At 72.0% G+C, this 56,640-nt stretch carries 53 protein-coding genes and 1 pseudogene (2 of these 54 cut by a window edge); 22 read left to right on the plus strand and 32 right to left on the minus strand.

The genetic code is table 11. The annotated features are described in order from the left end of the window. Both AB0B85_RS12925 and AB0B85_RS12930 read left to right on the plus strand, forming a co-directional pair. A protein-coding gene (locus tag AB0B85_RS12925; protein ID WP_124822832.1) for a hypothetical protein crosses the window boundary here: on the plus strand, nt 1-45 show its 3' portion. It extends 264 nt beyond the left edge of the window; the window shows 45 of its 309 coding nt (coding positions 265-309); the start codon falls outside the window, past its left edge; it ends in the stop codon at nt 43-45. A gap of 296 nt (nt 46-341) precedes the next feature. Next, complete coding sequence (locus AB0B85_RS12930; protein ID WP_357406642.1) at nt 342-1,067, plus strand: methyltransferase domain-containing protein; 726 nt, start codon at nt 342-344, stop codon at nt 1,065-1,067. Here the strand turns inward: AB0B85_RS12930 and AB0B85_RS12935 are convergent. Both AB0B85_RS12935 and AB0B85_RS12940 read right to left on the minus strand, forming a co-directional pair. Further along, nucleotides 1,064-2,068: a LacI family DNA-binding transcriptional regulator gene (locus AB0B85_RS12935; RefSeq protein WP_357406643.1), complete on the minus strand. Its 1,005-nt coding sequence runs from the start codon at nt 2,066-2,068 to the stop codon at nt 1,064-1,066. The genes AB0B85_RS12930 and AB0B85_RS12935 overlap by 4 nt on opposite strands. Before the next feature lie 100 nt (nt 2,069-2,168). After that, a complete protein-coding gene (locus tag AB0B85_RS12940; RefSeq protein ID WP_357406645.1) occupies nt 2,169-3,665 on the minus strand; it encodes an amino acid permease in 1,497 nt (498 codons plus the stop codon). A 202-nt stretch (nt 3,666-3,867) separates the two neighbouring features. Here AB0B85_RS12940 and AB0B85_RS12945 point away from each other — a divergent pair, with 202 nt between their 5' ends. Further along, complete coding sequence (locus AB0B85_RS12945) at nt 3,868-5,526, plus strand: family 10 glycosylhydrolase (protein WP_357406647.1); 1,659 nt, start codon at nt 3,868-3,870, stop codon at nt 5,524-5,526. A gap of 242 nt (nt 5,527-5,768) precedes the next feature. Here AB0B85_RS12945 and AB0B85_RS12950 read toward each other — a convergent pair whose 3' ends face one another. Both AB0B85_RS12950 and AB0B85_RS12955 read right to left on the minus strand, forming a co-directional pair. Next, the gene (locus AB0B85_RS12950; protein WP_357406649.1) at nt 5,769-8,609 is read right to left on the minus strand and encodes an adenylate/guanylate cyclase domain-containing protein; all 2,841 of its coding nucleotides are present in this window, start codon (nt 8,607-8,609) and stop codon (nt 5,769-5,771) included. A gap of 152 nt (nt 8,610-8,761) precedes the next feature. Continuing rightward, complete coding sequence (locus tag AB0B85_RS12955; RefSeq protein ID WP_357406651.1) at nt 8,762-8,977, minus strand: zinc ribbon domain-containing protein; 216 nt, start codon at nt 8,975-8,977, stop codon at nt 8,762-8,764. A gap of 54 nt (nt 8,978-9,031) precedes the next feature. Here AB0B85_RS12955 and AB0B85_RS12960 point away from each other — a divergent pair, with 54 nt between their 5' ends. The 3 genes from AB0B85_RS12960 to AB0B85_RS12970 all read left to right on the plus strand — a co-directional run bounded on the left by AB0B85_RS12960 (nt 9,032) and on the right by AB0B85_RS12970 (nt 14,992). Beyond that, entirely contained in the window at nt 9,032-10,531 is a 1,500-nt protein-coding gene (locus tag AB0B85_RS12960; RefSeq protein WP_357406653.1) for a lytic murein transglycosylase, read from the plus strand. 72 nt (nt 10,532-10,603) lie between these two features. After that, nucleotides 10,604-11,620, plus strand: a complete 1,017-nt coding sequence (locus AB0B85_RS12965; protein ID WP_357406769.1) for a GNAT family N-acetyltransferase — start codon at nt 10,604-10,606, stop codon at nt 11,618-11,620. A 93-nt stretch (nt 11,621-11,713) separates the two neighbouring features. Beyond that, a complete protein-coding gene (locus AB0B85_RS12970; protein ID WP_357406655.1) occupies nt 11,714-14,992 on the plus strand; it encodes a lamin tail domain-containing protein in 3,279 nt (1,092 codons plus the stop codon). 57 nt (nt 14,993-15,049) lie between these two features. On the opposite strand, the gene AB0B85_RS12975 is transcribed toward AB0B85_RS12970, so the two are convergent. Beyond that, nucleotides 15,050-15,553 carry a helix-turn-helix transcriptional regulator gene (locus AB0B85_RS12975; protein WP_357406657.1) on the minus strand — a complete coding sequence of 168 codons (504 nt, stop codon included), beginning with the start codon at nt 15,551-15,553 and terminating at the stop codon, nt 15,050-15,052. A gap of 362 nt (nt 15,554-15,915) precedes the next feature. After that, nucleotides 15,916-16,263, minus strand: coding sequence for a MerR family transcriptional regulator (locus AB0B85_RS12980; protein ID WP_357406658.1), 348 nt, complete (start codon nt 16,261-16,263; stop codon nt 15,916-15,918). 57 nt (nt 16,264-16,320) lie between these two features. Here AB0B85_RS12980 and AB0B85_RS12985 point away from each other — a divergent pair, with 57 nt between their 5' ends. Both AB0B85_RS12985 and AB0B85_RS12990 read left to right on the plus strand, forming a co-directional pair. After that, nucleotides 16,321-16,896, plus strand: coding sequence for an NAD(P)H-dependent oxidoreductase (locus tag AB0B85_RS12985; protein WP_357406661.1), 576 nt, complete (start codon nt 16,321-16,323; stop codon nt 16,894-16,896). Between the two features lie 8 nt (nt 16,897-16,904). Further along, on the plus strand, nt 16,905-18,431 hold the full coding sequence (locus AB0B85_RS12990) for a DHA2 family efflux MFS transporter permease subunit (RefSeq protein ID WP_357406663.1): 1,527 nt from the start codon (nt 16,905-16,907) through the stop codon (nt 18,429-18,431). On the opposite strand, the gene hemB is transcribed toward AB0B85_RS12990, so the two are convergent. The 5 genes from hemB to AB0B85_RS13015 are packed head-to-tail and all read right to left on the minus strand — an operon-like array spanning nt 18,382 to nt 24,092. Then, nucleotides 18,382-19,365, minus strand: coding sequence for a porphobilinogen synthase (gene hemB / locus AB0B85_RS12995; RefSeq protein WP_357406665.1), 984 nt, complete (start codon nt 19,363-19,365; stop codon nt 18,382-18,384). The two genes, AB0B85_RS12990 and hemB, sit on opposite strands and share 50 nt — an antisense overlap. A gap of 20 nt (nt 19,366-19,385) precedes the next feature. Beyond that, nucleotides 19,386-20,966 carry a uroporphyrinogen-III synthase gene (locus AB0B85_RS13000; RefSeq protein ID WP_357253884.1) on the minus strand — a complete coding sequence of 527 codons (1,581 nt, stop codon included), beginning with the start codon at nt 20,964-20,966 and terminating at the stop codon, nt 19,386-19,388. After that, on the minus strand, nt 20,963-21,931 hold the full coding sequence (gene hemC / locus AB0B85_RS13005) for a hydroxymethylbilane synthase (protein WP_357406667.1): 969 nt from the start codon (nt 21,929-21,931) through the stop codon (nt 20,963-20,965). Before hemC ends, AB0B85_RS13000 begins: the two co-directional genes overlap by 4 nt. Further along, nucleotides 21,928-23,325: a glutamyl-tRNA reductase gene (locus AB0B85_RS13010; RefSeq protein WP_357406669.1), complete on the minus strand. Its 1,398-nt coding sequence runs from the start codon at nt 23,323-23,325 to the stop codon at nt 21,928-21,930. The genes hemC and AB0B85_RS13010 overlap by 4 nt, the downstream gene beginning before the upstream one ends. Next, nucleotides 23,322-24,092, minus strand: a complete 771-nt coding sequence (locus AB0B85_RS13015; protein WP_357406671.1) for a redox-sensing transcriptional repressor Rex — start codon at nt 24,090-24,092, stop codon at nt 23,322-23,324. Before AB0B85_RS13015 ends, AB0B85_RS13010 begins: the two co-directional genes overlap by 4 nt. Before the next feature lie 369 nt (nt 24,093-24,461). Between AB0B85_RS13015 and AB0B85_RS13020 the strand changes: the two genes are divergently transcribed. Both AB0B85_RS13020 and AB0B85_RS13025 read left to right on the plus strand, forming a co-directional pair. Next, nucleotides 24,462-25,766: a sensor domain-containing protein gene (locus AB0B85_RS13020; RefSeq protein WP_357406673.1), complete on the plus strand. Its 1,305-nt coding sequence runs from the start codon at nt 24,462-24,464 to the stop codon at nt 25,764-25,766. A 53-nt stretch (nt 25,767-25,819) separates the two neighbouring features. After that, entirely contained in the window at nt 25,820-26,473 is a 654-nt protein-coding gene (locus AB0B85_RS13025) for a response regulator transcription factor (RefSeq protein ID WP_357406676.1), read from the plus strand. Here the strand turns inward: AB0B85_RS13025 and AB0B85_RS13030 are convergent. Together AB0B85_RS13030 and AB0B85_RS13035 are read right to left on the minus strand one after the other, a co-directional pair. Continuing rightward, the gene (locus tag AB0B85_RS13030) at nt 26,454-27,116 is read right to left on the minus strand and encodes an HAD hydrolase-like protein (protein WP_357406678.1); all 663 of its coding nucleotides are present in this window, start codon (nt 27,114-27,116) and stop codon (nt 26,454-26,456) included. The two genes, AB0B85_RS13025 and AB0B85_RS13030, sit on opposite strands and share 20 nt — an antisense overlap. Before the next feature lie 20 nt (nt 27,117-27,136). After that, nucleotides 27,137-27,391, minus strand: coding sequence for a glutaredoxin family protein (locus tag AB0B85_RS13035; RefSeq protein WP_357406680.1), 255 nt, complete (start codon nt 27,389-27,391; stop codon nt 27,137-27,139). Nucleotides 27,392-28,104: 713 nt separating this feature from the next. Between AB0B85_RS13035 and AB0B85_RS13040 the strand changes: the two genes are divergently transcribed. The 3 genes from AB0B85_RS13040 to AB0B85_RS13050 all read left to right on the plus strand — a co-directional run bounded on the left by AB0B85_RS13040 (nt 28,105) and on the right by AB0B85_RS13050 (nt 31,230). Further along, nucleotides 28,105-29,061, plus strand: coding sequence for an ECF subfamily RNA polymerase sigma factor, BldN family (locus AB0B85_RS13040; protein WP_357406682.1), 957 nt, complete (start codon nt 28,105-28,107; stop codon nt 29,059-29,061). Nucleotides 29,062-29,340: 279 nt separating this feature from the next. Next, complete coding sequence (locus AB0B85_RS13045) at nt 29,341-30,228, plus strand: DUF5667 domain-containing protein (RefSeq protein ID WP_357406684.1); 888 nt, start codon at nt 29,341-29,343, stop codon at nt 30,226-30,228. 126 nt (nt 30,229-30,354) lie between these two features. Then, nucleotides 30,355-31,230 carry an HAD-IB family hydrolase gene (locus AB0B85_RS13050; protein ID WP_357406686.1) on the plus strand — a complete coding sequence of 292 codons (876 nt, stop codon included), beginning with the start codon at nt 30,355-30,357 and terminating at the stop codon, nt 31,228-31,230. Between the two features lie 6 nt (nt 31,231-31,236). On the opposite strand, the gene AB0B85_RS13055 is transcribed toward AB0B85_RS13050, so the two are convergent. The 9 genes from AB0B85_RS13055 to AB0B85_RS13095 all read right to left on the minus strand — a co-directional run bounded on the left by AB0B85_RS13055 (nt 31,237) and on the right by AB0B85_RS13095 (nt 40,095). Then, the gene (locus AB0B85_RS13055; protein WP_357406771.1) at nt 31,237-32,097 is read right to left on the minus strand and encodes a lysophospholipid acyltransferase family protein; all 861 of its coding nucleotides are present in this window, start codon (nt 32,095-32,097) and stop codon (nt 31,237-31,239) included. A 229-nt stretch (nt 32,098-32,326) separates the two neighbouring features. Further along, nucleotides 32,327-33,403 (minus strand): NAD-dependent epimerase/dehydratase family protein, encoded by a 1,077-nt coding sequence (locus AB0B85_RS13060; protein WP_357406688.1) that lies wholly within the window; start codon nt 33,401-33,403, stop codon nt 32,327-32,329. 173 nt (nt 33,404-33,576) lie between these two features. Further along, nucleotides 33,577-33,678, minus strand: a complete 102-nt coding sequence (locus AB0B85_RS13065; RefSeq protein ID WP_007465623.1) for an AURKAIP1/COX24 domain-containing protein — start codon at nt 33,676-33,678, stop codon at nt 33,577-33,579. A gap of 215 nt (nt 33,679-33,893) precedes the next feature. Beyond that, nucleotides 33,894-34,103 carry a helix-turn-helix domain-containing protein gene (locus tag AB0B85_RS13070; RefSeq protein ID WP_110563213.1) on the minus strand — a complete coding sequence of 70 codons (210 nt, stop codon included), beginning with the start codon at nt 34,101-34,103 and terminating at the stop codon, nt 33,894-33,896. 212 nt (nt 34,104-34,315) lie between these two features. Beyond that, entirely contained in the window at nt 34,316-35,500 is a 1,185-nt protein-coding gene (locus tag AB0B85_RS13075) for an ABC transporter permease (protein WP_357406690.1), read from the minus strand. Further along, on the minus strand, nt 35,497-36,393 hold the full coding sequence (locus AB0B85_RS13080; protein ID WP_357406692.1) for an ABC transporter ATP-binding protein: 897 nt from the start codon (nt 36,391-36,393) through the stop codon (nt 35,497-35,499). The genes AB0B85_RS13075 and AB0B85_RS13080 overlap by 4 nt, the downstream gene beginning before the upstream one ends. Beyond that, nucleotides 36,390-37,781, minus strand: coding sequence for an efflux RND transporter periplasmic adaptor subunit (locus AB0B85_RS13085; RefSeq protein ID WP_357406694.1), 1,392 nt, complete (start codon nt 37,779-37,781; stop codon nt 36,390-36,392). Before AB0B85_RS13085 ends, AB0B85_RS13080 begins: the two co-directional genes overlap by 4 nt. A gap of 42 nt (nt 37,782-37,823) precedes the next feature. Further along, on the minus strand, nt 37,824-39,113 hold the full coding sequence (locus AB0B85_RS13090; RefSeq protein WP_357406696.1) for a hypothetical protein: 1,290 nt from the start codon (nt 39,111-39,113) through the stop codon (nt 37,824-37,826). A gap of 61 nt (nt 39,114-39,174) precedes the next feature. Continuing rightward, a complete protein-coding gene (locus AB0B85_RS13095; RefSeq protein WP_357406698.1) occupies nt 39,175-40,095 on the minus strand; it encodes a proline dehydrogenase family protein in 921 nt (306 codons plus the stop codon). Between the two features lie 138 nt (nt 40,096-40,233). Between AB0B85_RS13095 and AB0B85_RS13100 the strand changes: the two genes are divergently transcribed. From AB0B85_RS13100 to AB0B85_RS13110, 3 genes are read left to right on the plus strand one after another with little or no spacing between them, the layout of a single operon-like run. After that, complete coding sequence (locus AB0B85_RS13100) at nt 40,234-40,524, plus strand: hypothetical protein (protein WP_357406700.1); 291 nt, start codon at nt 40,234-40,236, stop codon at nt 40,522-40,524. 1 nt (nt 40,525) lies between these two features. Beyond that, the gene (locus AB0B85_RS13105; protein ID WP_357406702.1) at nt 40,526-41,692 is read left to right on the plus strand and encodes a glutathionylspermidine synthase family protein; all 1,167 of its coding nucleotides are present in this window, start codon (nt 40,526-40,528) and stop codon (nt 41,690-41,692) included. Nucleotides 41,693-41,711: 19 nt separating this feature from the next. Then, on the plus strand, nt 41,712-42,299 hold the full coding sequence (locus AB0B85_RS13110; RefSeq protein WP_357406704.1) for a CGNR zinc finger domain-containing protein: 588 nt from the start codon (nt 41,712-41,714) through the stop codon (nt 42,297-42,299). A 27-nt stretch (nt 42,300-42,326) separates the two neighbouring features. Here the strand turns inward: AB0B85_RS13110 and AB0B85_RS13115 are convergent, their stop codons facing one another. Then, nucleotides 42,327-43,133 carry a sugar phosphate isomerase/epimerase gene (locus AB0B85_RS13115; RefSeq protein ID WP_357406706.1) on the minus strand — a complete coding sequence of 269 codons (807 nt, stop codon included), beginning with the start codon at nt 43,131-43,133 and terminating at the stop codon, nt 42,327-42,329. Nucleotides 43,134-43,160: 27 nt separating this feature from the next. Next, nucleotides 43,161-44,105: a Ppx/GppA phosphatase family protein gene (locus tag AB0B85_RS13120; protein ID WP_357406708.1), complete on the minus strand. Its 945-nt coding sequence runs from the start codon at nt 44,103-44,105 to the stop codon at nt 43,161-43,163. A gap of 80 nt (nt 44,106-44,185) precedes the next feature. Between AB0B85_RS13120 and AB0B85_RS13125 the strand changes: the two genes are divergently transcribed. Then, nucleotides 44,186-44,983, plus strand: coding sequence for a hypothetical protein (locus tag AB0B85_RS13125; RefSeq protein WP_357406773.1), 798 nt, complete (start codon nt 44,186-44,188; stop codon nt 44,981-44,983). Here AB0B85_RS13125 and AB0B85_RS13130 read toward each other — a convergent pair. Continuing rightward, nucleotides 44,980-45,558, minus strand: a complete 579-nt coding sequence (locus AB0B85_RS13130; protein ID WP_357406711.1) for a TetR/AcrR family transcriptional regulator — start codon at nt 45,556-45,558, stop codon at nt 44,980-44,982. The genes AB0B85_RS13125 and AB0B85_RS13130 overlap by 4 nt on opposite strands. 272 nt (nt 45,559-45,830) lie before the next feature. Between AB0B85_RS13130 and AB0B85_RS13135 the strand changes: the two are divergent. Continuing rightward, a pseudogene (locus AB0B85_RS13135) lies at nt 45,831-45,968 on the plus strand (GNAT family N-acetyltransferase); the annotation flags it as partial. Between the two features lie 135 nt (nt 45,969-46,103). Here AB0B85_RS13135 and AB0B85_RS13140 read toward each other — a convergent pair. Continuing rightward, nucleotides 46,104-46,409 carry a macro domain-containing protein gene (locus AB0B85_RS13140; RefSeq protein ID WP_357406713.1) on the minus strand — a complete coding sequence of 102 codons (306 nt, stop codon included), beginning with the start codon at nt 46,407-46,409 and terminating at the stop codon, nt 46,104-46,106. Nucleotides 46,410-46,689: 280 nt separating this feature from the next. Here AB0B85_RS13140 and AB0B85_RS13145 point away from each other — a divergent pair, with 280 nt between their 5' ends. After that, entirely contained in the window at nt 46,690-47,343 is a 654-nt protein-coding gene (locus AB0B85_RS13145; RefSeq protein ID WP_357406715.1) for an NAD(P)-binding domain-containing protein, read from the plus strand. A gap of 61 nt (nt 47,344-47,404) precedes the next feature. On the opposite strand, the gene AB0B85_RS13150 is transcribed toward AB0B85_RS13145, so the two are convergent. Continuing rightward, nucleotides 47,405-48,088, minus strand: coding sequence for a response regulator transcription factor (locus AB0B85_RS13150; RefSeq protein ID WP_357406717.1), 684 nt, complete (start codon nt 48,086-48,088; stop codon nt 47,405-47,407). 22 nt (nt 48,089-48,110) lie between these two features. Next, entirely contained in the window at nt 48,111-49,394 is a 1,284-nt protein-coding gene (locus tag AB0B85_RS13155; protein ID WP_357406719.1) for an ATP-binding protein, read from the minus strand. 205 nt (nt 49,395-49,599) lie between these two features. Between AB0B85_RS13155 and phoU the strand changes: the two genes are divergently transcribed. Beyond that, entirely contained in the window at nt 49,600-50,253 is a 654-nt protein-coding gene (gene phoU / locus AB0B85_RS13160; RefSeq protein WP_357406721.1) for a phosphate signaling complex protein PhoU, read from the plus strand. 50 nt (nt 50,254-50,303) lie between these two features. Here the strand turns inward: phoU and AB0B85_RS13165 are convergent, their stop codons facing one another. Beyond that, nucleotides 50,304-51,071: a phosphoglyceromutase gene (locus AB0B85_RS13165; protein WP_110563229.1), complete on the minus strand. Its 768-nt coding sequence runs from the start codon at nt 51,069-51,071 to the stop codon at nt 50,304-50,306. Between the two features lie 152 nt (nt 51,072-51,223). On the opposite strand from AB0B85_RS13165, the gene AB0B85_RS13170 reads away from it, so the two are divergent. Further along, nucleotides 51,224-52,507 carry an MFS transporter gene (locus tag AB0B85_RS13170; protein WP_357406723.1) on the plus strand — a complete coding sequence of 428 codons (1,284 nt, stop codon included), beginning with the start codon at nt 51,224-51,226 and terminating at the stop codon, nt 52,505-52,507. 75 nt (nt 52,508-52,582) lie between these two features. Then, on the plus strand, nt 52,583-53,857 hold the full coding sequence (locus tag AB0B85_RS13175) for an MFS transporter (RefSeq protein ID WP_357406775.1): 1,275 nt from the start codon (nt 52,583-52,585) through the stop codon (nt 53,855-53,857). A 369-nt stretch (nt 53,858-54,226) separates the two neighbouring features. Here AB0B85_RS13175 and AB0B85_RS13180 read toward each other — a convergent pair whose 3' ends face one another. The 3 genes from AB0B85_RS13180 to mshA all read right to left on the minus strand — a co-directional run. Further along, the gene (locus AB0B85_RS13180) at nt 54,227-55,258 is read right to left on the minus strand and encodes a hypothetical protein (protein WP_357406777.1); all 1,032 of its coding nucleotides are present in this window, start codon (nt 55,256-55,258) and stop codon (nt 54,227-54,229) included. 263 nt (nt 55,259-55,521) lie between these two features. Further along, entirely contained in the window at nt 55,522-56,037 is a 516-nt protein-coding gene (locus AB0B85_RS13185; protein ID WP_357406725.1) for a YbjN domain-containing protein, read from the minus strand. 57 nt (nt 56,038-56,094) lie between these two features. Continuing rightward, nucleotides 56,095-56,640, minus strand: the end of a protein-coding gene (gene mshA / locus AB0B85_RS13190) for a D-inositol-3-phosphate glycosyltransferase (RefSeq protein ID WP_357406727.1). The gene runs 819 nt beyond the window's last position; 546 of the gene's 1,365 nt are visible here — the last part of the coding sequence; its start codon lies off the right edge, out of view; it ends in the stop codon at nt 56,095-56,097.

A 56,640-nucleotide genomic window follows, 5' to 3' on the forward strand; every position in this document is an offset into this window, starting at 1 on the left:
CCCCGCCAGCGAATGCGTGGGGGCCGCCGTACCCTCTCCGGCTGACGTGCCGCCGCCGGGCCCCGGCGTGCCCTGTGCGCGCGGGGCCCAGCGGCGCGCCCTCCGGCTGGCCGCCCGCCGCCGCTGGGCCCCGGCATGTCCCTGATGAGCGCGATTCCGCTGTGGCATCTAGATGCCACAGCGGAATCAGCCTCGTTCTAGTCCTGGCCCCGCCGGGACCGGCGGTGCACGGCGACACACCGCACCGACACCGACCTGCCCGGGACGGCGCGACGGATCGCTCCGGAGATCGGGGCATACCGGGCGCGATTGCGGGTATCGCGCGGCGGGAGGTGGCCCGAATGGTCGCTTTGGCACAGACTCCGCCCTCGGCCGACCGGCTGCGGGCGATCGACGAATCCCTCGCCCAGGCATGGGCGGACCAGGTTCGGCACGACGACCGGCTGCGGGGGCTGGCGGTCGAGGTGCGGTTCGACCGGGGGGTGGCCCATCTCAGCGGGGACGTCGCCGAGCCCGCCGAGCTGCGGCTGGTTCGGGACCTGGTGGGACGGCTGGCCGGCGTCTACGGCATCTGGTGCCGAGTCGGTGTCGGCGGACGGGCACCAGTGGTGGTGGACCTCGGGTGCGGTCCGAGCAAGCAGTGGTCGGGCAACCTGGGGCTGGACATCTACCCGGCGCCGGGGGTGGACGCGGTCGCGGACCTGTCCGGCTCGCTACCGCTCGCCGACAATTCGGTGGATGTCTTCTTCGCGGTGCACATCCTGGAGCACCTGATCGACTTTCTGCCGCTGGTTGACGAGTGCCACCGGGTGTTGCGTCCGGGTGGCGTGCTGCACGTGATGAGCCCCTGGTGGGGGCACGTCAACGCGGTGGCCGACCCGACCCACGTCCGGCTGATGGACGTACAGACGTTCAAGGGGATCTGTCAGGGTCGACCGCCGGGCACGCCGCGGTGGTACCCGCTGCACGCGGGCTGCGACGGCGCCTCGATCTTCGCTGACCTGACCCCACTCCCCCCGGACGCCGACCTCGTGCCGAAACCCCATCTGGCCCGCTTCTTCGACTAAGCCCTGGTGGACTCGCGCAGTTCCAGGCGGTAGGGGGCGGAGAGTTCCTTCGCGGGGGCGGCCCGGTCGCCGTCCAGGCGGTTGGCCAGGAGTTCGACGGCCAGTTGGGCGATCCGCTCCTTGTCCGGGGCGACAGTGCTGAGGGTGGGGATGGAGAACCGGCCGTCCTCGATGTCGTCGAAGCCGACCACCGCCACGTCCTCGGGCACCCGCAGGCCGGCCTCGTGCAGGGCGCGCAGGGCACCGAGGGCGAGCGTGTCGTTGAAGCAGAAGACGGCGTCGGGGCGTACACCGGAGGTAAGCAGGCCCCGCATGGCGGCCGCGCCGTCGGCGCGATGCCAGGCCGACGCGGACGCCACCAGGGTTTCGTCGTAGTCGAGCCCGGCGGCACGCAGCGCGTCGGTGTAGCCGGCCAGCCGGAGCCGGGCGCTGGCACCCTCGTCGGTGCGCTGGGGGCCGATGGCCGCGACCCGGCGGTGGCCGAGTGTGAGCAGGTGCTCGGTGATCTCCCGGGCCGCGGTCACGTTGTCGATCACCACGCGGTCCACGGGGCCGTGCTCGACCCGCTCACCGAGCAGCACCATGGGGGTGCCGTCCAGGCCGGCCAGGTCCGCGGCGGTGAGCGCCAACGGGCTGAAGATGAGCCCGTCGATCAGGTGGTCGGTGATGCCGGAGGCGACCACCCGTTCCTGTTCGTGCCGGCCGCCGGTCTGGTCGATGAGCACCGTCCAGCCGCACGCGGCGGCGGCGGTGACCACGTGGCGGGCCAACTCGGCGAAGTACGGGATGTCCAGTTCCGGAATGGCGAGGGCGATCACGCCGGTGCGGCCTTTGCGCAGGTGACGGGCCGAGAGGTTGGGCCGGTAGTTGAGTTCGGCGATCGCCTCCTCGACGCGGGCACGGGTGTCCGGCCGGACGTGCACGTAGCCGTTGACGACGTTGGAGACGGTTTTGACCGACACCCCGGCGCGCTCGGCCACGTCCTTGAGCCTGTGTCGCATTCCGCAACCTCCCCGAGGTGACCCAGCGCACAATATGCCTCGCCCCGGAGCTGGTGACACGGAAGGGCCCCCGAGCGGGGGCCCTTCCGGCGTTCGGAGCTCAGGCGGTGGGTTCGCGGGGGGTTGGGGCAACTGCCGGTTCGTGCTGGGCCAGTCGGTTGCGGCGGTAGCCGTAACCGAAGTAGATGATCGCGCCGAGCAGCATCCAGGCCAGGAACCGCAGCCAGGTCTCCACCGACAGGTTGAGCATCAGGTAGAAGCAGGCAAGCGCGGAGACGATCGGCAGCACCGGGGAGAACGGCACCCGGAACGGCCGCTCCAGGTCCGGCCGCTTGCGGCGCAGGATCGGCACGGCGATCGACACCAGCACGAACGCGCAGAGCGCGCCGATGCTGACCAGGTCGGCAAGCGCGGACAGCGGCAGGAAGCCGGCCAGCAGCGCGACCGCCAGCGTCATGATCGCCGAGATCCGGTACGGGGTGCCCCAGCGCGGATGCACCTTGGCGATCGACGGCGGGATCAGCCCGTCCCGGGCGATGGCGAAGCCGATCCGGCCCATCGCCACCAGGTCGACCAGGATGACGCTGGTCAGGCCCGCGACCGCGGCGATGGAAACCAGCACCGCCGCCCACCCCGCGCCGACCGCCTCGAAGGCCGACGCGATCGGGGCACCCCTGTCGATCTCGGTGTACGGCACCATCCCGACCACCACGAGCGAGACGCCGATGTAGAGCACTGTGGAGATCAGCAGCGTGCCGAGCAGACCCAGGGTGAGGTCCCGCTTGGGCTTGCGCGTCTCCTCGCCCAGGTTGGCGACGGCCTCGAAGCCGGTGTACGCGAAGAAGACCACTGCTGCGGCGCTGAGCACCCCGACGAAGCCGAAGACCGACGGTTCCAGCCCGAAGAGGGCCTGGGTGACCGGCTGCTTGATGCCGTCGTCGCCGCTGCCCGCGGGCTCGGCCGGCGGAATGAACGGGGTGAGGTTGGTGGCCTTGACGAAGAACAGACCGGCCACCACCACGAATACGCAGATGGCCACCTTGACCAGCACCAGCAGGTTGGTGATCCGGGCGGACTCCCGGATGCCGACGATCGCCACGACGCCGAGGATCAGCACGATGGCGATGGCGCCGAGGTTGACAGTGCTGCCCTCCTCGCCGAACCACCGGGTCGGCAGGTCGAGCAGTTCGGCGAGGTAGCCGGACCAGCCTCGGGCCACCACTGCGGCGCCGAGTGCGAACTCCAGCAGCAGGTCCCAGCCGATGATCCAGGCGACGATCTCGCCCATCGTGGCGTACGCGTAGGTGTAGGCGCTGCCGGCGGTCGGCACGCTGGAGGCCAGTTCGGCGTAGCAGAGCGCGGCGAGCAAAGCGACCACTCCGGCGATGGCGAAGGAGATCACCACGCCCGGTCCGGCGCTGTCGCGGGCCTCGATACCGGTGAGGGTGAAGATGCCGGTGCCGATCACGATGCCGATGCCGAAGCCGGTGAGGTCGACAGCGCCGAGCCGTCTCTTCAGCCCGAGCTGGCCATCGCTGCCGTCCGCCTCACCCTGGGCTATCACGTCCTTGATCGGTTTTGTGCGCAGCACTGACATGCGCTCACCCCTCCCACCACGCGACCACCGCTCGTGGCGGCCGGTGACCGGCGTTGCTACCCAGCGACGCGAACTGTCAACCACGAACCCTTGCGGTTCTGAGCCGGGTGTGAAAATTTCCTACCAGCGATACATATACATCGGCAGATCTTGCCGATTGTCGCGCTGATCACACGGGAGCCCCACCGAAGGGACACACCGCATGAAGGCAATTCGTCTCGGCGCGGCCGGACTGGCCGCCGCCCTGCTCGGCACCCTGGTCACCATCACCCCCGCGAGCGCCACCCCCGACGCGGCCGGCACCACCACCGCCACCTGCGCCACCGACCCGGCCACCCCGAAACGGCAGTTCCGGGCCATGTGGATCTCGTCGGTGGTCAACATCGACTGGCCCAGCAAGGCGTCCCAGAGCAGCCCGGACCGGATCGCGGCCCAGCAGGCCGAGTACCGCGAACTGCTCGACCTGGCCGGGCGGCTCAACCACAACGCCGTCGTGGTGCAGGTCCGGCCCACCGCCGACGCGCTCTGGCCCTCACCGTACGAGCCCTGGTCGGAATACCTGACCGGGGTACGCGGCCAGGACCCGGGCTGGGACCCGCTGGCCTTCCTGGTCGACGAGTCACACAAGCGGAACCTGGAGTTCCACGCCTGGTTCAACCCGTACCGCGTGTCCATGCCGGCCCCCGGCGGCGCCGGCGCGGACCTCGCCCAACTCGCCCCCGGCCACCCGGCCCAGCAGCACCCCGACTGGACCTTCGCCTACCCGCCGGCCGGCGTGGCCGGCAGCCGGCTCTACTACAACCCCGGGATCCCCGAGGTACGCGAGTTCGTGCAGACCGCCATGATGGACGCGGTCAAGCGGTACGACATCGACGGTGTCCACTTCGACGACTACTTCTACCCCTACCCCAGCGGCACCTACCAGGTGCCCGACGACGCCGCCTTCGCCGCGTACAACCGGGGCTTCACCGACCGGGCCGACTGGCGGCGGGACAACATCAACCTGCTGATCCAGGAGATGAACGGCAAGATCAAGGCGGCGAAGCCGTGGGTGAAGTTCGGCGTCAGCCCGTTCGGCATCTGGCGCAACAAGACCGCCGACCCGCTCGGCTCGGACACCACCGGCAGCCAGTCGTACGACATCATCTCCGCCGACACCCGGAAGTGGATCAAGCAGGAGTGGATCGACTACGTGGTGCCGCAGCTCTACTGGTACATCGGCCAGTACCCGGCGGCCGACTACGCGCGGCTCGTGCCGTGGTGGGCCGAGACGGTGCGCGGCACCCGGGTGCAGCTCTACATCGGGCAGGCCGACTACAAGAGCGGCGACCCGGCGTACGGGCCGTACTGGCAGAACCCGCGTGAGCTGTCCGACCACCTGACGCTCAACCGGTCGTACCCGGAGGTGCAGGGCAACGTGCACTTCTCCGCCGTCCAGGTGCGGGCCAACCGGCTCGGCGCCACCGACATCTACGCGGGTGAGCACTACTCCCGCCCGGCGCTGGTGCCGGCCATGCCCCACCTGCCGGCCCGGCCGCTGCTCTTCCCGGTGGTCACCAAGGCGACCCGGCAGACCGACGGGGTCCGGCTCACCTGGCGGCAGCCCGCTGACGGCGTCGGCCCGCTCGGCACCGCCACCTCGTACGCGATCTACCGGTTCGACGGCACCGCCCTGCCCGGCCGGTGCGCCACCGCCGACGCCGCGCACCTGGTCGGCACCGTCCGGGCCACCCCCGGCGGCGCCCAGTCCTGGGTGGACACCTCGGCCGAGCCCGGCCGGCACTACACCTACCAGCTGACCGCGCTGGACCGGTCGGCAAACGAGAGCCCCACGAGCCCGCCGGCATTCGTGCTGCGCTGACCGCCGCTCGGCATGCCCCGGACGCCTCGCGCGTCCGGGGCATTCGGGCTCCCTGGGCCGATTACAACTTCAACTGGTCCACCGACGTCCCCGCCCCCGCCCCGCCCCCGCCCCCGCCGCCCCTCGTTGATCATGAAGTTATTGCCACTCGCCTCGGCGTGTCGCAGCAATAACTTCATGATCAACAACGGGGGACGGCGGGCCGGCCGGGCTCTGGGGGGTGGGGGTCAGGGTCCGGGGGGTTAGGCGCGTTCGGTTCGGGTGGCGGGATGGCGGTCGGGGTCGGCGGGGCGGCGGGGGGCGGGCTGGGACAGGCCGGTGCTGAAGCGGGTGGAATCGGCCGCCAGGTCGGGGTGTTCCACGTCCAGGGCCAGCGCCGCGGCCTCGTCCAACCCCAACTCGGCGCCCTCGCCGTACGCGTCGTCGAACACCGCGTCGCCCAACTGCGCGCGTAATTCGGCCTGCTGGTCGGCCCAGTAGCCGCCGTAGATCCCCGGGGTGGCGCGCATGCTCGCCCGGGTGGCCTGCGCCGCCCCGAACAGGCGGGCCGCGGTCAACCGGTCCCCACCGATCGCGCAGCGCACCGCTACCGCGTTCAACGTGTCACACGCCCGACCGTGGTAGCCGTGGCCCATCCGCGAACGCAGCGCCACCAACAGGTGCTCATGCGCTGCGATCACATCACCCCGGGCCAGCGCGACCATCCCGAGCAGCATGTCGACCGACCGCCGACCCCGCTCCACCGGGCGGGCCGCCTCCACCGGACGGACCGCTCCCAGCAGGTCCGCCGCCTCCGACAGGGCACCCCGCAGCCAGAGCAGCTCGGCCAGACTGAACACCGCCAACAGTGCTTCACCGATCACGTCCTGCCCGTGCGCCCAGTCGATGACCTCCCGGCACACCCGCTCGGCCTCGACGAACTGCCCCATGTCCACGAGCGGTGCCGCCCGACCGGCGAGCACCCGGGCCAGCAGCCCGGCATCGCCGGCCTGCCGGGCAGCCGCCTCCGCCCGCTGGGAGTAGCGCAGCTCCTCGGCGAACTCACCGTCCGCGCCGGCGTGCAGCGAATGCATGTGGTAGACCGCCGCCAGCTCCGCCTCCGGGATCCGTTCACCCGTCTCGGCGATCCGCCCGTACAACCGGAACAGCCACAGCCGCCCCTCCCGGGCCAGGCCCCGCTCAAGCCACCACTGGTCCAGGCCGCCGGCCAGACCGAGACCGGCGCGGGCGCTGCCGCCGGTGGCGCACCAGCGCAACGCGGCGCGTACCTCCCCGGCCAACGGGTCGAGGGCATACAGCGACAGCGTCACCGGACGGCCGTCCTGACCCAGGTGGGCCCGGTCCACCGCATGGGCCGACCAGGCCACATGCCGATTCCGGGCGGCCTGCTCCTCACCCGCCTCAGCCAGCCGCCGCGCCGCGTACGCCCGGATCGGGTCGAGCATCCGGTAGGTGCTGCCGGTGGCCCGCGGCTCGGCCAACACCATCGATTTGTCCACAAGCACCGAGAGAGGGTCCAGCGGGTCGTCACCGAGCAGCCACTCCACCGTCGCCAGGTCCACCGGCCCGGCGAAGACCGACAGCCACCGCAGCAGGCGCGCGGCCCGAGGGCCCAGCGTCCGGTACGACCAGGTGACGGTGGCCTGCATGGTCAGGTGCCGTTCCGTGGCCGACCGCTGCACCGCCCTGCTCGCCGCGGTGGGCGGCGACGCCCCGGACGCCGCGGCGACCAGGTCCACGGTGTCCTGCTGGTTGCCGGACCAACCGCGCTCCACCGGCGGCGGGTCCGGGTCCTCCCGACCCGCGTCAAGGGTGCCGAGCACATCGTCCAGACGCTCCGCGAGCTGCCCGACGGAGAGCACCCGCAGCCGGGCGGCGGCCAGCTCGATGGCGAGCGGTAACCCGTCCAGCCGCTGCACCACCCGGCGGAGGTCGGCCGACTCGGCCGGGTCGGGTCGTCGGCCGCCACGCGCCGCCGCCGTACGGTCCAGCAGGAGCGCCACCGCGTCGCTCTCCGCACCGTCCGCCTGCGGGTCGACCGAGAGCGGCGGGATCCGCCACACCACCTCGCCGGGCAGGCTGAACGACTCGCGGCTGGTCGCCAGCACCCGCACGCCACTCCCGCCGGACAACAGCCGCGCGATCACCTCCGCGCAGGCGGCCGGCTGGGTGTCACAGGTGTCCAGCACGACAAGCATGCGGCGGCCCGCCGCGTACTCGACGAGGGTGTCAAGCATCGGCCGGCCCGGCTCGGGTCGCAGGCCGAGCACCGCGGCGATCGCGAACGCCACCAACCCCGGGTCGGTCACCGCGGCGATGTCGACGAACCACACCCCATCCGGGTACGCCTCGACGACTCCGCTGGCCAACTCCACAGCGAGCCGGGTCTTGCCCGCCCCGCCCGCGCCGAGCACCGTGATCAGGCGGTGTTGCCGCACCAGCAGGCCCAACTCGACGCGCTCGGTCTGCCGACCGACGAACGACGTCACCTGGGTCGGCAGATTGTGCGCCACCGCGTCGGCGGTGCGGGGGCGCGGGAACTGCCGCTCCAGGCCCGGCGCGACCAGTTGGAACAGCCGTTCCCTGTCGTCGAAGCCGCGCAGCCGGTGCAGGCCGAGGTCGAGCAGGGTCGCACCGGGTGGCAACGGTTCGGCCCGACGGGCGGTCGACGCCGAACAGAGCACCTGCCCGCCGTGCGCCGCGGCGGCCACCCGGGCGGCCCGGTGCACCTCGGGGCTGGCGTAGTCGCCGTCGCGCGGCTCGGCGTAGCCGGTGTGCAGGCCCATCCGCACCCGGGGTGCGGCCTCGGCGGTCGGCCAGTCGTGGTTGGACAGCGCCCGCTGGGCGGTCAGACAGGCGGTCAGCGCCGCTGCCGCGTCCTCGAAGGCCAGGAAGAACGAATCGCCCTCGGTCAGCAGCTCCGCGCCACCCGTGCTGGCCAATGTCCGGCGCAGCAGCCGGCGGTGCTCGGCGAGCACCGGGCGGTAGTCCGGACCGAGCAGCTGGGCCAGCCGGGTCGAGCCCTCGATATCGGTGAACACGAAGGTCACCCAACCGCTCGGGAGCTGGATCCGTGGCGACATGCGTGGAACCTCCGCCCGTGACGTCGGGTTCATGCTGCCTGAGTCCGAGCGGTAACGCATCGTGAGAACGGTCGGGCAGATGCCGCCTCAAAGTGCCACTCGGGCCCGTTCCCGGCAAGGACAGCCCACCAGGTGGCGGCGAATTGCTCCGATCAGCAGCCGCAGCTGCCCCCGCAGCACCCACCACCGGCGGATGGCGGGGCGCCACCGGCGACCCCACCGCGGCCGGTCACCGCGACCGCGGAGAGCAGCTTGACCGTGTCGGCGTGTCCCTGGGGGCAGGCGGCCGGGTCAGCGGCCGCCGCCATCGGACGGTTGACCTCGAATGTGTCGCCGCACGCGCGGCAGCGGAACTCGTACCGGGGCATGCAGCCAGGGTACGGGGAACTGACGTCCGGCGGACGATGGGTGATACTCGACGGGTGGTGGACGGCGAGGACGACACGCGTGTGCAACCGTTACGACCGGCCGCGCCGCTGGACGGGCCACTCGAGGGCTCGGGGGCCGCGCCCGACCCGGTGCGGGCGGTGCCCCGCCCCCGCCGGCCCTGGCTGAGCAGCCGGACCACGAGTACGCCTACCACACCCGCCACCACGTCCGGCCCGACCGACACCACCGCTTCCGGCCCGACCGACGCCACCAGGTCCGGCTCGGACGCGGGTGCGGCCGGCGCCGACACGAAGGGCCCGGGCAAGCCCGCGCCGGTCGCCGAGGGCAGTGCCGACACGCAGGTGTCGGCCCCCGGGACCGCCGCACCCACCGACAACACGAAACCCAGCGCACCCGTTGACGATGCGAAACCCAGCGGGCCTGCCGACGGCACGAAAGCCGACGCACCCGCCGACGACGCGAAGACCGGCACCGTGGGCGTCGCGGAGCTGGCGAAGACCAGTGTGGACGAACTGTCCGCCGTGCCGGCATCCGATCCCGCCCGGCGGCGGCGGGTGCCGTTCGCGCACGCGGTACGGCTACCGCCGCGTCAGGTGGCCGCCTCGGCCGTCCGCGCGACTCGGGCCTGGTCCCGCCGACCGAGTGGTCGGCTCACCCTGCCCGGCCTCTTCCTGCTGGCGCTGGTGGCCACAACCGGTGCGGCGGGCGCCCTGCTCGTGCCGGCCACGATCCGCGCACCCCACCCGGTCGCTGCCGATGCCTCCGGCACGCCCACCGTGCCGCCCGGGGTGCCGCCCCGCCTGCCCACCGGCCCGGTGCCCAGCGGCGGACCACCGGGTGGCGGGCTACCCAGCGGCGGGCTACCCACCGGCCCGTTGCCCAGCGGTGGACTACCGAGCGGCGGGTTGCCCGGTAGCGGACTGCCCAGCAGCCCCGGCATCGGGCCGGGGGGCGGCGGGCGGCCGTCGGACGCCCTGGCCGGCTGGGCCCAGCAGGTTGGCGCCAAGGTGAACATTCCGGCCGTCGCCATGCAGGCGTACGGCTACGCCGAGCTGATGCTCGCCCAGACCAACCGCAGTTGCGCGCTGAGCTGGACCACGCTGGCCGCGATCGGGCAGGTCGAATCGGGGCACGGCTCCGCCAACGGCGCGCGCCTGGGACAGGACGGCAAGGCGCTCCCGAAGATCATCGGCTTGCCGCTGGACGGCAAGGACGGCCGGATGCGGATCATCGACACCGACCGTGGGGTGCTCGACGGTGACCTGACCCTCGACCGGGCGATCGGGCCGATGCAGTTCATCCCGACCACCTGGCAGGAGATCGGCGCGGACGCCGACAACGACGGGGTCAAGGACCCGCACGACCTGGACGACGCCGCCCTGGCCGCGGGCAACTACCTCTGCAAGGGTGGTCGCAACCTGAGCATCCCGACCGACTGGTGGAACGCGATCCTGTCCTACAACGATGTACGCCGGTACGCCCAGGACGTCTACGACACCGCCAACCGGTACGGACGGGCCAGTCGCCCGTGAAGTGATCGTCTCGATACGTTGGAGAACTGGACACTTCCCCCGGGCCTCTGTTAGCGGCAAGCTAGACGGGTGATGGTGCGCGAGTGGGACCCCAGGACCGCGTCGTCCGCCGAGATCGCGTCGCTGCTTGTCACGCTGAACGCGGTGCTGGCGGCCGATCTGCCGCAGGATCCGCCGTGGCGGGAGACCTCACTGCGCGAATACCTCGCCGAGGTGATGCCCGGCGAACGGCGGATCTCGTGGATCGCCCAAGCCGAGCCGACCGGTCCCGGTGATCCGGGCGCGGTGCTCGGCCAGGTTCACGTGCTGCTCCTCGGTGACATCGGCGTACTCGAGGTGCTTGTGCACCCGTCGGTCCGGCGCGGCGGTCTCGGTCGTGACCTGGTGTTGCGCGCCGCCCGCCGGGTCTACCAGGAGGGCTTCCAGTCGATCGGGGTGGAGGTGGTCGGCGACACGCCGGCGGTGGCCTTCTACGAGTCGCTCGGCTTCATCAGGGAGTACGTGGAGACGCGCAGCGTGCTCGACCTGACCGCTGTCGACTGGGCCGAGCTGACGCAGATGGCCACCGGCATCGCGGCGGGCTACCACCTGGAGTTCTTCCCCGGCGGGCCGCCGGACGACCTGATCGAGGCGTACGCGCGGGCGAAGGCCGAGGTGCGTGACGTCGACGACGGGGAGCTCCGGCCCAGCTCCTACGAGCCGGAGCGGCTGCGCGACAGCCTCGACACCCTGCACCGGCGGGGGATGAAACCGTACATCGTGCTCGCCCGACACGAGCAGAGCGGCGAGGTGGCCGGCCTGACCGAGGTGGTGGTGCCCGCGCAGCACCCGACCCGCGCCGACCAGTACGACACGATCGTCGCGCAGGACCACCGGGGCTACGGCATCGATCGGGCCATCAAGGCCCGGATGCTGCTTGAGCTGCGCTCCGCCGAGCCGGAGCTGATCGAGGTGCAGACCTGGAACGCGCAGGCCAACGAGGCGATGCTGAAGGTCAACGCCGAGTTGGGCTACCGACCGGACCGCGAGTGGTGCGAATACAGCGTCGACGTCGCTGAGCTGGTGCACCGACTCGATCCGCCCCGCTGAGGGAATTCACCAAACTGTCCACTAGGGGATGGACGGTGGCCCATCGGGCACCTTAACGTGCGTTGACCCCCATCCACCCATCGTGGAGGCCCCATGCGTCAGCGCCGCTCAATCGCCGCGCTCGCGACCGCCACCGCCGCCGTGACCATCACGGCGCTCGGCGTCGCACCCACCGCGGCCAGCGCCGCGCCCACCGACCTGTTCATCTCCGAGTACGTCGAGGGTTCGTCGAACAACAAGGCGATCGAGCTGTTCAACGGCACCGGCACCCCGGTCGACCTCACCGCCGGCGGTTACCGCCTCCAGCTCTACTTCAACGGTTCGACCACGGCCACCACCATCGCGTTGACCGGGACCGTGTCCGCCGGTGACGTGTTCGTGTTCGCCAGCGCCTCGGCCGGGGCCGCCATCCTCGCCCAGGCCGACCAGACCACCGGGGCCAGCCTGTTCAACGGTGACGACGCGGTAGTGCTGCTCCGGGGCAGCACGGTCCTCGACTCGATCGGGCAGGTCGGCGTCGACCCGGGCACCGAGTGGGGCGCGGGCGTCACCAGCACCGCTGACAACACCCTGCGCCGGCTGCCGGCCGTGACCAGCGGCGACACCGATCCGACTGACGCGTTCGACACCGCCGCACAGTGGGCCGGTTTCCCGGTCGACACCCTCGACGGCCTCGGCGCGCACACCGTGGACGGCGGCGGCCCGGTCGACGTCCCGGCGACGCTCACCTGCGGCGGCCCGCTCGTCACGAGCGCCGGCACGGCGGCGAGCCGGGAGGTCACCGGCACCGACCCCGACGACACGATTGTCGACCTGGCGGTGACCTCGGTCAGCCCGACCCCGTCCGCCGGCTCGGTCACCCGCACCGCGTTCACCCCGGCCGAGGGCGTCGGAGGCACCGCCCGTGCCACCATCGGCGCGAGCGCCGACCTCGCCGCCGGGGCGTACACCGTCATCCTCACCACCACCGACGCGGACGCCGGCACGGCCACCTGCGCACTCACCGTGCAGGTGACCCGGGAGCTGACCGTCGGCGAGGTGCAGGGTCCGACCACCGACACCGAGTCCGGCCCCGCCGACCGGTCGCCGCTCGCACCAGCGAGCGGCAACGGCACCAGCAGCACGCTGTACGACGTGCGGGGCGTCATCACCCAGTTGACGCTGGCCCGCACGTCGGCCGGCGCGGATCAGCACGGCTTCTTCCTGCAAAGTCGGACCGGCGACACCGACGACGACCCGACAAGTTCCGACGGGATCTTCGTGTTCATGGGCGGGTTCACCTCGCTGGTCGGCGGCTACGTCCCGACCGTCGGCGACGAGGTGGTGCTCCGCGCCCGGGTGTCCGAGTACTACAACTTCACCCAACTCTCCGGCGCGTCGCTGGTCCGCCGGATCGCCACCGGTCTGAACGTGGACTCGACGGTCGCGGTGACCGACGCGGTGCCGCCGGCCGAGCTGACCGCCGCGCTGCGCTTCTGGGAGCGGCACGAGGGTGCCCGGATGCGGGTACGCGCGGGCAGCGGCGCGGTGAGCGGACGGGACGTCTTCTCCTCCACCGCCGACGCCGAGCTGTGGGTGGTCGACCGGGACGACCCGCTGCTGGACCGCGCCGACCCGTACGCCCGGCGGGTCTTCCGGGACTCGCACCCGCTCGACAACGACCCGACCCGCCGCTTCGATGACGGCAACGGTCACCGGACGCTGCTCGGCAGCATGGGCGTGAAGGCCACCGCCGGGGACAGCGCCGCGCTGCTGCCGCCCGCGCACACCTTCGACACGCTCGGCGCGGACGCGGTAGGCGGGGTCTACTACTCGTTTGAGAAGTACGGCGTCCAGGTCGAGCGGGCCGAGTTCGCCGCCGGGGCCGATCCGTCGAAGAACAACCCGCCGAAGCCCGCCGACCGGTCGCAGGAGGTGGCCGTCGCCACCTACAACGTGGAGAACCTGTACGACTACCGCGACGACCCGTTCGACGGCTGTGACTTCACAGGTAACGCCGGCTGCCCGGGTGTGGACCCGCCGTTCGACTACGTACCGAGCAGCGAGGCGGAGTACCAGCAACAGCTCGGCGCACTCGCCGACCAGATCGTCAAGGATCTGCACGCGCCCGATTTGATCCTGGTGCAGGAGGCCGAGGACCAGGACATCTGCACGGTCTCCGGTGCTGCGTTGGCCTGCGGCGACACCAACAACGCAGACGGCGCTCCGGACAGCATCCAGGAGTTGGCGCTCAGGGTGGCGGCGACCGGCGGGCCGGCGTACGCCGCCGCCTATGACCGGACCGGCGCGGACGCCCGCGGGATCACCGCAGCGTTCCTGTACCGCACCGACCGGTTGTCGTTGGAGGCCGCGACGGCGAGCGACCCGCTGCTGGGCGCGACGCCGACCGTGCAGTACCGCGCCGCAGGTCTGCCAGGCAACGCCGACGTGCAGAACCCCAAGGCCCTCAACGCGGTGCTGCCGGCCGACGTGGACACGTCTACCGGCAAGGACGGGAACAACGTCTTCACCCGGGCACCCCAGCTGGGCAAGTTCAGCGTGGCCGCGGCACCCGGTTCGACCGAGCGGTTCACCCTGTACGCGCTGAGCAACCACTACTCCTCCGGTCCGGACGGTCGGATCGGGCAGCGGCGGGAGCAGGCACGCTACGGCGCGGCGATCGTCACCGCGATCGAGGCGGCCGACCAGGACGCCCGGGTGGTCTACGGCGGGGACCTGAACGTCTTCCCCCGCCCGGACGATCCCATCGCCACCGGCGCGCAACCCACGCCATCGGACCAGCTCGCGCCGCTCTACGAGGCGGGTCTGCACAACCTGTGGGACAACCTGGTCGCGGAGGTGCCCGCGTCGGCGTACTCGTACAGCTTCGAGGGGCAGGCCCAGACACTCGATCACCTGTTCGTCAACGACGCGTTCTACGGCGATCTGGTGCAGGTGCGGGCGGCGCACATCAACGCCGACTGGCCGGCCGAGTTCACCGGTGACGGGTCGCGGGGTTCCAGCGACCACGACCCGCAGGTGGCCCGGTTCCGGTCCCGGGCATCGTTGACAGTCGCCGACACGTCGGTGGTCGAGGGCGATCAGGGCACCCGTCAGCTCACCTTCACCGCGACCGTGTCCCGGCCGCTGTCGCAGCCGGTGCTGCTCTGCGCCGCGACCGTCGGTCTCACGGCGCAGGCCGGCTCGGACTTCGAGCCGTACGCCGGCTGTCGGGTGCTGGCCGCCGGCCAGACGTCGGTCGCCTTCCCGGTGACCGTGCGCGGTGACCGGAAGCGGGAATCGGACGAGAAACTGACGTTGCTGGTGGCCGGCGTGCCCGGCCTGCGGCTTGCCGACCCGCTCGCGGTCGGCACCATCACCAACGACGACTGAACGACGGCGCTGACGGCCCACCGTCCGGTTTCCCCGGAGGGTGGGCCGTTCGCGATGTCAGTAGTATTCGTCGATGATCGGGGGCGGCGGCAGGTGCCGATGCTGCGCGACCCGCACCTCCCACTGGCTGCGTCGGCGCCGCGCCTCGCGGTCCGCCGAGCTGCGGTGGTAAGTCTCCGGTGGCCGTGCCAGACCGTAGATGTCCCCCCACCACTCCCCCGGCTCAGGATCGAGGATGGTATCGAGGTGGGCGGGGTAGCGGCGTCCGGCGCCGTCGTGAACGTCGTCGCGGTCGGCCATCGGTCGAATCACCCGGCCCTCCTGGTCCACCACCACCAGATAGAGCCCGGCCGCACCGAGTAGGCGCTCCAGCACCGCCAGACTCGGTGTCAGACTGCCGGCCTCGACCTTGCCCACTGTCGACGGTGAGACCTTGGCGAAGCGGGCCATCTGGCGTTGACCCAACCCCTTCATCCGGCGGGCCCGCCGAACCAGGCCGGTGATGGGAAACCGCCCGACGGTCGGGCCGGATGGCGGAGGAGGAACGAGTGCGGAAGCCATCCGACAACCATTCTCGGTCGAGACCCGCCTCTCAACCCCTGTGGATAACCCTGTGGAAAACTGGCCGGCTCAGGGGCTCGCCGCACCCCCGACGCATCCTTTGCTCTGCTTCAACGGAGGCGACAGCGTGAGGCTCTTAGCGTTGCCTCCGCTGAAGCAGAGCAAAGGACGTCAGGGTGGCCCTCGGGCCTCGGGCCTTGGGCCTTGGGCGGGCCTTGGGCGGGCCTTGGGCCTGGGCCTGGGCCTGGGTCAGTGAGCTGCTTGCCGCCGTCATCCGGATGGCCGTGGTCGACCAGCCGGGGCACCTGCCCTGATCGTCGGGGCGCGCGGGCGACGATCAGCGGACTGCGGACCGGGCGGGGTCAGAGGTCGCAGAGCCGGCGACCGGAGCCGATGTCGTCAAGTGCCGCGTGCAGGTCGCGGATGCGCCGCTCGGCCTCGGCGGTCAGCCGATCGTGCAGGCCCTGCCAGTCGGCCAGTTGAGGGTCGGGTGGCAGGGCCGCGAGCAGGTCGCGGATCTCGTTGACGGTCAGGCCGACGCGCTGGGCCACCCGGGCCACCCTGATCCGGCAGGCCGCGTCGGCGTCGAACCGCCGCTGGTTGCCGCCGGTGCGGGCCGCCGCGATCAGGCCCTGCCGCTCGTAGAACCGCACGGCGGAGCCGCTCACCCCGCTCTCCCGGGCCACCTCGCCGACCGTCAACGTGCCCATCGCCACTTCCCCGCAGCCATTGACTTCACCATTTGTTCAAGTCCTAGCGTGCGAGGCATGACTACGCAAGAGGACACCGTTCCGCCGACAGTCGCCGTGCTCGTCGGGAGCGTCCGGCAGCCTCGGGTGGGCCGCTCGATCGCCGACTGGTTCGTCGCCCACGCCAGCCGCCGCGCGGACCTCGACCTGGACCTCGTCGACCTCGCCGAGGTGCCGCTGCCGTTCGCCGACACCCCTCCCGGGGGCAACTCGGCAAGCCCGATCAGCGCCCGGTTGGCCGCCGCCGACGCGTTCGTGGTGGTGACACCCGAATACAACCACAGCTTCCCGGCCGCCCTGAAGAACGCCATCGACTGGCACTACCGGGAGTGGGCCCGCAAGCCGGTGGCCTTCGTGTCGTACGGCGCCGGCTCCGGCGGCATCCGCGCTGTCGAGCAGCTCCGGCTGGTCTTCGCCGAGGTGCAGGCCGCCACGACCCGCTCCGGGGTGGTGCTCCGGTCACCGTGGGAGCGACTCGACGCCGCCGGCCGGCTCGTCGACGACGAGCCGCTGCGGCAGGCCGCCGACGCCACGCTCAGCGAGCTGGCCTGGTGGGCCGAGGCGCTGCGCACCGCCCGCCGGATTCGGGCCTGAGCCGCGACATGGACGCGTCCGCACGACGGCTCGGCTGGTACCTGACCCTTGGTGGGCTGCTCGCGGTGATCGACACCACGGTCACCGTGGTGGCCCTGCCCAGGCTGATCGACGACCTCGACACCAACCTCACCACGATCGGCTGGGTCACCAGCGGCTATGCGCTGGCCCTGGTCGCGGTGATGCCCACCGCCGCCTGGGCGATCGGCCGCTTCGGCGCCCGCCGCACCTACCTGACCGCGCTGCTGCTGTTCACCGCCGGCTCGGTGCTGGCCGGGGCCGCCTGGAGCGTCGGGTCGCTCATCGCGTTCCGGGTGCTCCAAGGGCTGGGTGGCGGACTGCTCAACCCGGTCGGGATGGCCGTCGCGCTCGCCGCGGTGCCACCGGGACGGCGCGGACGGATGATGAGCCTGCTCGGCCTTCCGGTGCTGGTCGGGCCCCTGATCGGGCCGGTGCTGGGTGGGCTGCTGCTCGATCACGCGTCCTGGCGGTGGATCTTCTGGATCAACCTCCCGGTGGGGCTGTTGGCGCTGCTGCTCGGCCGGTCGGTGCTGCCGGTCGCCGACCCGCGACGACCACCGGTCCGGCTGGACGTCGTCGGGCTGCTGCTGCTCTGCCCCGGCCTGGCACTTGCGGTGTACGGGCTCAGCGTCACCGGCGAGCGGGGCGAGGTCGTCACCGTGTCCGTGCTGCTGCCGCTCGTGCTCGGCGTCCTACTGGTGGTCACCTTCGCCTGGCGGTCCGGCCGGGTGCGGCAACCACTGCTGCGCCTGGCCGTGCTGCGCGCGCCGGGGATGACTCCCGGCGCGGCGACAGTGGCGTTCTTCGCCGCCGGGTACTTCGGCTCGTTCCTGATCATTCCGGCCTACGTGCAGGTGGTACGCGGTGACTCGGCCACCCTGGCCGGGGTGATCGGCATTCCGCAGGCGCTGACCACCGGGTTGATGCTCCAGGTCGCGACCCGGCTCGTCGATCGCGTCTCGGCGCGGCGGGTGGTCGGGTTGGGCATCGCCACCGCGGTGGCCGGCACTGTGGCCCGGGTGCTGGTGCTCGACGCCGACACGTCGTACCCGCTGCTGGCCACGCTTGGTGCGGTCATCGGCCTGGGCATGGGCGCGACGCTGATGCCGACGATGACAGCGGCCAGCCGGTCACTTCCGCCCGACGACCTGCCGTCCGGCTCCACGATGCTGACCACCGTGTCGCACACCTCGGTCGCGGCCGGCACGGCGCTGATCGCCGCCACCCTTACCTGGCTGGCGGACCGGCTCGCCCCGAGCCTGGGCGGCGGGGGCATCACTGCCGCCAACCGGCTCGACCCGGCCAGCCGGCTCGGCTTCGCGCCGGAACTGGCGCAGGCCACCCGACTCGCGCTTGCGGTGTCGGCCGTGCTGTTGGCGCTCGCCTGGCTGACCAGCCGGAGGCTCCCGGCCGCCGTCGCGTCTGCCGACGAGGCGGCCACCCCGGCGGAACCGGCGGAATCGGTCAGTAACGCTGGCGGAGCAGACCGGCGGCTTCGACCGCCCAGTAGGTGAGGATGATCTGCGCGCCGGCCCGCTTGATCGAGGTGAGCGTCTCCAGCATCACGCGTTCCCGGTCGATCCAGCCGTTCGCGGCGGCGGCCTCTACCATCGCGTACTCGCCGGAGACCTGGTAGGCGGCGACCGGGACGTCCACCGCGGCCCGCACCGCCGACACCACGTCGAGGTAGGGCAGCGCCGGCTTGACCATCACCAGGTCGGCGCCCTCGGCGACGTCGAGCGCCACCTCGCGCAGCGACTCGCGCAGGTTGGCCGGATCCTGCTGGTAGGTGCGTCGGTCGCCCTCAAGCGCCGACTCCACCGCCTCCCGGAACGGGCCGTAGAAGGCGGAGGCGTACTTCACGGCGTACGCCAGCACCGAGACGTCCTGGTGTCCGGCGGCGTCGAGCGCCTTGCGTACCACACCGACCTGGCCGTCCATCATCCCGGACGGCCCGACCATGCCGACCCCGGCGGCGGCCTGGGCCACCGCCATCTCGGCGTACGCGGCGAGGGTGGCGTCGTTGTCGACCTCACCGTCGGGGGTGAGGACCCCGCAGTGCCCGTGCGAGGTGAACTCGTCAAGGCACAGGTCACTCATCACGACAGTGCTGTCGCCCACCTCGGAGACCACGTCACGGATGGCGACGTTGAGAATGCCGTTCGGGTCGATGCCGCCGGAGCCGGTCGGGTCCCGCCGTTCCGGCACCCCGAAGAGCATGATCCCGCCGACGCCGGCCTGGACGGCCTCGGCCGCCGCCTTGCGCAGCGAGTCCCGGGAGTGCTGGAGCACTCCCGGGAGCGACCCGATGGCGCGGGGCTCGGTGAGCCCCTCCTTGACGAACATCGGCACGACCAGCTCGGCCGGGTCGACCCGGGTCTCGGACACCAGCCGGCGGATCGCCGGGGTGCGGCGCAGCCGGCGGGGCCGGGTCTCGGGGTACGACATGGCAGGCCCTCCTCGAACGACTACCGGAAGCGCAGGGCGGTCGGGCCCTGCACCTTCGAGCCACGGCGCTGCTTGGCCGGCATGGCGGCCAGCTTCTCGCGCAGCTCGACGGCGTAGGCGGCGAGCGCCTCCACCAGGTCGGGCACCGAGGCGTGCGGCGGCTGGACGTCGACCCGCAGGCCGAACTCCGTAGCGGTCTCCGCCGTCTTGGGCCCGATGACGGCAACAACGGTCCGGGCGTGCGGCTTCCCGGCGATGCCGACCAGGTTGCGCACGGTGGAGGACGAGGTGAAGAGCACCGCGTCGAACCCGCCCGACTTGATCGCGTCGCGGATCTCGGCGGGCGGCGGCGCGGCCCGCACCGTCCGGTACGCGGTCACGTCGTCGACCTCCCAGCCCCGCTCGGTGAGCCCGGCGGCGAGCGTCTCGGTGGCGATGTCGGCGCGCGGCAGCAGCACCCGGCCCACCGGGTCGAGGATCTCGTCGTGCGGCGAGAACTCGGCGAGCAGCCCCTCGGAGGACTGCTCCCCGGCGGGGATCAGCTCCGGCTGGATGCCGAACGCGCGGACCGCGTCCGCGGTCGCCTCACCGATGCAGGCGATCTTGACGCCGCCGAAGTGCCGGGCGTCCAGGCCGTGCTCGGCGAACTTCTCCCAGACCGCGCGGACCGCGTTCACCGACGTGAAGATCACCCAGGCGTACCGGCCGTCGACAAGGCCCTTGACCGCCCGCTCCATCTGCGCCGGGGTACGCGGCGGCTCGACCGCGATGGTCGGCACCTCACAGGGGATCGCACCGTACGCGCGCAGCCGGGCGCTCATCGCGCCGGCCTGCTCCTTGGTCCGGGGTACGAGCACCTTCCAGCCGTACAGCGGGCGGTTCTCCCACCAGCTCAGCTTGTCGCGCTGACCCACCCCGACACCGACGGTGAGCACCACCCGGCCGGTGAAGCCGAGCGCGGCGGCCACGAAGCTGTCCACCGTCGACGTGGTCGTGTACTGGGTCTCGCCGGTGCCGTCGCCGGTCACCCCGACGCCTGTGGTGCCGTCGACCCCGGCGGAGAGCAGCCCGTCCCGGACGGCGGCGAGGTCACCGGCGTCCACCGCCAGCGCGAGCGAACCCCGGCCGACGGCCGCGGCCAGTGCCTCGAAGTCGAGTGCGCTGACGTCCTCGACGTCGGCGGCGGTACGCACACCCGGCAGCGGAACACCCGCGTAGGTGGCCACACCCTCGGCCTGACCGACGCCGGGCACCACCTCGAAGTGGGCGGCGGTGCGGGCCACCGCCTGCACCTCCTTGACCACCGAGTCGTGGCCGAACGGGTCGCCGGCGACCAGGTGCACCGCGTTCAACCCGGAACGGGCCGCGGAGATCAGCACCTTCGCCACGTCCCCCGGCGCACCTTCGGCGGGGGTGAACTCGGCGTCGTCCCTGGCTTCGGCGCGTACGACGGCGAGCAACGACTCCGGGACTCCCCGGTCGTAGATCACCTGGTCGGCGTCGACCAGGGCGTCGTGCGCCCGACGGGTCAGCAGACCTGGGTCACCGGGGCCGGCCCCGACGAACGCGATACGGCCGACAGGCTTACGGGTGCGGGTCATTCTGTGCTCCCAAATTGCTGGGTCCCCGGGCCGGTGTGTCCTTCGTGGCCGAGGATCGAGTCGGCGCCGAGGTCGAGGAGTTCGGCGGCGAGTGCCTTACCGATCTCCGCCGCGTCGGCGGGCGTTCCGGTGCGGGACAGCCGGAGGTCACGAGTGCCGTCCGGGCTGATCACCGCCCCGCGCAGGTAGATCTCATCGCCGTCGTCACCTTCGGCGAGTTCGGCGTAGGCGGCGACGGGTGCACTGCACCCGGCCTCCAGGGTCGCCAGCAACGCGCGTTCCGCGGTGACCGCGGCGCGCGACGGTGCGTGGTCGAGCAGCGCGAGCAGCTCGACCAGGTCCTGGTCGTCGACCCGGCACTCCACTGCCAGGGCGCCCTGGGCGGGCGCGGGCAGCATGAGCATCGGGTCGAGCGTCTCGGTGATCGCGTCGGTGCGACCGATCCGGGCCAGCCCGGCCCGGGCCAGCACCACCGCGTCGAGGTCGGCTTCGGGGCCGAGCACCCGCGCCAGGCGGGTGTCGATGTTGCCGCGGATCGGGGTGACCTCCAGTTGCAGCCCCAGGGCGTGCAACTGGGCGATGCGGCGCAGCGCGCCGGTGCCCACAGTGGCGCCGGGCGGCAGCTCGGCGAGCGTCCGCCCGCCCTGGGCGATCAGCGCGTCACGCGGGTCCTGCCGCGCCGGCACCGCCGCGATGTGCAGCCCGGCCGTGCCGGCAGTGGGCAGATCCTTGTAGGAGTGCACCGCGAAGTCGATCGTCCGGGCGGTCAGCGCGTCGCGCAGCGCGGAGACGAACACCCCGACGCCGAGCCGGTGTACCGGCGCGTTGGAACGGTCGCCGGCGGTGACCACCTCGACCAGCTCGACCGGGCGGCCGGTGGCGGCGGTGAGCGCCTCGGCGATCTGACCGGACTGGGCCATCGCCAGGGCGCTGCCCCGGGTACCGAGGCGCAGGGGGGCGGTCATCGCGCACCTCCGGTGGGTGGGGTGGGCTCGGTGGCGTCGGCTGCGGGCACCGGGTCGATGCCGGGCAGTGCCATGCCGAGGTCGGGGGTCAGCACGTCCGGGACGGTGTCCACCGGGGAGGTCTGCGGCACCTCGAGGTCGAACAGCTCACGCAGCAGGGCCGCGTACTGGTCGCCGCCGGGCTCCGCGGCCAACTGGCGGACCTTGACGGTGGGCTGGTGCAGCAGCCGTTGCACGACCCGGTGCACCGTACGGGCAACCTCGGCGCGCAGGTCGTCGCCGAGGTCGGGGCGACGCTGAGCGAGCCGGCGCAGCTCGGCGGTGACCACGTCGTCGGCCCGGCCGCGCAGCGCGGCCACGGTCGGTGCGACGTCGGCGCCGCGCAGCCAGGTGAGGAAGCTCTCCACCTCGCCGAGCACGATCCGTTCGACGGCGGCGGCGTCCGCGGCGGCCGGACCGTCGGCGAGCAACGCCGCCATCCGGTCGATGTCGATCACCTCGACGCCGGGCAGTTCGGCGACCCCGTCCCCGACGTCGCGCGGGACGGCCAGGTCGAGCAGGACCAGCGGGCCCCGGAGCGGGTCCCGTTCGGCGAGCGCCGCGCTGACCACCGCCCGGGTGAGGACCGGTTCGGTGGACGCGGTGGCGGCCACTACGATGTCCACTGTGGAGAGGGTGTCGGTCAGCTGGGCCATCGGCGCGGCGGACGCCCCGTACGACTCGGCGAGCCGGACGGCCCGGTCGGCGCCCCGGTTGCTGACGGTGAGCGGGCCGGCGCCCAGCCGGGACAGCGTGGCCACCCCGAGCGAGCCCATCGCGCCGGCGCCGACCACCAGGGCCGGGTGGCCGGCGAGATCGCCGTCGAGGTGCCCGGCGGCCAACTCCAACGCGGCGGTGACGACGCTCTGGCCGGCGCGGTCGATGCCGGTCTCGGCGTGGGCCCGCTTGCCGACCCGCAGCGCCTGCTGCATCAGCTCGTGCAGCAGGCGGCCGGCCGAGTCGGCGCCGGTGGCCCAGTGGTACGCGTCACGCAACTGGCCGAGGATCTGCGCCTCGCCGACCACCATCGAGTCCAGACCGGTGGCGACCCGGAACACGTGCTCCACGGCAGCGGTGTCGTAGTGCACGTACAGGTGGCTGGCGAGCGCCGTCGGCGAGCTGCCGGCCTGCTCGGCCAGGATGGCGCAGACGTCGCCGAGCCCGCCGTGGAAACCGGACACGGCGGCGTAGACCTCCACCCGGTTGCAGGTGGAGACGATCACCGCCTCGGCCACGTAGGGCTGGGCGATCAGGCGATCAAGGGTGCGGGTGAGGTCGGCGGGAGGCACGGCCAGTTGTTCAAGCGTGGCGACCGGGGCGGTCCGGTAGGACGCGCCGACGACGAGCAGTTTCACGTGCCGATCGCCTCCTGGGTGTCGGTGGCCGCGAACCCGCCCGGCAGGGCCGTGAGAGCGGACCCGCCGGTGGCGGGCAGCGCGGTCAGCGATGCCTTGCGGTGCTCGTGGAAGGACAGAATCTGCAGCTCGATGGCGAGATCGACCTTGCGCACGTCGACCCCCTCCGGAACCGAGAGTACGCACGGCGCGAAGTTGAGGATGCTCGTCACGCCCACGGCGACCAGCTGGTCGGCGACCTGCTGGGCGGCGGCGGCCGGAGTGGCGATCACGCCGATCGCGAGGGATTCCTCCGCGGCGACCGTCGCCAGCTCGTCGACATGCCTGACCACCAGCCCGTTGATCTCTTCGCCGACCCGGGAGGGATCGGCGTCGAGCAGTGCGGCGATCCGGAAGCCCCGGCCGGCGAAGCCGTCGTACCCGGCCAGAGCGTGACCGAGATTACCCACGCCGACCAGGGCGACCGCCCGCCGTTGGGTGAGCCCGAGCACATTCTCGATCTGCTCGATCAGCAGCGCGACGTCGTAGCCGACGCCACGGGTGCCGTACGAGCCGAGGTGGGAGAGGTCCTTGCGAAGCTTCGCGGAGTTGACGCCGGCGGCCGCGGAGAGGCCCTCGCTGGAGACCGTCTCGTGCCCGGTGTCGGCGAGGTTGTGCAGCGCGCGCAGGTATTCCGGGAGCCGAGCGACGGTGGCCTCGGGCAGATCCGGGAGCGCTGGTACGGCACCGGCGCGGCCGGGCGCGCCTGGGTGACGGTGCTGACTCATGAGACTCCGTGCGGTGCGATCCTCGGCCAACTCCGCTGGTCGGCCGCTTGTGGACTCCCGCTGGCGACCGAGGATGCCGGCTGTGCTAGCAGGGCGCGTCGGAGTCACAGCGTAGGCGCTTGTGAAGACGTGCACAAATCGCGATCTTGTCGCTGCGCGCCGCGACGCCACCAGCTCCTCCATTCCGCAAGATCGATTTAGCGACTTTCGCCCGCGCCGCCCGGCCGATTATTGCGCAATCCCGACTTCTCTGACCAATCCCGCGCCGGGCCGGATCGGGGCGGCTCCGCAGGTGGTAGGGGCAGCACTACGGGGGAGAGGCAGGGCTTCGGGATGGGGACCGGAACCCGGCATGCCTAGCCTTTTCGCATGACCGCCGTTGCCGCCACCACCGACCAGCCGACACTGGCACCGAGCATTCCCCGCCAACTCTTCGTCGACTCCGGCTACGTACTGCTCGGCCTGCCCCTGGCGGTGGCCAGCTTCGTCGTCCTCATCGTCGGCCTCTCGGTGAGCATCGGCCTGGTCGTCACAGTGATCGGCCTACCGATCCTCAGCGGCACCCTGTACGCCGCCCGCGGCCTGGCCGACATCGAGCGGCTACGGATGGCCGCGGTGCTCCGGCAGCCCCGGATCCGGCCCAACTACCGACTGCCCGAGGCGGGCGCGAACGCCTGGCGCCGGATCTTCGTGCCGATCCGGGACGCCCAGTCGTGGCTCGACCTGGCCCACGGCATCCTGCGCCTGATCGCGGCGATCGGCACCTTCGTGGTGACCCTGGCCTGGTGGGCCGCCGCGATAGCCGGCTCGCTCTACTGGGCCTACGACTGGGCGCTCCCCCGCTCGTCCGGGGATGGCGACCAGGACCTGGCACAACTGCTCGGCCTGGGCGACTCCACCACCGCCCGGATCGGCCTGAACACCGCGCTCGGGGTGTTCTTCCTGATCACCTTGCCGATCGTGGTCCGGGGCTGCGCGCTGTTGCAGGCCAGCTTCGCCAAGACCATGTTGACCGGGGTGGCCGAGATGCGCGACCGGATCACAGTGCTCGAGGAGCAGAAGCGGGCCGCCGTGTCCGCCGAGGCGTCCGCGCTGCGCAGGCTGGAACGCGACATCCACGACGGCCCGCAGCAGCGCCTGGTCCGCCTGGCCATGGACCTCAGCCGGGCCCGGATGCAGCTCGCCTCCGACCCGGAGGCGGCCGGTCGGACCATCGACGAGGCGGTCACCCAGACCCGGGACACGCTGGCCGAACTGCGGGCGCTGTCCCGGGGCATCGCCCCGCCGATCCTGGTCGACAGGGGTCTGCCCAGCGCCCTGGCCGCCATCGCCGCCCGCGGGCTGATCCCGATCGAGCTCCAGGTCGATCCACAGCTCGGCACCCCGGCCGGTCGACTCGACCCGGCTGTGGAGAACACGGCGTACTTCGTGGTGGCCGAGGCGCTGACCAACGTCGCCAAGCACGCGCGGGCCACCGAGGCCACGGTGTCCGTCGCCCGGCACGGCGCCCACCTCCAGGTGGGGGTCGGCGACGACGGGCAGGGCGGCGCCCACCTCGCCAAGGGTCACGGTCTGGCCGGGATCGCCGACCGGGTCCGGGCCGCCGGCGGTGAGCTGGTGGTGGTCAGCCCGCCCGGCGGCCCCACCGAGATCCGGGCCGAGCTTCCGCTGTGACCAGCCCCGCGCCACACCCGCACGGCGGGCCGGACGTGGTAGACAACACAGCCATGCGCATCGTGATCGCGGACGACGCCGTCCTGCTCCGGGAGGGGCTGGTCCGGTTGCTCACCGAGAGTGGGCACCAGGTGGTGGCCGCCGTCGGGGACGGCGACGCACTTGTCGAGGCGGTGGTGGCGCACCAGCCGGACGTGTCGATCGTCGACGTCCGGATGCCGCCGTCCCACACCGATGAGGGACTCCGGGCGGCGGTGGAGGCACGCCGCCTGGTGCCGCGTACCCCGATCCTGGTGCTCTCCCAGTACGTCGAGGTCTCGTACGCCGATGATCTGCTCGCCACCACTGGTGGCTCCGGCGGCGGGATCGGCTACCTGCTCAAGGACCGGGTGGCCGCGATCGACGAGTTCCTGGACGCGCTACGCCGGGTGGCGGCCGGCGGCACGGTGCTCGACCCGGAGGTGGTCGGCCAGCTCTTCGCCCGACGTCGCCGCGACGACCCGCTGCGCGAGCTGACCCCCCGCGAGCGTGAGGTGCTCGCGCTGATGGCCGAGGGGCGTTCGAACACCGCCATCGCCCGCGCCCTGGTGGTCAGCGACGGGGCGGTGGAGAAGCACGTACGCAACATCTTCACCAAGCTCACCCTGCCGCCGGACACCGAGCAGCACCGTCGGGTGCTGGCCGTCCTCACCTACCTGCGGAACTGACCTGTCGGGCAAGTGTCACAGCGTCGGTGAGGGTGTCGGCCACCGGGTGACCGGAGGCGCGCAGCCGGGCCGGGTCGGTGAACCCGCCGGTGTAGAGCACGGCGCGGCCACCCACAGCTGTCGCCGCGTCCGCGTCGTCGATGGAGTCACCGATCAGCACCACCGAGGTGCCGTCCACGCCCAGCTCGGCCAGGTGCAGTTTGAGCGACTCGGCCTTGCGGTCGCCGCCGACAGTGGCCCGCAGCCCGTCGACCCGGGTGAAGTGGCCGGTCAACCCGTACGTGTGCACTGTCGGCACCAACTCCTCGTGGAACCACATGGAGAGCAGACTCTGACTGCCCGGCCAGGCGGCCATCGCGGTGCGCGCGTCGGCGGCCAGCTCGCAGGTGGTCAGGCCGGTGCGGTACGCGTCGTGGAAGATCCGGTCCAGGCGGCCGAACTCGTCGTCGTCGACGGCCTGACCGAGCACGTCGGCGTAGTACTCGGCGATCGGGCGGCGGAACCGCACCCGGTGCTCATCGGGGGTGACGGTCGGCCCGCCGAGGCTGGCGAACACCACGTTGGTGGCCGACACCACGAGGCTGAGGTCGTTGAGCAGGGTGCCGTTCCAGTCCCAGACGAGGTGCGGGTGCGCAGGGGTCATCAGTGCACCCTAGGCACTTCTCAGAGCTGTGGTGTGGTCAGGTCCCGCAGCAGCCGGTCCTCCTCGACACGCCAGTAGCCGTGCTCCTTGCCGTCGAGCAGCACCACCGGCAGTCGGTCGCCGTACTCCCGTTCCAGCCCCTCGTCGTCGGTGACGTCCCACTCGACCCACTTGTCGCCGGTGACCGCCACCACCCGGTCGAGTGCCGCCTTGGCGTCGTCGCACAGGTGGCAGCCGGGTCGGGTGATCAGGGCGAGCCGGGCGTCACTTGCCATCGGTTACCTCCGTAGGGGTTTCGGCGTTCGCCGGCAGCTCGGTAGGCAGGTGTCGCGCCGAGGCCGCCAGCACGTACGCCCGCACAGTCTGGCCGCTTCGCGGGTGCGGCACACCCGGTACCGCGGACTCGGCCGGCGCGGTGATCAAGTTTGCCACAGCGGCCGGCGACCGACGGCGTGAGCGGTACTCGGGCGGGCCGCCCGAACCGTCCCGCGCACGGGACACTCCGGTGTGCCATCGGCGGTCCGATCAAGTCCCGCCGATGGGATGGGTGGCGCCGTTCGCAGGCGTGCCGGTGCGCCCGTGCGGCCACCGGCGGCGACCGGGTCAACCGACCGGGTGACCCACCCCGACCAGGGAATCCATCCAGGAACACCGGGTCGACGGAAAGTCAATCGCACACGACGGACAACCGGTCCGGCACGGGTGCGACGGAGCGGGAAATACTTCCGCCTTGTGTAACGGACTTGCCACGCGCGGGTGACGTTGGCCCTATCATCACTCGGGTCGGCTCACCCCATTTGCCGTGAGTCGACACCCCTCAGCCCGAGGAGGCCCCCGTGCCTGTTAGCGCATTGGACCAGCACCTCCAGGGGATTTGCCGTCCTTCGGCAAGCCCCGCGACCGTCCTGCCCGGCCGGCTCCCCGGTCGGTCCGCCCCGACCACGCACAGACCGGCCCATTCGGCGACCGACGGGACGGGGGCAACACGGTGACCACCTTCGGTTACGCGGAACGCCCAGTCGGCCTGACCGGCCAGCCAGCGCGCGCACACGTCAACGAGAGACCGGCGGCTCGGACCCCGCTCGACGAACCGCACGGCGGCACCGTGCGGGGCGACGGCGCGGCCCCACGCACCCGCAGCCGGCCACACCACAACGAGCCGCCGCCGCGGCCCGTGGTGCCCGGCGGGAACGCGCGGCCGACCGGCGGCCGGGTCGCCGTTCCGGCCCGACCGACAATGCCGTCGCAGGGCCGACGGGTCAGCGACACACCGACGGTGACCACCGATCCGGCGGCGGGCGAGACGGCGGTGATCCCGGCGGTGCCGGCCACCACCCCCACGACCCCTACCGGTTTTCCGAGCCGCCCGGACCCGTCCGACCCGGCCACCGAGGTCTGGACGCTCATCGAACGCGCCCAGGCCGGCGAGTCCGAGGCGTTCGGTCTGATCTATGACCGGTACGTGGACACCGTGTTCCGGTTCATCTACTTCAGGGTCGGCAACCGCCAACTCGCCGAGGATCTCACCTCGGACACCTTCCTGCGGGCGCTCAAGCGGATCGGCAGCTTCACCTGGCAGGGCCGCGATCTCGGCGCCTGGCTGGTGACCATCGCCCGCAACCTGGTCGCGGACCACTTCAAGTCCGGCCGGTACCGGCTGGAGGTCACCACTGGTGACGTGCTCGACGCCGATCGGGAGGACCGGGGCCCCGAGGGCAGCCCGGAGGCGGCGGTGGTGGAACACATCACGAACGTCGCGCTGCTCACCGCCGTGAAGCAGCTCAACCCGGAGCAGCAGGAGTGCATCGTGCTCCGTTTCCTCCAGGGCTTCTCCGTCGCCGAGACGGCCCGGGCGATGGGCAAGAACGAGGGTGCCATCAAAGCCCTTCAGTACCGGGCCGTGCGCGCCCTGGCCCGGCTGCTCCCGGACGGCTTCCAGCCGTAGTTTCTCCCGGCGGGACCGATGGACGTCGATCGACGTCCGGGCAGCTCGCTGTCGGTCCCGCCCGGTGATGACGATCACTTTCTGTAATTTCCGCTCCGCCCGGCCCGTAACCCGTGCCCGGTCCGCCGCGTTTCTTCGGGTGCGACCGGTGGTTGTCCCGGCAGGCCGGGTCACCGAGGTCCGACCGGCGAGCCGGCGGCACCTCACCTCCGTGGTGTCACACTGCCGCCCGGTCCCCGGCAACGACGGCGGCCGACCGGCCGTGACCAGCGAGAGGAGGTGCCTGCGGTGGACGACATCCTCTTCTCCCGCCGGCGCGCCGAGCGCTTCGCGCAGCTTCTCGACGAGGCCAACGGCGCTCGGCGACACCACGTACGAGCCCGGGTGGACGGTCAACTCGCGCCCCTCGTCGCGGTGGGCCAACGGATCAGCACCGACCCCCCGACCGTCGAGGTGGACCAGGACTTCCGGACCGGTCTGCGGGCGATGCTGCTCGCCACCGCCGAACGGGACGGACTGGGCAGCACACCGGCGGCCAGCGAACCGGACACCACGCGTCCGGCCACGACCACCCGGGGGCGGCTGCTGCCGGCGGCCACCGCCCGGCGGGCCCGAGCCCGGGGCGCGATCCTGGTCGGCGTCGCCGCCGGCGCCATCGCGGTCTCCGGAATCTCCGCCGCAAGCGAGAACGCAGTGCCCGGCGACGCGCTGTACGGGATGAAGCGCTCGACCGAACGGGCGCAACTCGCCCTGGCCAGCTCCGACATCAGCCGCGGTCAACTCTTCCTGGACTTCGCCCGGACCCGGCTCGGCGAGGCCGCCGAGCTCCGCGGCGACCGGATCGGCTACAGCGCGGTCCTCGACGACATGGACGCCGACACCCGGCAGGGTGTTCGCCTGCTGACCACCGCCGCGGCACAGCGGGCCGATCCGGGCAGCCTGGACACGCTCAACACGTTCGTCACCGGCCAACGCCGGGCGGTGAGCGGCCTGCTCGACGGGACCACCCGCATCGACCGGGAACGGACCCAGCGGTCACTGCGCCTCCTGGACAGCATCCGGGAGCGCTCGGACACGCTGCGGGCGGCAATCGCCTGCGGCCTGCCGGCCCCGACCGCCAGCGACACCCTCGGCCCGGATCCGAGCGCCTGCCCCGAGGCTCGCTGACGCCCACCCCCTATACCGCACGTCCGACCGACCTCGCCACAGTTCGTGCTGTGCCAGGCCGGTCGACAGTGCGCGGCGGCTACCCTCGCCTGAGGCATCCGTCGTACCGGTGAGGAAGGGAGTCGCGTGGCGCGCAGCCGGAAGGTGACGGTAAGCACCGACGCCGCGGGGCACACCGCGGGCTGGGCGGAGACCGACCTGACCCCGGCCGTCGCCCCCGTACCGGACCCGACAGCCGCGGCCTTCTTCGACGTGGACAACACGATGATGCAGGGCGCGTCGATCTACTGGTTCGCCCGTGGGCTCGCCTCCCGCAACTACTTCACCACCGCCGACCTGGCCCGCTTCGCCTGGCAGCAGCTGCGGTTCCGACTGTTGGCCCGGGAGCACGCCGGTGACATGTCCCTGGCCAAGGAGGCCGCACTGGCCTTCGTCCAGGGCTGGCGGGTCGACGACGTGGAGCACCTCGCGGAGGAGATCTTCGACGAGATGATGGCACCCCGGATCTGGGCCGGCACCCACCAACTCGCGCAACGGCACCTGGCGGCCGGCCAACGGGTCTGGCTGGTCAGCGCCGCCCCGGTCGAGATCGGCCGGGTGATCGCCGCCCGGCTCGGCCTGACCGGTGCCATCGGCACGGTGGCCGAGGTGGTGGACGGGGCGTACACCGGGCGGTTGGTGGGCGACCTGATGCACGGGCCGGCGAAGGCCGAGGCGGTCACCCAGCTCGCCGCGGTGGAAGGGCTCGACCTGGTCCGCTGCGCGGCGTACAGCGATTCGGCGAACGATCTGCCGCTGCTCTCCGCGGTGGGCCGGGCGGTGGCGGTCAACCCCGACGCCGCCCTGCTGCGGCAGGCCCGCCAGCACGGCTGGGAGGTGCGGGACTTCCGCACGGGCCGGCGGGCCGTCAAGATCGCCGTACCGTCCACCGCGGCGGCCGGGCTGGTGGTCGGCGCGGTCACCGCCGGGCTGGCGTTGCAGCGCCGCCGCCGCGCCGGCTGAGCCAGGTCAGGGACCGAACGGGTCGGGCCGTCGCTCCAGCAGGGCGTGCAGGGTCTGCTGGATCGTCTCCCGCACCTGGTCGGCGAGGTTGAAGACCACAAGCGGGTCGTCCGCCGCGTCGGTCAGGTGGGCGGTCGGGATCGGCGGACAGAACTCGATGAGCCACTTGCTGGGCAGCGGCACCATGCCCAACGGCCCGAGCCACGGGAAGGTCGGCGTGACCGGGAAGTAGGGCAACTTGAGCAGCCGTGCCAGGGGCTTGATGTCGGCGAGCATCGGGTAGATCTCCTCGCCACCGACGATGGCTACCGGCACGATCGGGGTGCCGGTGCGCAGCGCCGCCGAGACGAACCCGCCCCGCCCGAACCGTTGCAGCTTGTACCGGTCCGCGTAGAGCTTGCCGATCCCCTTGAAGCCCTCGGGGAACACACCGACCAGGTCACCCCCGCCGAGCAGCCGCTCCGCGTCCGGGTTGCAGGCCACCGTGCCGCCGGTCTTGCGGGCGAGCTCCGAGACCACCGGCATCCGGAAGACCAGGTCGGCGCCGAGCAGCCGAAGGTAGCGGTGGGCGGGATGCTTGTCGTGCAGCGCCGCCGAGAGGATCAACGCGTCAAGCGCCACCGTCCCCGAGTGGTTGCCGACCACCAGGGCCGGTCCGTCGACGGGCACGTGCTCGACGCCGCTGACCTCGGTGCGGAACCAGTCCCGGTAGAGCAGCCGCAGCAGCGGGTGGAAGACCGCGTCGGTCAACTCGGAGTCGAAGCCGAACTCGTCGACCTCGTAGTCGCCGGCGAGCCGGCGGCGCAGGAAGGCCAGCCCGTTCGCGACCTTGCGGTCCCAGTGGTCCCCCGGCCGGTCCGGCACCACCGGTTCGGTGCCGCCCGTGGGCGGGGCGTCGACGAGGTCACCGGCGGGCCGGTAGCTGGCCGCGGTGTCGGGCCCGTCGGTAGGTGTCGACGCGACCTGGTCGGCCGGTCGATGCCCGTTACGCCGCGCCGGGTCCGCGTCCGCAGCGGTCGGCTGGGGTACGTCGAAACGCCCGACCCCCCGCGGCTCGCGCCCCTCCCCCGGCCCGGTCACGATGCCCCCGGCCCGCTCACGACGAGCGCTCCCGCACCGCGGAGCGGACCTGCCGGATGCCGTCCAGGACCAGTTGCTCGGCGGCGGCCAACTGCTCGCGGGTGACCACCACCCCGCCGTGGTGGGCGCGAATGAAATCCTCGAACGCCTCGGCGGTGGAGCGGGGGGTGAAGTCGTACTCCTGCTCAAGTCGGCTGGTGTCGACGACCCGGCCGTGCACGAAGAGGTCGACCTGGTCCAGGCCGTAACGACCGAAGCCCATGTTGCGGGCCAGCGCGGCGGCACCGGAGAGACCCGGTTCCAGCACCGGGACGGCGACCCGACCGGCCCGCCGGATCGCCTGCGACAGCGAGAGCACCCCCGGACCTGCGACGTTGTACGTGCCGGGGTGGTCCTCCACGATCGACCGGTGCAGCACCTCCAACGCGTCGTCGAAGTGCAGGAACTGCAACCGGGGGTCACGGCCGAAGACGGTCGGCACGAACGGCTGCGCGAAGTAGCGGGTCAACGTGGTGTCGGCGGTCGAGCCGATGAACGGGGCGAAACGCAGCACCGTCGCGGTGACGTCGGACCGGCGGCGGCGGAAGCCGCGGACGTACCCCTCGAGGTCGAGAATGTCGCGGCCGAACCCGCCGCGCGGCACCTCACGGGGCTCGGTCTCCTCGGTGAAGACCGCCGGGTCCCGGAACGACACCCCGTACGCGGCGGTCGAGGAACGGACCACGAGCTTGCGCAGCCGGGGTGCCCGTTGGCAGGCGGCGAGCAGCTGCATGGTGCCGATGACGTTCTGGTCCTTCATCGCCGACCGACCACCGTGCTGCGGGTCGGGGGAGCTGACCAGGGCCAGGTGCACGACGGCGTCGACGTCCAGGTCGGCGAGGAGGCCCCCGAGTGAGCCGGGGTCGACGCGGAGTCGTTCGACCCGGTCCAGCAGGTCGGTGAACTCGGTGCCGGAGTCCGGTGCGTCGACACCGATGACCCGCTCGATGCGCGGGTCGGCGGCCAGCCGGGCCGCCACGTGGGCACCGAGGTAGCGGCCGACCCCGGTGACGAGGACGACCCCCGGAGCACCTGTGGTGCCACCGGGGGTCATCTGACGCACCTACCCCGGCAGGAAGGACCGAGCCGGGACGACCACGGCCTGATCACCTGAGCCTCCGGGGGTCGACAGTTTGGCAAGTGCCGCCGGACGCCGGGCGGTCGGACGGGCCGGGCGCGCTTCGGCGCAGCATGCGCCGCCGGCCTGTCCGTCGAGCCCGGCGGCGATCACTTGCCGAGACGGCGACGCTGGACGCGGGTCTTACGCAGCAGCTTGCGGTGCTTCTTCTTAGCCATGCGCTTACGGCGCTTCTTGACCACCGAGCCCATACGACAGCCTTTCGATACAACGTGCGGGGCGGACCGGATGACACCACCCAGGTGGCGACGGCGACCGCGTGCGGACAACGGACCGGACCAGTCTGGGCGGCGGGGCGCACCGGTGGGGTCTCGGTCGGGCTCCAGGGTAGCCGGAGGGCCTCAGCCGGACCAACGCGCCCCCGTCGATGCCGGTTGGCCGGCACCAGCAGGGGCGCAGCGGTGGCTCAGGCGGTCTCTTGGAAAGCGCCCCGGAGATATTCGTGCACCGCATGCTCCGGCACCCGGAACGACCTGCCGACCCGGACGGCGGTGAGCTCACCGCTGTGCACCAGGCGATAGACAGTCATCTTCGAGACCCGCATGACCGTCGCCACCTCCGCGACGGTCAGGAACCTGACCTCCGACAGCCGCCCGTCGGACTGTGACCCGGCCATGGCTCACCAACCCATCCCATGCCCGGCGCGGGCCAACCCGACGGATGCTCCGGGCCGGGCGGCGACGCGCGTGTTACCAGTACGGTAGCGGGGCGGCTGTGACCGGCGCGATCCCTTCGTACAACTGATCATGCTTCTTCTCGCCGTTCACCCGATCCACGCTCCCGGAATCGCCCCGCCCGCGCCCGACGTCCCGGTTGTTCCCGCCCTGGTCATTCGGCACGTAGCGCGACCACCGGGTCGAGTCGGCCGGCGCGCTGCGCCGGAACGACCCCGAAGACGATGCCCACCACCGCGGACACGCCGAAGGCGAGCGCCAACGACCACCAGGTGATCGCGGCCGGGATCGGTGACAGCCCGTCGACGAGCAGGGCGGTGCCCACGCCCAGCGCCATCCCGGTCACCCCACCGATAGTGGTGAGCAGCACCGCCTCCAGCAGGAACTGCACACCGATGTCGCGGGGCCGGGCCCCGACGGCCTTGCGCAGCCCGATCTCCCGGGTCCGCTCCCGAACGCTCACCAGCATGATGTTGGAGACCCCGACACCGCCGACGAGCAGGGAGATGCCGGCGATGGCCGCCAGTACGCCGGTGAGAACGCCGAGGATGTCGCCGAGCACACCGAGGATCTGCTGCTGGGTGACCGCGCTGAACTCGGTGTCCGGGTGCCGACGGTTCAGCTCGGCGACGATGCGTTCGCCCAGCTCGTCGATCCGTTCCCGGTCCGGGGCCTTCACCGCGATGCCGTCCACCCGCTGGGTGCCCCAGAGCCGCTGCGCGGCGGTGACCGGCACGTGCACCTCGTCGTCCCGGTCGACGCCGAGACTCTGCCCGAGTGGTGCGAAGACGCCGATCACCCGGAACCGCACCCCGGCCAGCGTCACCTGCTGGCCGAGCGGGTCCCGGTCGGGGAAGAGCGTGCGGGCCACCGAGTCGCCGAGCACCGCCACCCGCCGGCTGGTGTCCACGTCGGTGCCGGTCAGATAGCGGCCCCGGGCCAGCGACCTGGTGAACACCGTCGGGGTGGTCTCCAGCACGCCCTGCACTGTGGTGAAGTCGGAACGGGCACCGGCCCGCGCGGTCGCCCCGGAGGCGACGGTTACCGCCACCCGATCGGGGTCACCGACCACCCGGCTGACGGCGTCGACGTCCTTCAGGGTCAGCGGCGAGACCACCGGCGCGTTGCCCACCTCGATCCGGCCGGGGACAACCAGCAGCAGGTTGGAGCCGAGGCCCTCGACCTGCTGTTCGACCTTCTGTTTGGTGCCGGTGCCGATGGCCACCAGCAGGACCACCGAGGCGACCCCGATGATCACCCCGAGCATGGTCAGCGCGCTGCGCAGCCGGTTGGCCCGTAGGGCGTCGAGCGCCACCCGCCACGCCTCGGCGACCCTCACGCCGCGCCCTCCGGCGGGTCGAGCGCGGGCCGGCCCGGGTCGGCCTCCCGCGGAAGGCGCCCGGTGGCTCCGGCGGCGCCACCGGAGCCACCGGGCGGGTGCCCCGGGCCGCTTCCGGACGCGGACCGGGGCTCCGCGCTGGGAGCGGGGACCAGTGTCGCAGGTCGGCCGGGATCGACGGACGGCGGTCGATCATGAAGGTCGGCGCTGTCCGCCACGACCACCCCGTCGCGCATCGTGATCCGCCGCCGGGCTCGGGCGGCCACCTCCTGATCGTGGGTGACCATCACCAACGCCACGCCGGACTCCACGTTCAACTGTTCCAACAGCTCCAGCACCGCCGCGCCGGTGACGCTGTCCAGGTTGCCGGTGGGCTCGTCGGCCAGCAGCACCGTCGGCTCGGTGACCAGCGCGCGGGCGATCGCGACCCGTTGCTGCTCACCGCCGGACATCTGGTTGGGCCGGTGGTCCAGTCGGTGCCCGAGGCCGACCCGGCCGAGCATCGCCGCCGCCCGCTCCCGGCGCTGCCGTGCCGACACACCCCGGTAGACAAGCGGCAGGGCCACGTTCTCCACCGCCGAGGTACGCGGCAGCAGGTGGAACGCCTGGAAGACGAAACCGATCGTCTCGTTGCGCAGGGCCGCCATCTCCGGCGGCGCGAGGGCGTTGACGTCCCGCCCACCGATCACCAGGCGGCCACCGGTCGGCCGGTCCAGCCCACCGAGGAGATGCATGAGGGTGGACTTGCCCGAGCCGGACGGACCGACCAGGGCCACATAGTCACCCGGTCGCACGACGAGCGACACCCCACGCAACGCCTCGACGGACACCCCGTCCAGTTGGTACGTCCGGGACACCTGCACCGCCTCTATCGCCGGCGGGGCGTCGGTCACCGCACCTCCTGGCCGTCGCGCACCTGGTCGGTGCCGCGCACCACGATCCGGTCGCCGGGCTGCACGCCGTTGAGGATCTGCACCAGATCCGACCCCTGTACGCCCACCGTGACCGCCGCCCGACCAGCCCGGCCGTCGCGGACCACCCAGACCGCGTCCCGGCCGTCGGCGGAGAACACCGCGGAGGCCGGTACGGTCACCGCGTCGGCGGCCTCCCGGACCCGCAGGTGCACTATCGCGTTCATGCCCGGGCGGGGCGTCGGGGCCGGCTCGTCCTCGGCCAGCTTTCCGGCACCGAGCGCGAGACGCACCCGGTAGGTCACCCCGCCCTGAGCGGAGTTGGTGGGCAGCACGTCCACCGAGCGGACCGTCGCCTCGTAGCTGGCCCCGCTGACGGCGTCCAACTCGACGGTGGCGGTCACCCCGGCCTTGACCAGCAGCACGTCTGTCTCGTCCACCTCGGCGAGCAACCCCAACTGCCCGGTGTCCACAACGGTCAGCACCGGTGTGCCGGCGGTGACCTGGCCGCCGACCGCGACAGCGTCGTCCACCCCGGCGGGCGGCCCGCCCTGGCCGGACGTGAACGCGGACGGGTCGACGCTGGCCGCCTGGGGGCCACCGGCCTGCGCCAACAGCCCAGCGAGGCCACCGGTCGAACCACCGCCGGCCCGGGTGCCGCCCGGCTGCACGATGCCGGCGATCGGGGCGCGCAGGGTGAGCGCGTCGACGCTCGCCTTCGCCAGGTCGTACGCCTGCTGGGCCTGGAGCCGTTGCGCCGCGGAGAGCGCGCCGACGGCCGAGCTCAGCCCGTTGATCCCGCGCTGCACCTCGCGAACGGCCTGGTCGGCGCTGCGCGCGGCGGCGGCGTACTGCCGTTGCGCGGAGGTCACCTGGGTCGACAGGGCGTCCCGCAACTGCGGGTCGGCGATCTTGTCGGCGGCGTGCCGGGCCGCGTCGAACGCCTCGTCGGCGGCCTTGTCGGTGCCCCGTCGGCTGCTTGTCAGGTTGCCCGTGGAGACACCCCGACCGGCGCGCTTCGCCGCGTCCAACGCCTCCTTCGCCTGACGCAGCCGCTGCCGGGCCGCCGGCGAGTCGACAACGGCGAGGACCTGACCGGCCCTGACCTGCTGTCCGGGCTGGACCCGCAGGCTCACCACTGTGCCGTCGGCAGGCGCGGTGAGGGTCGCGGCGGCGCGGGCGGTGACGGTCGCCGGGGCATCGATGACCTCGCTCACCGGGTTACGGGCCGCCGACGCGAGCGCGAGGTCGGGGCTGTCGTCACCGCACGACGCGGCGGTGGTGGCGGTGAGGACGGCGACGGCGGTCAGGGCGATGAGCAGGCGGGGCCGGACGGTGCTGCCCGGCCGAGCTGACTGGGGGCGGCGCACCCATCGATGGTACGGCGCACCGTCTCGCCACCCGCGAGCACGTCAGGCAGCGGCGCTGCGGACGTACGCCACGCACTCGTCGTGCAACGTCGACCACTGCTCGCCGAACGCCTCCTCGGCGGCCACGTCGAGGGTCTTGCGCTCGTGCACAACCGCCTTGAAGAAGGTGAGCAACCGCTGCGGCCCGTACCTGTCGACGAGGTGCCGGACGGCCAGGTAGCCGACGCCGTAGCTGCCGGCTACCTGCTCGGCGGAGGCGTCGTCGGCCGGGTTGACACCCGACAACTGGCCGTCCCACCTGGCCCGGACCAGTTTGCGCACCTCGGCGAGCCCCTCGTACCTGTCGACCGCCTGGCCGCCGGTGCCGGCGAACTCGGCCAGCCCCTCCACCAGCCACCAGGTGGTCTTGCCGGGGTAGCCGCGATCCGGCAGGGAGGCAGCGTGGGTCAACTCGTGCCGGAGCAGGTCGTCGGTGCCGCTGCTGGGCAGCCCTTCGGCGTTGAGCACCACCTCGTGGTGGCCGCCGCCCACGGTCACCGCGTACCCGCCGGTCCACTCCGGCCGGTCCCCGCCGTACCAGCGCTTCCACTCGGCGCGGCCGGCGTAGAAGACCCGGTAGCGGTCCACCGGCGAGCCGGTGACCACGTACCCGTCGGCCACCTTGGCCGCCGCCTCGGCCTGGGCGAGCAGGCTGGGCAGCTTGCCCCGCAGCGCCGGGGTGGTGGCGACGATGGTCCGCGCGCCGATCGCCACGGCCAGCTCGCTCACCTCCCACGGCCGGGTACCGGTCTCCACCGACTTCGACTCCTCGACGGCGATCAACCGGGGTTGGTCGCCGTACTCCCGCCAGCGGGTGCCGATCAGCACCGGGCTGGGCCGGCAGTTCGGGGCGACGAAGCAGTACTGGAAGCGCACCAGGAGCCGCCACTCCCCCGGCTTGCCGACGATCGGCGCGGGCAGGCCGCTCGGCTCGGCCCGCCAGACGGTCACCTTCAGCTCGCGCAGTGCGGCGAAGCGGCGACGCAGCTCGGCGTGCACCGCGGGTTCGGCGATCGCGAGGTAACCCGCGCGGTCACCGGCGAGCAGCGCGGTGGACTGCCGGTCGAGCTGTGCGGTCATCCGGTCGCTGAGCTCTCGGGCCGCCACGGTGGCGGGATCGTCGGCAGTCGACACACCGGCCCGGCTGATCGTGGCCCGGGCACCACTCTCCCGGATCACTCCGACGACGAGCAGCGCCGGCAGGCCGCAGCCCAGCAGCAGGACGACCACCATGAGCACCGTCCACAGCGGCCAGAGCCGCCGTGGTGCTGGCTGCTGCACCCCGTCAGTCACCCGCCGAAGGGTACGACCATTCGCTGGCTGTGGCGAAGCCGCCCCGGCCGACCCGGAGGAACTACTTCTTGGAGATCAGGGCACGGCCGAAGAAGACCAGGTTGGCCGGGCGCTCGGCGAGCCGGCGCATCAGGTAGCCGTACCACTCGTCGCCGTACGGGACGTAGGTGCGCACCGTGTAGCCCTCGCCGGCCAGGCGGGCCTGCTCCTCCGGGCGGATGCCGTAGAGCATCTGGAACTCGAAGCGCTCCGGCCCCCGGTCGAACCAGCGGGCCCGGTCCTCGCCGATGGCGATCATCCGAGGGTCGTGGGTGGCGAGCATCGGGTAGCCGGCACCGGACATCAGGATGTTCATGCAGCGCACGTACGACTTGTCCACCTCACGGGCCGACTGGTACGCCACCGACTCCGGCTCCTTGTACGCGCCCTTGCACAGCCGCACCCGCGACCCGGCCGAGGAGAGCTCCCGGCAGTCCGACTCGGTCCGGCGCAGGTACGCCTGGAGCACCGCACCGGTCGACGGGAAGTCCTTGCGCAGCCGGCTCAGCACCTCCAACGTCGAGTCGGTGGTGGTGTGGTCCTCCATGTCCAGGGTGACGGTGGTGCCCGCCGCGTCCGCCGCCGCGCAGATCGCCCGCGCGTTGTCGTACGCCAACTGCTCGTCGAACATCTGGCCGAGAGCGGAGAGCTTCACGCTCACCTCGGCGGCCGGGGTCAGCCCGGCACCGCCGAGCATCTTCAGCAGCCTCAGGTATTCGTCGCGGGTGGCGATGGCCTGCTCGGGGGTGACGGTGTCCTCACCGAGGTGATCGAGGGTGACCGCGAGACCGTCGTCGACGAGCCCGCGGGTCGCGCGCAACGCGTCGTCGGTGCTGGCGCCGGCGACGAACCGGCGGACGACGTCCCGGGTGTACGGGGCGGTCGCGACGAGCCGCTCGACCTGGGATGACCGGGAGGCGGCGAGAATGACGGAACGGAGCATGAGCCGAGCGTATCGCCCCTGCCAGGGCCCCCGCCGAGGGGCGGCCGTACCACCCGTCCCGACCGCGGGGAAGGGCCCCGGTACAACAAAACCGACAACAAGGGGCCTCGCCTGCCCGGGGCTGCGGTGGTGGCGCGCATGGGCTACAACGATGCCGTGGACCAACGCCCCCGCCGCCGGCTACGGTCGGCCTCCGTGCAGCTCGGCGCGCTCACCGCTCTCGCGCTCGCCCTCTCCGGCTGCAACATGCCCGCCGACGACGACGATGACGACGACTGCGCCCTCGGGCCGGTCGGCGGCGGCGACACCGTCGCGTTGGCGATGCGGGTTCCCGACCCGGCCACCGGCCGTGCCGCACCGCAGCCGGCAACGGCCGCCGTGCCCGACCGGGGCGGGTTCGGCACCCACCTCGCCTCCTGCGGCGGCTGAGGTGCGCCGCGAGACGGTCACCCCCCGACCCGACTGGGACGCCACCATCCGGGAGCAGGGGCTGGTCTACGTCGACACCGAGCTGCCCGACGGCGGGATCACGTCGTACTGGGACGAGACCGGTGCGTACGCCTTCGACCTCGACGAGGTGCTGCGGCTGGAGGAGGCCACCGAGGAGCTGCACCGGATGTCGGTGGCCGCCGCCGAACACGTGGTGGCCCACCACCGGTACGCCGAGTTCGGCATCCCGCAGTGGGCGGCCGAAGCCGTGGCCCGGTCGCTACGGGAGGCACCACCCACCCTCTACGGCCGCTTCGACCTGGCGTACGACGGCACCTGGCCGCCGAAGATGCTCGAGTACAACGCGGACACCCCGACCGCGCTCGTCGAGGCGAGCATCATCCAGTGGTACTGGCTGGAGCAGACCCGACCGGAGCTGGACCAGTGGAACAGCCTGCACGAACGGCTGGTCGCCGCGTGGGCCAAGATCGGGGCTGGGCTGCACGATCCCCGGGTGCACGTGCTCTGGTCGAACGAGGAGGAGTCCGGCGAGGATCACATGACCGCCGGCTACCTGGCCGAGACCGCCCGACAGGCCGGCCTGGACGTCGAGTTGCAGCCCATCCAGAAGATCGGCTGGGACGGCCGGCGCTTCGTCGACGCCGCCGACCGCCCGGTGACCACCTGCTTCAAGCTCTACCCGTGGGAATGGATGCTGGCCGAGCCGTACGGGCCGGCGGCGTTGGCCCCGGGCACCCCGACCACCTGGATCGAGCCCGCCTGGAAGCTGCTGCTGTCCAACAAGGCGCTGCTCGCCGTCCTCTGGGAGCTGTACCCCGACCACGACTACCTGCTCCCGGCGTACCTCGACTCGCCGCGCGGCATGCCGGAGTACGTGGCCAAGCCGCTGCTCGGCCGGGAGGGCGGTTCGGTCCGCGTCGTCACCGCCGAGCAGGAGATCACCAACCCGGGGATCTACGGCGACGAGGGCTGGTGCTACCAGGAGTTCCGGGCGTTGCCGCAGTTCGCCGGCAACCGGATGGTGCTGGGCAGCTGGATCGTCGACGGTGAGTCGGCCGGGGTGGGGGTGCGGGAGAGCGCCAGTCTGATCACCGACGGCTACGCGCGGTTCCTGCCGCACTACATCGACGCGCCGCGCAGCGCATGAGTCGTCTACCGTTGGGGGCGTGAACTTCGACGCGTACGCCCGGACCGGCGTTGACCTGGTCAACGCCCGCCTGGACGACCTCGACGACCTGCGGGCCCTCTTCCCCGACGACAACGCCTGGATGCGCGACGAGGTCGCGGACCGGGACGTCGCGATCTTCCGGCGGGCCCAGAAACGGTTGCGCGACGTCTTCGAGTACGGCACCTCGGGGCGTGACGGCCAGGCGGTCACCGAGCTGAACGCGCTGCTGGAGGCGTTCCCGGTGCAGCCGCGCATCTCCGGGCACGACTCCAGCGACTGGCACATGCACGTGACCAGCCGGGGCGCCTCGGTCAGTGCGGAATACCTGGCCGGCGCGGTCTGGGGGTTGTCGGTCTGGCTCTGCGAGTACGGCAGTGCCCGGTTCGGGGTCTGTGCCGACGAGCGCTGCGGCAACGTCTATCTGGACACGTCGTCCAACTGCTGCCGGCGGTTCTGCTCGGAGCGCTGCGCCACCCGCTCGCACGTGGCGGCGCACCGGGCCCGCAAGCGGGCGGCGGTCGGTGAGCAGGTGACTGTCGCCGCCCAGCCGACGAGCGCCGTGGACTCGCTCTCACCGGTCAGCTGACACACCGCCCGGCGCGGGCGGGCGTGGTCAGGCGTCGACCGGGGACGACGCGGTCAGGTGCTGACGGGCGAACTCCAGCGCGGCACGCAGGTCCGCCTCGCGTACCGCGCGGCTCTTCGCACCCCGGGTGGCGACCTCCACCGCCACCGACCCGGTGAAGCCCCGCCCGGCCAGCGAGGAGAGCAGCTCACCGCAGGGCTGGGTGCCGCGCCCGGGGACCAGGTGCTCGTCGCGGCCCTCGCCGGTGCCGTCGCCCAGGTGCACGTGCGCCAGCCCGGCACCCATCCGGTCGGCCATCTCCAGCGGGTCGCTGTGCGAGGCCGCGCAGTGCGACAGATCCAGGGTGTACGACGGGTAGCCGGTGTCGGTGGGATCCCATCCCGGCACATACGGGACGAACTGCCGACCTGCCATCCGCACCGGGTACATGTTCTCCACAGCGAACCGCAGCCCGCTGAACCGGTCCGCGACGCCTGCCAACCCCTCGGCGAAGTTGCGCGCGTAGTCACGTTGCCAGGTGAACGGCGGATGCACCACGACCGTCGGCGCCTCGAGCGTCTCGGCCAACTCGGCGGCCCGGCGCAGCCGCTCCCACGGGTCCGGGCTCCACACCCGCTGGGTGACAAGCAGGCACGGCGCGTGCACCGAGCGCACCGGCACGCCGTAGTGCGCGGACAGGCCGCGCAGCGCGCCCGCGTCCTGGCTGACCACGTCGGTCCAGACCATCACCTCGACCCCGTCGTAGCCGAGCGCCGCGGCCAGTTGGAAGGCCGCCGCGGTCGGTTCGGGAAAGACCGACGAGCTGGACAGGAGGACCGGAACGCGGAAAGTCACATCAGTCAGCGTAGCCCGCCAGCGCCCTCAGATCGGTTCGAGTTGATCGAGCCGGCGGAGGATGACGCCCTCACGCAGCGCCCAGGGGCAGATGTCAAGCGAGTCCAGATCCAGGCGGCGCATCACCGCCTCGGCGACCACGGCACCCGCCAGCAGCTGATGGGCCCGACCCGTGCTGACCCCCTCAAGCTCCATCAACTGCGCCGGTGGGATGTGCCGGATGAAGCCGATGACCTGCCGCAGACCGGCCTGGGTCAGGCTGCGTCGCGCCCACAGCCCGGCACCGGAGGGCGCGGCGCCGGCCAGTCGGGCCAGCGTGCGGAACGTCTTCGAGGTGGCCACCGTCCGGTCCCAGCCGACCTGGGTGATCTGGTCGACGACCTTGTCCAGCCGACCGTCCACGTACTCCCGGAGCTTTTCGACCGCCTCCGCCGACGGCGGGACCGCGCTGGCCGGATCGACCCGCAGCCGCTCCCGGGTCAGCCGACCGGCGCCGAGCGGCAGCGAGACCGCGACCTCCGGGTCCTCGTCGATGCCGGCGGCGATCTCCAAGGAGCCGCCCCCGATGTCCAGCACCAGCAGCCGCCCCGCGGACCAGCCGAACCAGCGCCGGACGGCCAGGAACGTCGACCGCGCCTCGTCCGCCCCGGAGAGCACCGCCAGACGTACGCCAGTCTCGTCGCGGACCCGGGCCAGCACCTCTGCCGCGTTCGTGGCGTCGCGCACGGCGGACGTGGCGAAGGCGATCAGGTCGTCGGTCGCCAACCCCTCCGCCGCCGTCTTGGCCATGCCCACAGCCTTGACCAGGCCGTCCGCGCCCGCCGCGGTGAGCGCGCCGTCCGGGCCGATCTGCTCGGCCAACCGGAGTACGACCTTCTCGGAGTGCGCCGGCCACGGGTGCGCGCCGTGGTGCGCGTCCACCACCAGAAGGTGCACCGTGTTGGATCCGACGTCGAGGACACCCAGTCGCATGATGAAGACCCTAGGTGCAACACGTTTGCGCGGCTCACCGGCCTGCGTGCGCCACCGCGCGTACGCTGGGCCGGGTGACGATGGAGCTCCGTGTGCTGGTGGACGACCCAGGCGACCCGCGCAGCCGCGAGGTGCCGCTGGACTTCCCGCGGGAGTGGATCGAGTTCACCGACCCGGCCGACGAGACGCACCTGATCCGCGCCGACCTGACCTGGCTGCTCTCCCGCTGGACCTGCATCTTCGGCAAGGGCTGCCACGGCATCATCGCCGGCCGGGCGGCCGACGGCTGCTGCTCGCACGGGGCGTTCTTCACCGACTCGGACGACGAGAAGCGGGTCCGCAACGCCGTCAAGCGGCTCACCCCGGAGAGCTGGCAGCACTTCCGGCGCGGGTTCAAGAACTGGACCGACGAGGACACCATCGACGGCAAGAACCCGGCCCGTCGCACCGCCACCCAGGGCGCGGACGGCCCGTGCGTGTTCCTCAACGACGCCGACTTCCCCGGTGGGGGTGGCTGCGCCCTGCACGCCCAGGCGCTGCGCGACGGGGTGCACCCGCTGGAATACAAGCCGGACGTCTGTTGGCAGTTGCCGATCCGCCGGGACCAGGACTGGGTCAAACGGCCGGACAACTCCAAGGTGCTGGTCTCCACGCTGTCCGAGTTCGACAGGCGGGGCTGGGGCGCCGGTGGGCACGACCTGGACTGGTGGTGCACCTCCTCGACTGACGCGCACGTCGGTGCCGAGCCGATGTACCTGTCGTACGCCCCGGAGCTGACCGCGCTGATCGGCGCAGCCGCCTACGAGCGGCTGGCCGAGCTGTGCGCGGCCCGAACCAGGCAGGGCATGATCGCTCCCCACCCCGCCGACGAGATCTAGCGCAGCGCCTCGTCGACGAGCGTGCGTGCGCTGCGCCGCGCCGCGTCGGCGATCAGCGGGTCGCCGTCAAGCACACCGGCGGCGAGCCCGCCGTCCAGCAGCAGGGTGAGCTGGCGGGCGAGCAGCTCCGGCTCGGCCGCGCCGGCCTGACGGGCCAGCTCGGTCACCCAGGCCCGGACCACGGTCTTGTGCTCGACCGTCCGGACGTGCACCTCGCCACCGGCGGACGACTCGGCGGCGGTGTTGATGAACGCGCAGCCGTGGTAGCCGTCGCGGCGGCAGGCACCGGCCAGTGCGTCGAACATCCCGACCAGCTGGTCGCGCGGCGCGTGGCCGGCATCCCGGGCCGCAGACCGCAACGCGCCGAACCACGCCTGGTCGACCCGATCGAGGTACGCCAGCACGAGGTCGTCCTTGCGCGGAAAGTGCTTGTAGAGCGTCGCCTTGGCCACCCCCGACTCGGCGATCACCGTGTCCACCCCCACGCCGCGCGGTCCGTGCGCGTAGAAGAGCCGGAACGCGGTGTCCAGGATTCGTTCCCTGGCCGAGCCGGCCGGAGTGCGGGGCGCGGGCATGGGTGCTCCCTCGTTCTGCTGATGACAGCCCCGATCTTATAGACAGCTTTGTCTACGGAGGCAGCACCCGCCGCTTCGGCGACCCCCGCGAGGGCCGCGCGGACGAGGGGCGGGATGTGGGTTGACGGCGCTTTGGAGCTGAATCGCTTACGACATCGGCAGAAGACACCGGCCGGCGGCGACGGCGGGCGGCGACGGCTGGCGGCAGCGCGAGCACCGCCCGGCAGCGCGAGCACCGCCCGGCAGCGCGAGCACCAGGCGGCAGCGGCGGGCGGCAGGTGGCGGGCGGCGGCGTACGGATCGCGTACACCTCGAACCATGCAGCGAACGCGCCGATGCTGGCGATCAACGCCTGGCTCGGCTACCGCCCGAATGCAGCCCAATGGTCCTGCCTGACCGACCTGACCTGACCACGCACCGCCCCGCACCGCCCCGCACCGCCTCGCACCGCCTCGCACCGCCTCGCACCGCCTCGTCGATCATGGAGTTGTGGTGGGTGACGAAGCACTCCGCATCACGTAAATTCGGGCACCACTACTCCATGATCAACGAGGCTGGGCCGCGAGCACCTGGCGGGCCACCGCGTACGTGTCGGGGGCGAAGAGGACCAGGCGGGCCTCGGTGACTGCCGCGGGGGCGGCGGTGTTGAGCACCGCGAGGGCCTGGCCGACCGCGTCGTCGAACGGCCAGCCGTAGATTCCTGCGGAGATCAGCCGGAACGCCACTGTGGACGCACCCAACCCGTCGGCGACCCGCAGGCTGTTGGCGTAGCAGTCGCGCAGCAGCGCCGACCGGTCCTCGTCGGCCGACCAGACCGGCCCGACGGTGTGGATCACCCAGCGGGCCGGCACGTCGCCGGCAGCGGACCACGGACGACGGCGGGCGGCGGGGGACGCGCGGCGGGGGACGGGCGGCGGGGAACGGGCGGCGGGGAACGGGCGGCGGGCGGCGATTCGTTTGCCACATCAGGTCCAAGGGACGCCAACTGCACTGGTGCCCTCCGGACGTCGAGAACGGGCTGCGCGTCGACGCCTCTGCGACTCGACAGGGGCAGCAATAGACAGACCTGTCTGTTAGCCTGCTCGCAATCGGCACGAGCCGATTCGATATCCCGACGGAGGATCGATCGACATGCGTATCGCAGTTCTCGGCACCGGCTCGGTCGGTCGAACCATCGCCGCCCGCCTGGCGGAGTTGGGTCACCAGGTGACCATCGGCACCCGCGATGTCGCGGCCATCCGGGCCGGCGAACACGCCCACTGGGCGGCGCAGCATCCTGAGGTCGGCCTGGCGACCTTCGCCGACGCCGCGACCGGCGCCGAGCTGGTCGTCAACGCCACCAGCGGCACCGGGTCCCTGCCGGCGCTCACCGCGGCCGGCACGACGAACCTGGCCGGCAAGGTCCTGCTCGACATCGCCAACCCGCTCGACTTCAGCGCGGGCTTCCCGCCCACCCTGACGGTGCCCGACACCGACTCGCTTGCCGAACGGATCCAGCGGGAGTTCCCGCAGGCCAGAGTGGTCAAGTCGCTCAACACGATGACCGCCGAGCTGATGGTGCGCCCGCGCCAGCTCGCCGAGGGTGAGCACAGCGTCTTCGTCTCCGGCGACGACGCGGAGGCCAAGCGGATCGTCACCGGGCTGCTGGTCAGCTTCGGCCACACCGACGTGATCGACCTCGGTGACCTCTCCACCGCGCGGGGCACGGAGATGCTGATGCCGCTCTGGTTGCGGCTCTACGGCCGGCTCGACACCGCCATCTTCAACATCAAGGTCGTCCGCTGACCGAGCGGAAACAGCCCGAAGGGGGCCTGCGCCGAGCGCAGACCCCCTTCGGGTACGCCGATCACGGCTCGAACTTGTAGCCCAGACCCCGGACGGTGACGATGAAGCGGGGCGCGGACGGCTCCGGCTCGATCTTGGAGCGCAGCCGCTTGACGTGCACGTCCAACGTCTTGGTGTCACCGACATAGTCGGCGCCCCAGACCCGGTCGATGAGCTGGCCGCGGGTGAGCACCCGGCCCGCGTTGCGCAGCAGCAGTTCCAGCAATTCGAATTCCTTGAGCGGCAGCTGCACGGCCCCGCCCTCGACGGTCACCACGTGCCGCTCGATGTCCATCCGAACGGGTCCGGCGGCCAGCGTCGGCGCCCCCGTCTCGGCCACCTCCGGGCTCTGCCGGCGCAGCACCGCCCGGATCCGGGCGACAAGCTCGCGCGGCGAGTACGGCTTGGTGACGTAGTCGTCGGCGCCGATCTCCAGCCCGACCACCTTGTCGATCTCGCTGTCCCGTGCGGTGACCATGATGATCGGCACCGCCGAGCGCTGCCGCAGTTGTCGGCAGACCTCGGTCCCCGACATCTCGGGCAACATCAGGTCGAGCAGCACGATGTCGGCGCCGGTCCGGTCGAACTCGGTGAGGGCGTCGGTGCCGGTCGCCGCGACCGAGACCTCGAAGCCCTCCTTACGGAGCATGTACGACAAGGCGTCGGAGAACGACTCCTCGTCCTCGACCACCAGAACGCGGCTCAACGGGGATTTCCTTTCATTGCTGTCAGACCTGCCGTAGCCCAGCCGGACCGGACTCGATCCCAACCGGCGGCAGTGTCGCCAGCAGGTCGTCCGGTGGGCTGGCGGGCAGCCGGAGGGTGAACGTCGATCCACCACCAAGAGTGCTCGACACCTCGACCCGTCCGCCATGGTTGCTCGCGATGTGTTTCACGATCGCCAGGCCGAGTCCGGTGCCGCCGGTGGCACGCGAACGGGCCTGGTCGGCCCGGTAGAACCGCTCGAAGATCCGGTCCACGTCGGTGGGGGCTATGCCGATGCCCTGGTCGGCGACCGCGATCTCGACGTGCTCGTCGTCACCGCGGAGGGTGACCCGCACCGCGGTGTCCTCACCCGAGTAGTTGATGGCGTTCTCCACCAGATTCGCCACCGCCGTGGCGAGTTGCGAGTCGCTGCCGTACGCGGTGAGGCCGCGCTGCCCGTCCACTGTCACCTCGACACCACGGGCGGAAGCCGTGGTGCGGGTCCGGTCGACCACCTCGGCGATCACCCAGTCCAGCGCGACCGGCTCGGGTGGCGGTTGCGGTTCGGCGCCCTGCAACCGGGTCAGCTCCAGCAACTCCTGCACCAGCCGACCCAGCCGGGTCGACTCGTGTTGGATCCGCTCGGCGAACCGGCGCGCGGCCACCAGGTCCTCGGAGAGGTCGGGTGCCGCCGCGTCGGCCGGTTCGGTGGCGTCGAGCAACGCCTCGGCGAGCAGTTGAAGCGCGCCGATCGGGGTCTTCAACTCGTGACTCACATTGGCCACGAAGTCGCGTCGGACCCGGGTCAGCCGGTGCGATTCGGTCACGTCTACCGCTTCCACAGCGATGAAGCCGTTGCCGAGACCCATCGCCCGCAGGTGCACGCCGAGCGGGTTCTCCCCCGCGCTGTCGCGACCTCGGGGCAGGTCCAGCTCGATCTCGCGCCGCACCCCGGTGCGTCGCACCTGGCCGGCGAGGGTACGGATCAGCGGGTGCGCGGCGATGGAGCCGGGGGTGCTGCCGGTCCGGAGCAGCCCCATCGCGCGGGCGGCCGGATTGATCAGAACGGGGACGTCGTCGTTGTCCAGGACCACGACACCGGCCCGGAGCGAGTCGATCGTCCGGCGGCCGAGCCCCGCCTGCTGCTCGTCGGCTATCGCGGGCCTCCCCCTGCTCCAGCGGGAGCTGGCGCTCCCCGTCGACGTGGAACGAGCGTCCCGCCTGGGCAGGAACCGGGGCAGCAGGAGACCGGCGGCCAACCCGGCCACCAACGCCACGGCCACCACGACCGCCACCGTCCATTCCACCCGGCGATCGTAGGGTCATTGTTAACCTGGCTACCACACAGAACGGGACGAACCACCCGCACTTTCAGAAGTGTTCACCCCCGCGTCTGGCGTCGTTCACCGTGGTTCATCCGAGGTCCGCCCGCGCCCCATACCGTTGGCGTCGCACCTGCTCAACCCCCCTGCGCCGGCACCCGCCGGCGGCGACCGACCACAGGACGTGATGATGCGCGACGAGTTTCGGGCCGACCTCCAGATCGTCAGCCAACTGCTGGTGGACATGGCGGAGGGCGTCCGCGCCGCCATGCGCCAGGCCACCCGGGCCCTACTCACCGCCGACCGGGAGGCCGCCGAGACGGTCATCGAGCGGGACGGTGAGATCGACGACCTCTACCGACACGTCGAGGAGCGGGTCTGTGACCTGCTCGCCCGACAGGCGCCGGTCGCCTCCGACCTCCGGGCCATGATCACGGCGCTGCACGTGGCCGCTGATCTGGAGCGGATGGGCGACCTCGCCGACCACGTGGCGAAGACCGCGCTGCGCCGGCACCCCTCCCCCGCCGTCCCGGCCGAGCTGCGGACGGTCTTCACCGAGATGTCCGAGATCGCCGACCGGATGGCCGTGAAGATCGGCTCGGTGCTGGCGAAGCCCGACGTCGACCTGGCCGGCGAGCTGGACCGCGACGACGACGCCATGGACGAGCTGCACAAGAACCTGTTCGCGGTGCTGCTCGGCGACGACTGGCCGTACGGGGTGGAGACCGCGATCGACGCCACCCTGCTGGGCCGCTTCTACGAGCGCTTCGCCGACCACGCGGTGAACGCCGGCGAGCACGTGATCTACCTGATCACCGGGCAGAGCGCGCCCTCGGCGAGCTGATCCAGGCATGACGAAGGCCGCCGGTGTCCCCGGCGGCCTTCGTCGTCAGCTCAGCGGCCCTGGTTGGCGACCGCGGCGGCGGCTTCCTTCGCTGCCGTCGGGTCCAGGTAGGTGCCGCCCAGGGTGAGTGGGCGCAGCTGCGGGTCCAGGTCGTAGCGCAGCGGGATGCCGGTCGGGATGTTGAGCTTGGCGATCGCCTCGTCGGAGATCTGGTCGAGGTGCTTGACCAGGGCGCGCAGCGAGTTGCCGTGCGCCGCCACCAGCACCGTCCGGCCGGCCAGGATGTCCGGCACTATCGAGTCGTACCAGTAGGGCAGCATCCGCTCGACGACGTCCTTGAGGCACTCGGTACGCGGCATCAGCTCGGTCGGCAGTAGCGCGTAGCGGGGGTCACCCACCTGCGACCACTCGTCGTTGTCGTCGATCGGGGGCGGCGGGGTGTCGTACGAGCGGCGCCAGAGCATGAACTGCTCCTCGCCGTACTCATCAAGGGTCTGCTTCTTGTTCTTGCCCTGCAGGGCGCCGTAGTGCCGCTCGTTGAGCCGCCACGACCGGCGCACCGCGATCCAGTGCCGGTCGGCGGCGTTGAGCGCCAGCTCGGCGGTGCGGATCGCGCGCCGCATCACGCTGGTGTGCACGACATCCGGCAGCAGGCTGTGCTCGCGCAGCAGCTCGCCGCCGCGCCGCGCCTCGCCCTCGCCCTTCTCGGTCAGGTCGACGTCCACCCAGCCGGTGAAGAGGTTCTTGGCATTCCAGTCGCTCTCACCGTGTCGCAGCAGGACCAGCGTCCCGACGGTGGGCCCTTCGCTCGCAGTCATGCGGATCATCCTGCCTCAACCGCCGGGTGGACACGCGGGCACCCGTCGTGACGACCACCACGTGAAAATGCGGATGACCAGCGGCAGCGTCCGCCACTAGGGTTGTAAGGCGCGTTAGTCACATCGGTCATTACTTACAAGCGGGGCGCCATATGCGGACGATGCGGAGTTGGTTCCGGGACACCACCGGCGGCCTACCTACCACCTTCTGGTACCTCTGGTCCGGCACCCTGATCAACCGGCTCGGCTCGTTCGTCCTCGTCTTCCTCGCCATCTACCTCACCCAGGAACGCGGCTTCTCGGCCTCCCAGGCCGGCCTGGTGATCGGCCTCTGGGGCGTCGGCGGCGCGTTCGGCACCACCGCCGGTGGCACCCTCGCGGACCGGTGGGGTCGCCGGCCGACGCTGCTCACCGCCCACGTGGGTGCGGCGACGATGATGCTCGGCCTCGGCCTGGCCCGGGACCTCTGGGCGGTGGCGCTGGGCGCCCTGCTGCTCGGCATGTTCGCCGAGGCGGCCCGGCCCGCGTTCGGCGCGATGATGATCGACGTGGTGCCGGCGAAGGACCGACTGCGCGCCTTCTCGCTCAACTACTGGGCCATCAACCTGGGCTTCGCGTGCGCCGCCGTCCTCGCCGGCCTCGCCGCGCAGGCGGACTACCTGCTGCTGTTCGTGGTGGACGCCGGCACCATGCTGATCACCGCGCTGATCATCTTCGTCAAGGTCCCGGAGACCGGGGGGAGCGCCGCGTCCGCCCCCGCCACGGCGGGAGTGTCGGGCGGCGCCCTGCGCACGATCCTCACCGACCGGGTCTACCTCGGCTTCGTGGCGCTCAACCTGTTCGCCGCACTGGTGTTCCTCCAGCACATCTCGATGCTGCCGATCGCCATGGGCGACAGCGGGCTGAGCCCGGCCACCTACGGCTCGGTCATCGCACTCAACGGCATCCTCATCGTGGTCGGCCAACTCTTCGTGCCCCGGCTGATCCGGGGGCGGAGCCGCTCACACGTGCTGGCCCTGGCGTCAGTGGTGATGGGCCTCGGGTTCGGGCTTACCGCGTTCGCCGGCACCGCCTGGTTCTACGGGCTGACCGTGCTGATCTGGACGGTGGGCGAGATGCTCAACTCGCCGTCCAACTCCACGCTCATCGCCGAACTCTCCCCGGCCGAGCTGCGCGGTCGCTACCAGGGCGTCTTCTCCCTGTCCTGGCAGATCGCCGGGGCCAGCGCGCCGATCCTCGGCGGCCTGGTGCGCGAGCACGCCGGCAACGACGCGCTCTGGTACGGCTGCGCCGCGCTCGGCGTCCTGACTGCCGTGGCCCACCTGGTGTCGGGGCCGGCCCGGGAGCGCCGCGCCGCCGCACTGCGCCACTCCGGCGCGACGCTGACACCTGTCGACACCAGCCGGACGTCGCAATCCGCCGAGGCGGTCGCCTGACCACTGGCGCCGGACGGTCCGAGTTTCTACGCTGCACTCGAAACAGTTAATAAACCAAACTGTATGGAGGATCGAGTGCACGCCCTGCGGCGCTGGTGGCACGACACCGCAGGCGGGCTCCCCGCCACCTTCTGGTACCTCTGGGCCGGCCTCCTGATCAACCGGGCCGGCGCGTTCGCCATGCTGTTCCTCTCGCTCTACCTCACCGACGTACGCGGAGCGAGCATCGGGCTGGCCGGCACAGTGGTCGGCGCGTACGGGGCCGGCGGAGCGGGCGGCGTACTGCTCGGTGGTGTCCTCGCCGACCGGTGGGGCCGCCGGAAGACGCTGCTCGCCGCGCACCTGAGCACGGCCGCCCTGATGGTGGCGCTCGCCTTCAGCCAGCACCTGCTCCTGATCGCGGTGCTCGCCGCGCTCGTCGGCGTGGTCCACTCGATGCCCAGTCCGGCGTTCGTCGCGGCCATCGTCGACGTGGTGCCCGCCGAACGTCGGTCGCGCGCGTTCAACCTCCAGTTCTGGGCGTTCAACCTGGGCATGGCGGTCGCCTCGCTGCTCGCCGGGGTGCTGGCCGAGGCGAGCTTCACCGCGCTGTTCCTCGTCGACGCCGGTGCCACCCTGACGGCAGCCGCCGTGATCGGCTGGAAGGTGCCGGAAACCCTACGGCTGGCCACCCCGCCGGCCGACGCCCCGCCGGCCACCCCCGCGTCGCTCCGGCCCCGTCGAGAGGGGCTGCACACCGCGCTCACCGACCGGACCTTCCTGGTCTTCGTCGGGCTCACCTTCGTGCTGGCCGTCCTCACCATGCAGACGTCGACGATCATGCCGCTGGCCATGCGCGCTGACGGTCTGGGTCCATCGGCGTACGGTCTGGTGGTCGCGCTCGGCGGCGCGCTGATCGTGACGGGGCAACTGTTCGTGCCGAGGCTGATCGACAGGCACCGCAAGGACGTCGTACTTGCCGCCTCCACCGCGCTGCTCGCGCTCGGCTTCGGGGTGCTCGTCGTCGCCGACGACCTGGCCGTCTACCTGGGTGCTGCGGCGGTCTGGACGATCGGTTCGATGCTCGCCGCCCCACCCAACGCCCAGATCAACGCCGACCTCGCACCGCCGCAGCTGCGCGCCCGGTACCAGGCGGTCTTCTACCTGACGTTCCCGGCTGCCGCGTTCGTCGCGCCCACCCTCGGCGGGGTGAGTCTGCAACACCTCGGCGACCGGCACTGGCTGCTGGTGGGTGGGCTGGGCCTGGCGGCGGCGGTCGGGCATCTGGTCGCCGGACCAGCCCGGGAACGGCATGTCGCCGCGCTGCGCCGGAAGCAGACGGCCTCCGCTGACCGGGCGCCGGTGGCCTGACCCCTGACACGGCAAAGCGCCCACCACGTCCCTGAGGTCGTAGTGGGCGCCCGCCGTGGGGCCGGCGGCGGCGGGCAACACTCACCCCCGTAAGCATCGCCCGCTCAGCCGCCGGTCCAAACAGGTGGGCACCGTCCCCCAACGGTTGATCCACCCGTCCCCTCGCGCCTCGCCTGGTGCGCGGATCTGATCGATCCGCCGCTCCCCCGAACGTTTCCAAGCGTGGCGCGGTGCAATAAAGTTAGTTCGCCCGGATTCTGGATTCAACCCAGAACGTCTGTCTCGCCGGTCACAACTGACGAGTATCCGTTTTTCGGGCCTCGATCTCTGGCAACAGCCGCGTACCCGTCAGGCATTCCCGCAAACACCTCAACCGTCCTCCCGATCGGGCGACTCGGTCCGGAAAAAGCTGCTCTGCCGCCCGTCGCGCAACTGTTCCTGGTAAATCAGGTTCAGCCGGCGCAGATCAAAGGTATAGAACCACTCATCCCAGGTGATCTCGCGAATTCGGCTACTTTCCCGGTAACCGGGGATGTTGAAGGTCAGAACGCCCGCCCGGCCGTCGCGCTCGGTGCCCGCGATGGTTGCCGGCCTGGCCCCACGCTCCTGGGCCCACCGTTTGATCACCTCGTGATTCGCGGTGATCAGACTTCGCCCGGGCCGCTCCGGCCGGTCCATGACCGACGAGATCACCTGCGAGCTACGGACCGACCGTCCGGTGCCTCGTCCGGTCCGGATCCCACCGGCCGACGTACCGCTGCTGGCCGACCGGGAGACCGTGCGCTTGGTCGGGGCCGCCCGCTTCGCCGCCGGCCGCGCCGGGGCCCGCTTCGCCGGCGCCTTACCCGCAGATGCGGTACGGGCCGTCGTCGACCTGCCCGCCGCTGTCGTCTTCTTGGCGGGAGCGGTCTTACCCGCCCTCGTCGACTTCCGCGCGGTGCTCGCCTTCTTCGCGGCAGTCGTCGCCTTCGCGGCGCTCGACTTCTTCGCGGCGGTCGCCCTCTTCGCGGCGGTCGCCCTCTTCGCGGCGGTCGCCTTCTTCGCGGCAGTCGTCGCCTTCGCAGCGGTCGCCTTCTTCGCGGCGGTTGCCCTCTTCGCGGCAGTCGTCGTCCTCGCGGCGCTCGCCTTCTTCGCGGCGGCCCGCTTCGCGGGAGCGCTCTTGTTCGCCGGTGCGGCCTTCGCGCGACTCGGCGCGGCCCGCGACGCCGACTTCTTCGTGGCGGCGGCCCGACCGGCCGACGCTCTGGTGCCGGTGGCCCGACCTGTCGGGCCGGTGCTGCTGCGACCCGCGCCGGCCCGCATCGAGCGCACCAACTGTTTCACCAGGTCGGGCTTACGCAGCGCGGAGATCCCGGAAACCCCGCGTTTGCGCAGTTGTCCCCGGATGTCGTCCACCCGCATCCGGGAGATCTCCGACTCGGAGACTCCCGGGGTACCCGGTGTCTGGTTGCCGGCCTGTCGCTTCGTCCTGGTCGCAGTCGCGCCGCGACCTGAGCTGTTCCGCTGAGCCATGGGATGCTCCGCTCCTTGACACTCCGTCCTCGGCGCGCGGGGGTCCCTCGCCGCACCGCGCGGAGCGGCATACCCGTCAGGAGCGGTCCGAACCACGGCCAATCAGCCGTGTGGCGCGGGGAGCGGGCGCGAGGCGCGCCTCCGGGGCGCGGTCAGGACTGGTCGAGGCCTGAGCCGGAGGGTTCGAAGAGATGGGCGAACGCGGCCAGGTTGGCGGTCGACTCGCCACGCTTGACCCGCCACTCGTACTCGCGGCGGATCGAACTTCCGAAGCCGATCTCCAGCATCGTGTCGAACGACTCGTCGGCGTACGTGAGCACGGAGCCGAGCAGCCGGTCCAACTCGTCGGCGTCCACGCCGGCCGGGTTGACCCGCCCGGTCAGGTACACGTCGCCGACGGCGTCGGTGGAGAAGGAGACGCCGTACATCCGGGCGTTGCGTTGCAACAGCCAGGCCCACAGCTCCTCGCGGCGCTCGTCCGGTTGGCGCATCACGAACGCCTCGACCCGCAGGGCGTGCTCGCCGATGATCAGGTTGCAGACCGTCTTGAGCTTGTGCGTGCCCGGCAGGGTCACCGCGTACGAGTCGGGGCCGGTCGACTCCCAGGCCAACTCCCGCTCCGCGCAGACCGACTCGATCAGGATGGCAAGATCACTCTTCGGGCTCACCGTGCCCACTCTACGACCGACCCGCCCGGCGCACCCGTCGACAGCGACGCCCGGCGGTCACCAGGAGCAGGAGAGCGCGGGGTCGGCCGCCAGGTCGGCCGCGAGTCGAGCGCGGTGAGCGGCGATCGCCTCGCCGTAGACGTCGAGCAGACCGGCGACCGTACGGTCCCAGGAGAAGTGCCGGGCGTGCTGCTCGGCCCCCCGGCCAAGTGCCGTCCGGAGGGCTCGGTCCGGCAGCAGCCAGCCCAGCGCCCGAGCCCAGTCGACCGGGTCGTGACCGTCTATCAGTACGCCGCTTACCTGATCCCGCACGGCGGTGACCAGCCCGCCGACGGCGGCGGCCAGCACCGGCGTACCGCTGGCCTGTGCCTCCAGGGCGACCAGCCCGAACGATTCGTTGTGGGACGGCACCGCGACCAGGTCGGCCGCCCGGTACAGGGCCGGCAGGTCGTCCCCGGTGAGCGGGGGCAGGAACCGCACCCCGTCGGTGACACCGAGCGTGGCGGCCAACTCGATAAGCGCTGTGGGCCGGTCCAGCCCACTGCCGCTGGGTCCGCCGCAGATCACCACTGTCACCTGGTCGGCCAGCGCCGGGTCGCGTTC

This window comes from Micromonospora sp. NPDC049044, from assembly GCF_040649215.1.
Classification (GTDB): domain Bacteria; phylum Actinomycetota; class Actinomycetes; order Mycobacteriales; family Micromonosporaceae; genus Micromonospora.

Excerpts from the sequence above, each read along its gene's own strand:
- AB0B85_RS13035 (WP_357406680.1), bottom strand. The coding sequence starts at position 27,391 with ATGGCAAGTGACGCCCGGCTCGCCCTGATCACCCGACCCGGCTGCCAC.
- hemC (WP_357406667.1), bottom strand. The coding sequence starts at position 21,931 with ATGACCGCCCCCCTGCGCCTCGGTACCCGGGGCAGCGCCCTGGCGATG.
- AB0B85_RS13025 (WP_357406676.1), top strand. The coding sequence starts at position 25,820 with ATGCGCATCGTGATCGCGGACGACGCCGTCCTGCTCCGGGAGGGGCTG.
- AB0B85_RS13020 (WP_357406673.1), top strand. The coding sequence starts at position 24,462 with ATGACCGCCGTTGCCGCCACCACCGACCAGCCGACACTGGCACCGAGC.
- AB0B85_RS13125 (WP_357406773.1), top strand. The coding sequence starts at position 44,186 with ATGGAGCTCCGTGTGCTGGTGGACGACCCAGGCGACCCGCGCAGCCGC.
- AB0B85_RS13145 (WP_357406715.1), top strand. The coding sequence starts at position 46,690 with ATGCGTATCGCAGTTCTCGGCACCGGCTCGGTCGGTCGAACCATCGCC.
- AB0B85_RS13180 (WP_357406777.1), bottom strand. The coding sequence starts at position 55,258 with ATGCGGGTGGACGACATCCGGGGACAACTGCGCAAACGCGGGGTTTCC.
- AB0B85_RS12950 (WP_357406649.1), bottom strand. The coding sequence starts at position 8,609 with ATGTCGCCACGGATCCAGCTCCCGAGCGGTTGGGTGACCTTCGTGTTC.
- AB0B85_RS12970 (WP_357406655.1), top strand. The coding sequence starts at position 11,714 with ATGCGTCAGCGCCGCTCAATCGCCGCGCTCGCGACCGCCACCGCCGCC.
- AB0B85_RS13030 (WP_357406678.1), bottom strand. The coding sequence starts at position 27,116 with ATGACCCCTGCGCACCCGCACCTCGTCTGGGACTGGAACGGCACCCTG.
- hemB (WP_357406665.1), bottom strand. The coding sequence starts at position 19,365 with ATGTCGTACCCCGAGACCCGGCCCCGCCGGCTGCGCCGCACCCCGGCG.
- AB0B85_RS13015 (WP_357406671.1), bottom strand. The coding sequence starts at position 24,092 with ATGAGTCAGCACCGTCACCCAGGCGCGCCCGGCCGCGCCGGTGCCGTA.
- AB0B85_RS12930 (WP_357406642.1), top strand. The coding sequence starts at position 342 with ATGGTCGCTTTGGCACAGACTCCGCCCTCGGCCGACCGGCTGCGGGCG.
- AB0B85_RS12965 (WP_357406769.1), top strand. The coding sequence starts at position 10,604 with ATGGTGCGCGAGTGGGACCCCAGGACCGCGTCGTCCGCCGAGATCGCG.
- AB0B85_RS12980 (WP_357406658.1), bottom strand. The coding sequence starts at position 16,263 with ATGGGCACGTTGACGGTCGGCGAGGTGGCCCGGGAGAGCGGGGTGAGC.
- AB0B85_RS13095 (WP_357406698.1), bottom strand. The coding sequence starts at position 40,095 with ATGCTCCGTTCCGTCATTCTCGCCGCCTCCCGGTCATCCCAGGTCGAG.
- AB0B85_RS12990 (WP_357406663.1), top strand. The coding sequence starts at position 16,905 with ATGGACGCGTCCGCACGACGGCTCGGCTGGTACCTGACCCTTGGTGGG.
- AB0B85_RS13120 (WP_357406708.1), bottom strand. The coding sequence starts at position 44,105 with ATGCGACTGGGTGTCCTCGACGTCGGATCCAACACGGTGCACCTTCTG.
- AB0B85_RS12945 (WP_357406647.1), top strand. The coding sequence starts at position 3,868 with ATGAAGGCAATTCGTCTCGGCGCGGCCGGACTGGCCGCCGCCCTGCTC.
- AB0B85_RS13000 (WP_357253884.1), bottom strand. The coding sequence starts at position 20,966 with ATGACCCGCACCCGTAAGCCTGTCGGCCGTATCGCGTTCGTCGGGGCC.
- AB0B85_RS13165 (WP_110563229.1), bottom strand. The coding sequence starts at position 51,071 with ATGACTGCGAGCGAAGGGCCCACCGTCGGGACGCTGGTCCTGCTGCGA.
- AB0B85_RS13060 (WP_357406688.1), bottom strand. The coding sequence starts at position 33,403 with ATGACCCCCGGTGGCACCACAGGTGCTCCGGGGGTCGTCCTCGTCACC.
- AB0B85_RS12955 (WP_357406651.1), bottom strand. The coding sequence starts at position 8,977 with ATGCCCCGGTACGAGTTCCGCTGCCGCGCGTGCGGCGACACATTCGAG.
- AB0B85_RS13070 (WP_110563213.1), bottom strand. The coding sequence starts at position 34,103 with ATGGCCGGGTCACAGTCCGACGGGCGGCTGTCGGAGGTCAGGTTCCTG.
- AB0B85_RS13170 (WP_357406723.1), top strand. The coding sequence starts at position 51,224 with ATGCGGACGATGCGGAGTTGGTTCCGGGACACCACCGGCGGCCTACCT.
- AB0B85_RS12985 (WP_357406661.1), top strand. The coding sequence starts at position 16,321 with ATGACTACGCAAGAGGACACCGTTCCGCCGACAGTCGCCGTGCTCGTC.
- AB0B85_RS12975 (WP_357406657.1), bottom strand. The coding sequence starts at position 15,553 with ATGGCTTCCGCACTCGTTCCTCCTCCGCCATCCGGCCCGACCGTCGGG.
- AB0B85_RS13065 (WP_007465623.1), bottom strand. The coding sequence starts at position 33,678 with ATGGGCTCGGTGGTCAAGAAGCGCCGTAAGCGCATGGCTAAGAAGAAG.
- AB0B85_RS12940 (WP_357406645.1), bottom strand. The coding sequence starts at position 3,665 with ATGTCAGTGCTGCGCACAAAACCGATCAAGGACGTGATAGCCCAGGGT.
- phoU (WP_357406721.1), top strand. The coding sequence starts at position 49,600 with ATGCGCGACGAGTTTCGGGCCGACCTCCAGATCGTCAGCCAACTGCTG.
- AB0B85_RS12935 (WP_357406643.1), bottom strand. The coding sequence starts at position 2,068 with ATGCGACACAGGCTCAAGGACGTGGCCGAGCGCGCCGGGGTGTCGGTC.
- AB0B85_RS13130 (WP_357406711.1), bottom strand. The coding sequence starts at position 45,558 with ATGCCCGCGCCCCGCACTCCGGCCGGCTCGGCCAGGGAACGAATCCTG.
- AB0B85_RS13100 (WP_357406700.1), top strand. The coding sequence starts at position 40,234 with ATGGGCTACAACGATGCCGTGGACCAACGCCCCCGCCGCCGGCTACGG.